Raw genomic sequence first — 57,671 nt, 5'->3', positions numbered from 1 at the left:
TAGTTTAACGGATATATGACCGTAGCCCCGCCCTTGCAAACAAGGGTCGGGGCTACAATCGGGAACTTACTAGGCGCCCACGTGGAAACGAACGAAGTCCGTGACCTTAGCGCCGTGCTCCTTCAGAACGTCGCCAACCTTCTTCGAAGGATCGCGAGCGTAATCCTGATCAACCAGGCAATTTTCCGCGTAGAACGCGTTCAAACGACCCTCAACGATCTTCGGAACAATGTGCTCAGGCTTACCCTCCTGAAGCGTCAACTTCGTAAGGGTTTCCTTCTCCTTCTCCAGAACGTCAGCCGGAACCGTGGTGCGATCCAGGTAAAGCGGAGAGAACGCAGCAATGTGCATCGCAATGTCGCGAGCAACCGCAGCGCCAGCCGCATCCGTTGCTACAAGCACACCAACCTGCGCCGGCAGGTCAGCCGACGAGTGGTGGAGGTACAGCTCAACGTTCTCGCCCTCCATGCGGGCAACCTTGCCGATCTCAATCTTCTCGCCAATAACAGCACCCAGGCCATCAACCAGATCCTTGACCGTGCCATCCTCCGCAGACTGCTCAAGCAGAGCCTCGGTGGAAGTTGCGCCACTCTTCACGGCTGCATCCAGAACCTTCGCAGCAAAGTCAATGAACTTCTCATTCTTCACCACGAAATCAGTCTCAGCATTCGCCTCGACCATAACACCGACCTTGCCGTCCACAACCTCGCCAGCGATAAGGCCAGCAGCGGCCGTCCGATCTTCGCGCTTCGACAGCGACTTCAGACCAGCGAGACGAATGATCTCCATCGCCTTTTCTTTGTCGCCGTTGGCCTCGTCAAGCGCCTTCTTAACATCCATCATGCCCGCGCCGGTCTGCTCGCGCAGAGCCTTAACATCGGCAGCAGTGTAGTTCGCCATGAAAATCTTTCCTCTTCAAGTATTAGTGGAAAGGCTTACTCAGCCTTAGATTACTCAGCCTCCGGCGCCTGCTCTTCAGCAGTCACCTCAGCCTTATCGACCTCTTCAGCCTTCTGCTCGCCTTCGGCGCTCTCAAGAAGCTCGCGCTCCCACTCAGCCATCGGCTCCGCACTGGCATCCTCCACGCCCGACTTCTGGCGACGCTCCGAACGAGCCATAAGGCCCGCCGCACAAGCATCGGCAACCACGCGGGTCAAAAGCGCAACAGCGCGGATAGCGTCATCGTTACCCGGAATGCCGTAATCGACCTCATCCGGATCACAGTTCGTATCAAGCACAGCCACAACCGGGATGTTCAGCTTGCGAGCCTCAGCGATCGCGAGATGTTCCTTGTTGGTATCAACAACCCAAATCGCCGAAGGAAGCTTAGCCATGTCACGAATACCGCCCAGCGAACGCTGGAGCTTGTTCTTCTCACGTTCCATCATGAGAAGTTCCTTCTTGGTGTGACCCGAACCGGCAACATCCGCGAAATCGATCTCCTCAAGCTCCTTCATGCGCTGCAAACGCTTAGAAACCGTGGAGAAGTTCGTGAGCATCCCGCCAAGCCAACGGTGGTTCACGTAAGGCATGCCGACGCGCTCGGCCTGCTCTTCAATAGCTTCCTGAGCCTGCTTCTTCGTGCCAACAAACAAAATGTTGCCACCGTGAGCAACCATTTCTTTCACGAACTCGTAAGCCTTGTCGATATCCTCGACGCTCTTTTGCAGGTCAATGATGTAGATGCCGTTACGCTCAGTTAGGATGAAGCGCTTCATCTTCGGATTCCAGCGACGGGTCTGGTGACCAAAGTGGACACCACTTTCCAGAAGCTGACGCATGGTTACAACAGCCATGTCTCTTCCTCTCGGTGCAAAGCACCAAATCAAGAGCGGCCCAAGCCACTCAAAATTACAGTTACTGCCCTAAGGCCCTAGCGCCCACGAGCCAGCACCCCGAAGGGACCGAAGCTGGCCACGCCGCATACACGGATTTGGACGCGCGATAGTCACCTGCAAGCAGGTGCCGCGTCGATTCTAGCTAAAAGCTGGACATTTGGGAACTTCGAAAGCTCCTTTTGCTCCCACATGTTTCACGGCTCACACAACACGTCGACACGGGCATTTCCACAGGAAGGTCAGAGCCGGCGTATCCACAATCCTCGCGCCTCGTATGCGCCGCCCGCAAATCATGCTCATAACCTAACCCGCATGAACTTAGTACATCGATTCGCGGCACTACTAACCGTCCTTGGGGCAGGCAGTGCGATGCTTGATGCAGGTGGCACGTTTGTTGGTGTGAACAACGCCCTTGAGCAAGCCGGTAACTATCCTTCTCCCCTATTGACGAGCGGCTACGACCCTTTCGCAGTGATCTCTTGGCAAATGCCAGTGGCGCCGCCCGTGGTTATCGGGCGCCTGTTTGATCCGCCGGAAAGCCCCTGGAGATCCGGGCACCGCGGCGTGGACATCTGTCCCGGTGTAGGAGCCACGATTCACGCTCCAGCCGACGGAACAGTGGTGTACGCGGGCAAGTTCTACAACCGCAACGTTGTTTCGATTAGGCACGCAAATGGGGTGCGCTCCACGTTTGAGCCCGTTGCTCCAGCAGTCACGAACAATGCAGTGGTGCGGGCAGGCGACGTGGTTGGCCACCTGGAAGCCGGTCACGACTCAGACTGCTTGCACTGGGGCGCGAAAATTAGCAAACACCAGTATTTAAATCCGCTTGCCCTCATTTTGGGCGAGCCCATACTCAAGCCCCTGGACGGGTGATCACTCGATCGGTTCGTGGCGGGTGACGCCGCAAACTCACGCCCGAGGATGAGCTTGATTCATGATCGCACTCAGACGCCTTGCATCCACATGCGTGTACCTCTGCGTAGTTTGCAACGAAGAGTGCCCCAGCAAATCCTGCACCGCACGCAAATCTGCACCACCTTCCAACATGTGAGTTGCCGCACTGTGGCGCAACCCGTGCGGAGAAATCACCGAAACCCCGGCCCGGGCGCAGGCCGACTCTAGGCGGCCTCGGACAATACGTTGACTAACGCGCCCACCACGAGCGCCTAAAAACAACGCCTGCTCACCGCTATCAGTTACAAGGGCGGGACGGCCGGTCTCAATCCATATGCGTAACGCGTCATGAGCTGGCTTACCGTAAGGCACCACGCGTTCCTTATTGCCCTTGCCTAGAACTCGCAAGGTACGCTCGGCAGCATTCAAGTGAGACAGGTTCAAACCCGTTAGTTCTGCAACGCGGATACCGCACGAATACATGACCTCAACCATCGCCCAGTCGCGAATCGCGCACGGATCGCCGCCCTCTGCTTGCTGGCGCAAGTAGTTGAACAAGGTTCTGGCTTGCTCGACCGTGAGAGTCTTCGGTAGCGTCTCATCCACCCGAGCGGCCCTCAGCTTGAGCGTTGGATCAACCTCTACGACCCCCTCGCGCTTCATCCACCGCCCAAACAGGCGAACACTTGCCACATACCGCGCCACAGACGCCCTCGAACCACCTTCACGAACCTTGGTGGCAACCCACGCGCGAAACGCTCGCGGCGTAAGTTCAACCGGATCAAAAGGTCTCGCGCCCAGGCAGAAACCAAGAGCCGACTCGACATCACTCATATACGCTTGCACGGAATGGGCTGCCATGCCGCGACTGTGCGCCATGTAGCGTTCAAACCCGGCCAGGACATCGAGCGTGGACTCGTGCAACTCCATGTTCCTCCCCACCCCATCGTATTTGTCGCGGGCACGTGCCGGTAGCGCAGTCTGGGCTCGAACTTCTCTGACGTTTCGGTGCTACCTGCTCCGCGCGAAAGCATCACCTTCGCAAATAACCAGCTTCTTTAACAGTAGTGTAGTCATCCCCTGCTCTACCTCATCCACGCCCAAACCCGCCGCTCGAGCAACCCAAGGGACCTTTGCGAAGCCCTTCGCCGGAAGCGCGTCAAAAATGCGTTGCACGTCAGCATCCAGACGCGGCTTCTTATACGTGGGCATATCGAACAAGAAGTCACCAATGCCTGACATCAGCTCTAATATGTCCTCGACTCTCGTCACCAAAGTCACACCATCGCGGATCGCCTCATTACAACCCGCCGACATTTGTGACGACACCGAACCGGGAAAAGCTCCCACCGGTCTGCCCAAATCCCGCGCACGCCGAATAGTTACCAAAGCCCCTGACCTCGCCGACGCTTCCACCACCACGCTCGCCTGCGATAACGCCGCGATCAGCCGATTACGACTCAAAAAACGCCACCGCGCTGGCCGCCAGTCCGGTGGGCATTCAGCCACAATCCCTCCCGAAAGCTCGATCTGCTCAAACAGGTCAATATGAGACGCCGGATACAGGTTAGATACACCCCCGGCCATGACCGCCACCGTCTGCCCCACCTTCAACGCGCCCACATGAGCAGCCGCATCTATACCAAACGCTCCTCCCGACACCACGCACACGCCCTTGCGAGCAAGCTCAAACGCGACATCACGCGCAACCGAATTACCGTGCGAACTCGACGCCCTTGCCCCCACAATCGCCACCCGCGGCACCGCTTTTAGCTCTCCGCGCACCCACAGAGCAGCCGGAGCCTCCAAGCCCAGATCGTTAAGACCCTCGGGCCAAGCAGGATGCTCCGGCCAGAGCACCGTCCCCTCCACCCGAGCCAACGCGTCCAAATCGCGCTGCACATCCAGATCCTCCACCCGAGGGAGCCATCTCTTCAGCGCCTTCACCCACGGCCGTTCATGACCCTCCTCGTCGAATAGAATCTGCGGCGAGAGCTTCTCTACGTCCGGTTGGGTTAGAAGCCACTCGAGCGCCGCCGCGCTACCCATCTGCTCACGCAAAACCCCCGCAGCAACGTCGCCCGGCTCCACGATGGCGCTCCACGCGCACGCAACCTCTTTCGCACTAGTTAAATCAGGAATTCGCATCATCAACTCCGTTCCTAAACTTCAAAGAACTAACGAGCTCTGAAAGCCCCACCCGGCGCGCACCGCGCACATCCGCAATTGTGAGAGCCAAACGCAACACTCGATCCGCCCCGCGCAAACTCAACGTCCCATCCTCGATAGCGCGCTCCACACCCCGATACACCGCTGGTTCGATCCCATACTTCGGATCATGGAGCAAGCGCGACGGGACGTGCGCGTTCATTGTCCAAGGCGTTCCGCGCCACCGCTCGCGCGCCCGCTGCCGCGCTTGCTCTACCAGCCTCCGCGCATCCGCAGACGTATATGCCGGAGGATCCGAAAGCTCCGCCGCAGACGGCGTCATCATCGGAACCTGAATATCCATCCGATCCAACAGCGGGCCCGACAACCGACTCATATAGCGGCGGCGCTGCAACGACGAACACATACACGACTTACGGCGACTAATCGCATGCCCGCACGGACACGGATTAGAAGCCAAAACCAACTGGAATCGAGCGGGATACTCCACGTGATGGCGCGCCCGATGCAAGTTCACAACACCCGATTCCAAGGGCTGACGCATCGCATCCAGCACCTGCGGCGCGAACTCAGCCGCCTCGTCGAGCACCAAGACACCCGCATGCGCGCGCGAAATCGCGCCTGGCCGCGGAATCCCAGTTCCGCCACCGATAATCGCAGCCATCGTCGCACTATGATGGGGAGCTTCGATCGGCGGCGTCCTCATCAACCCGCGAGACGGATCAAACGTGCCGCAAATAGAGTGGATCGCAGTCACCTCAATAGCATCCTCATCATCGAGGGGCGGTAAAATGGTGGGCAAGCGTTTAGCAAGCATCGTTTTTCCCGCGCCCGGCTCCCCAACCAACAGCAGGTGATGGCCACCTGCAGCCGCCAACACCAGCCCCTCCGTCGCGAATGCTTGGCCCCGCACGTCAGCTAAATCGACCTCGTCATGCGCACACGCAACCTCCGGCTGTAAGGGTGGAGCCTCGCGCGAAATAAGAGCCGGCAACCCCTCAGGCAAACGGCCTCCAAAATGAGCAACAAGATCACGCAAATGACTGAAACCAAGAACTTCCACACCGGACAACAAGCGCGCCTCTGCGAGCGAATCCTCCGCCACCACAACCTGCGCCATACCCTGACGACGCGCCCCAACCACCGCAGGTAATACTCCCCGGATCGGACGCAACGAACCATCCAAACCCAGCTCCGCCATAAACACCGCGCCATCAACGGCCTTAGGCGACACCACTCCCCGCGCAGCCAACAGGCCCACCGCGATCGCCAAATCGAACGCCGACCCGGCCTTCGGGATCCCAGCCGGCGACAGATTCACCGTCACGCGATGCTCAAACCAATCAACACCACACGACTGGAGAGCTGCCCGCACCCGATCGCGCGACTCCCGCACCGACGCGTCCGGCATCCCAACCAAGTTGAACGACACCAGACCCGAACCAACGTGCGTTTCAACCGCAATAATGTGCGCTGTAATCCCTGACCACGCCACCGCGTGCGTGCGCACCAAAATCGGCCTCATACAATCCCCTTACGATGCTCGATGTCAGCCATACTTCCCCTCACTTTCACGACCACCGCGTCCATACATACAGAACCGCTCTGCTGATGCTCCGACAACCAAACAGCTGCGCCGCGGCGCAAAAACCGCATCTTCTGTTCCGTGATCGACTCCCACGCGGTTGCCGCGCCCCGAGCCGAACGGGTTTTCACCTCCACAAACACGATCCCCCGCTTTGGATCACGCGCCACAATGTCGAGCTCTACACCCCGCCTCCTATAATTCCTGTCCAGAATCTGCCAGCCCTGTTCGGTGAGGTACTCCGCCACCAAATCCTCACCAACCTGGCCTAACCTATGTGTCCTAGCCATCAAAACCTCCCGCACACCATCGTGCTACCTAGCGCAAATGAGGAGGGCACGAGTCGGACACGGGTGTGGACATAGAAAAGAACCGCACCTCTGGGGAAAACCCGAGCCGCCTTCCACGACTACGAGGCTGAGGCGGGCGAGGCTTGATGCGGTAGTAGGTCAGAAACACGATTGTGAGGGAAAGCGGCGAATTCCGCCTCGCTTTCTGCCACTTCCTGTCGGAATACCGCCATGACGCGGTGTAAATACCACGACCGTGAGGGGAACTACCCAAAACCGTAGGCTAAATCGACAGTTCGGGTCGGAATCGATAACCAGTCCGCAGCAGTTTTCACAACTGTGAGGGGAAATGACCAAAACAGCATCCTAATTCGGCGCTTTGGGTCTGAATCACTGTTTCATCGCCAGACCAGAGCACAAACGTGAAGGAAAGCGACAAAATCAGCTACCCAATTCGACACTTTGGGTCTGAAATGCGGATACGGCGGTGCGGGTCAGAAAGGTGAGTACGGCAGTTTGGGTCGGACACGTGCAGGAGCAGGGCAGGACACCGCGCCCCACTCAGCTGGGCTACACGAAGACATCAAAACGGCGTGCCCGGAAAGGGCAAGCACGCCGTCCGTGCAGATTATGGAAGCTCTAGCTCCGACTTAGCTAGCTCCTCAATATTCACGTCCTTAAACGTCAAAACGCGCACCGACTTCACAAACCGTGACGAACGGTAAATATCCCAAACCCAGGCATCCTCAAGGCGCAACTCGAAAAAAACATCACTGCCAACCGGATGCACCTGCAAATCAACCTGATTGCACAAGTAAAAACGCCGCTCCGACTCCACTACGTACTTGAACAAGCTGATCACGTCGCGATACTCGCGGAACAGATCAAGCTCCAAATTGTTCTCGTAATTCTCAATCTCAGGATTCATCCCCCAAGCCCCTTCCTGTCAGAACTAATCCTGTAAAAGCCGCCACGACTGCCGATGATAAGCGCTCACGCCGATCCTGGCCAGCGCCTCACGATGTGCCACCGACGCATACCCCTTATTTGACGCCCAACCATACCCAGGATCCGGTAAAGACACCATCAGATGGTCACGCACTACCTTTGCCACAATCGAGGCCGCCGCCACCACCGAACACAGCGAGTCAGCCTTCACCAAGGTCTGCACCCTCGGCTGTCCAACAGCAACAAACGCGTCCCGTCCCCTAGAGGCGCCAAACAAATCCTCCTGGGGAGTCAGCCAATCATACGACCCATCCAGCAAGACCACATCCGGCCTCACCCCAGCAGACGTCAACGCCCCCAGAGCGCGAAGCCCTGCCGTGCGCAAAGCCGCCGTCATACCTAGCTCATCAACCTCGGCAGCCGACGCCATCCCCACAGCAGTAGGCCACGCCCACCTTGCAGCCTGCGAAACCAACCTCTCCCGGGCCGCCGGAGACAAAAACTTCGAATCCGCCAGAGCGGCATCCGGCTCCACGCCAGGAGAAACCGCGGCGCCCACCGCCACCGGACCGGCGAGCGCACCGCGACCGACCTCGTCCATGCCAACAACCGTGCCAAACCGAGCGAGGTTCCGTTCAACGCTCGTGGTTGCAACCTTCAACGTCACTCACCGCACGCTCTGAAAAGGTGAATTGTCCGTGGGATCCGACCAATGTGCAAAAGGCCAGCTAACCCAAATAGCCTTTCCCACAACATCATTCACATCAACAAAAGCGAGATCCGGAATAGTCATATGCGCGCGCGAATCTGCAGAGTGATTACGATTGTCGCCCATCACCCAAAGGTGCCCCGTCGGAACGGTCACACTGAATGGCTGCACCGAGTTATCCGACCCCGCCTTCAAATACGGCTCCGAAATAGACTGGCCATTCACCCGCAGGCGACCACCATCATCACAGCACTCAACCGTGTCACCTCCCACGCCGATCACGCGCTTCACCAAATGTTGATCGCCCGAGGCTGGCCGCAAACCCGTATATACCAAAGCCTTATCAATCGCACCGGCCACTCCTCCACGCTCAGCAACGGGCTGGAGCCACCCATTAGCATCTCGAAAAACCACCACGTCGCCGCGCTCGAGCGTGAACGGCCCCGGCGTAAGCCTAGACACGAGGACGTTATCGCCAATCTGCAAAGTGTCTTCCATCGAACTAGAGGGGATCCAAAACGCCTGCACCAAAAATGCCCGCAAAAACGAGGACAATATCAACGCGAAAACTAGGATTAACAAAACTTCGCGAACACGGCCCCACGCAGTAGTTTTTCTGCGCGATTCACCCTGTCTTTTCGAATCCGGGTGCGCATGACGAGGCTGATAGGCAGCCCCTAATTTAGGAGAACGTCGCTCACGTTCAACGACCGCAGCTTCGAAGTCCTGCATAAATCTCCTAATTCTCAGACCACGTCCAATGCTCTAGCTTAAAACTACCCAGCCTGGGGTGCCTACATCAAACGCCCACGCGCACATAGGGCTCATAACAGTCATGCCCCGGCATTTGCCGGGGCATGTGCAAGCACTATATTAGTTAGCGCGCTTCTCGCGAACCTTAGCTGCCTTGCCGTGACGGTCACGCAGGTAGTACAGCTTGGCGCGACGAACGCGACCAACAGTCACAACCTCAATGGACTCAACGGTTGGAGCATGTAGCGGGAACGTACGCTCTACGCCAACACCAAACGAAATCTTGCGAACGGTGAAGGTCTCACGAATGCCCTCACCCTGACGAGCGATTACAATACCCTGGAAAACCTGGATACGAGTACGGTTACCTTCCGTAACCTTCACGTTCACCTTGACGGTGTCCCCGGCCTTGAAATCCGGAATATCGGTGCGTAGCGAAGGCTCGTCAACGAAATCTAGCTTCTGCATGTTAATCTCCCGATCAAAACTGCCGCAGGTCAGACCTGATCATTTAGCGGCCTAGCCGCCGACTACATTTGTGGAATCTGGCCTCGGTGTCCCCCTGCGGCAGGTTTCACCGCCATTTTCCAACCGCCCCATTGTGCCATATAACGAGGATACAGTCGATACTGCATCTGCTCGCATCCGCCGGTAAGTTACCAACCTCACGGCCCGTTGAATCATGCGAGGCGGCGAAGAAGATTGCAGCCGCCCCGCCTCCAAGACCCGGGGACCTAACAGACTTGCCTAGACAGGCCGGGTCATGACCACGTCAACGTTTCGAATATCTCCAACCATAAACACGCGCTTACCTGTGGTCACAAACCCGTGCCTGCGGTAGAAGCTCCGCGCCCGCTTATTCTCTCGAGCTGTGCCGAGCACCAACTGGGTGCCCTTTGCAAACGGCTTCGCATCCTCAATCGCGGCCTCGAAGATCCCCCCTGCAAGCCCCGATCCCCGCCACTTCGACGTCGTATACAACTTCGAAATGTAGGTGGGGGCCGCAGCGACCTCATCGGCTGGAACGTCACTGGGATAATCGCCATCCTCATACATGATGACCAGGGTGTACGCCTCGATCCGCTCGTCAATCACAGCCACCAAAACGCGATGATTCGGCTCTTGTAGCCACGAAGCTACAACCTCGCTCGACAAGTTGTTAGCGATGTGCTCAGCCTGAGCTTCCTCGGTGACATATGCCGGGCACGCGTCCGGGAACGTGACGGCCGCAACGTGGGCGATCTCCGCCACGTCCGCGAATGCGGCGAGGCGGATCGTCACCCGTTGCCAAGCTGAACCGTCACGCGGCGCGATCCACCCGAAACGTGCCAAAACCTCCCGGTCTTCCAGTGAAAGAGTTTGCGGATTTGTTTGGTCGATGAGGTCGGGCCGCACCCGCGCTGTCTTGGCGAGAGACTTCTCCCTCCTCCACGACTCGATTTGCGCGTGGTTGCCGCCCAGCAGCACGCCCGGCACTTCGAGTCCGCGCCACTGCGCTGGTCTCGTATAAGCAGGATATTCAAGAACGTTACCTGCGAACGACTCTTCTTCCAAAGATGCGGGATTACCCATGAACCCATCGAGCAGGCGCGCAACGGCCTCCACAAGCACGATCGCCGCCACCTCGCCACCGTTTAGCACATAATCGCCAATGGAGTACTCAAATACCTCAACGCCTGCCATGTCTGCGTAATAGTCAATAACACGCTGGTCAATGCCCTCATACCGCCCGCAAGCAACCACGATCTGGTCAGCGTTACACAAGCTCTCCACGTCCCGTTGCGAAAGAGGTTTCCCCGAGGGAGTAGGAACCGCCAACACTCGGCGAGTAGCGCGCGAGTTATAATCACTACCCGTCCTGCCAAGCGCGCCGCGTGCCGGCGAGGCGCCAGCTACATCCTGCGCTGGAAGCTGGAGGATATCATCTAGGGCTTTCCCCCAAATATCTGGGCGCATCACCATGCCCGCACCGCCACCATACGGCGAATCATCAACCGTGCGATGGCGATCTTGCGTCCAATCTCGCAAATCATGCGAGGCAATCCGCACTGCACCCGAGTCCTTCGCCTTGCCCATCAGGGACAGATCAAGCGCATCAAAGAACTGCGGAAAAATCGAAACCAAATCAAACCGCACGGAGCTCACCCCTCATCGTCAAAGAGGCCGCCCGGCGGATCAACCACAATCGTGCCCTCATCAAGTAGCACCTCAGGCACAATCTGCCTCACAAATGGCACCAAAACCTCGCGGCCGTCGTAATCCACCACCAGCAGATCCTGCGCGGCGCCCGGAACAAAGCGAGCAACCATACCGCGAGGCTCTCCTGCAATCGTGCGCACCTTCAACCCCATCAACTCATGCGGATACCAGGCGTCATCCTCATCTTGGGACTCATCGACGTTAACCATCAAATGAGCACCGCGAAGCTCCTCCGCGTCCGTCCTGTCATGGATCTCTTCAAACTTGACCAGCATCCGGCCCTTATGAACGCGAATCGACTCCACTGTTAGTACCCCGTGCGAGGCCGCATCAAATTGCGCGCCCTCGAAAAACCGCTCCTGCGGAGAATCCGTCCGCAAATCCAACGCGACCTCGCCCTTAAGAGCGTGCGCCGGCCCCACAACCGCAACCAAAAGCTCCATCAATACCCACCGCCTCAGGTCAAAATATGACTTGGGGCGGTGTGGACAAGCGCCACACCGCCCCAAAATCGAAATAACTAATCCCGATCAGTATCTATGACATCAACCCGAACCGGGCCTTTAGTAGATAGAGCCGACATGACCGCGCGAAGCGCGCGAGCCGTCCGCCCATTCCTACCAATGACGCGACCCAGGTCATCCGGATTAACGCGAACTTCCAAAAGCTGTCCGCGTCGCATAGACCTCGAGCTCACCTCGACATCATCGGGATTATTAACAATCCCACTGACAAGATGTTCCAGGGCATCGGCTAGCATTAGGCTTCCTCTGCCTCAGCAGCGGTCTCGGCTTCTGCCGTGGCCTCTTCCGTAGCGTCTGCAGCTTCTGTTGCAGCAGCCTCGGCTGCGGCTTCTTCCTCAGCCTTCTTAGCAGCAGCGGCCTCAGCCTCTGCCTTCTGCTTAGCCTCGGCAATAGCAGCCTTACGCTTGATAGCTTCCTCTTCCGCAGCCTTAATAGCCTTCGCGGCCGATTCTTCATCCGCAGAAGCATACTTCACGCGCGAAACCGGGTTCTTAACACCCTTGTGTGCAGCGAGGTCGCCGGTCAGACGGAGCAGGTTGCGAACCTGATTGGACGGCTGAGCGCCGACACCGAGCCAGTACTGAGCGCGCTCGCCCTTAATCGAAATGTGCGACGGGTTGCGCGTCGGATCGTAGGTACCGATCTCTTCAATCACGCGACCATCGCGCTTTTTGCGCTGGTCAACGACAACTACACGGTAGAACGGTGCGTGGACCTTGCCCATGCGCTTTAGTCGAATACGAACTGCCACTTTAGCGGTCACTCCTTGATTTATTGGGGTGGACTCAAACCGCTATCGGGGGTTACACAAACAGTGGCAAGAATCCTGGACGCGAAGAACTGCGGGAGAGAGGGATCCGCAGACTTCGAGTACAACGCTCCATTGTGCCAGAAATTGAACTGAAAAGGGAAGCGCGGCGGGCTTTTCACCGCCGCATTTGTCGTGCAATTGGTCACGGTATGCGCGCATACGCTCGTTCACAACGTAGCACCCGCAGAAGTCTTGCCTAAATAGTGAGAGCATGGAAGTAAGCGAAAGGACATCATGAGCACTGAACAGTTCCCTCTGGACAATCCACCAAGGCTAGTTGGCCTCGACCCGAAAACCACGCGAAGCCTGGAGCGAGAAGACCTAACCCACGAACTCGCACTCATGTGCCGGGCCGCTGCAACCGCCGTAGGCCCATACCTGCTGGCCTCACGTATGAAACTCGATGCTGCCACCACCGAAACCAAAGCAGACTTTCACGATCCGGTCACGCCATACGACAAGGCCGCAGAAACCGCTATCAGCGCCCTGCTAGGAAGCTTCATTCCCGGCTCGCTAAAACTAGGTGAAGAGCACGGCGAAGAAATCCTGCCCGGCGGCGCGCCCACCAATTTCCCCGCCGAGATTTCCGTTGTAACGCCCGATTTTCACGTGGATGCCAGATCACTGGCCTCGCGCGTGAAATGGATTATTGATCCAATTGACGGCACCGCGAACTTCGCCGCCGGATTCCCCTATTTTGGCACCTCCATCGCGGCCACACTCGACGGCAAGACCGTAGCTGCCGCGATCACGGTTCCCTATACCAGCGAGGTGTTTTGGGCCAACGAAACCGAAGGTTGGATAGAACGTGGAGAGGACTTCTACGCCCTCAAGTCAGGCAACATTCCAGGTAGCAAGACCATCACGTCCGAGAGTGAAGCACTGCTTTTGACTTACTTCCCTACCGTTGCCGAAGCAAAACAATACCCTGACCTAGCAACGGATGGGCTTAATGAACTGCTATCCACTTTCCGCGCCCTGCGACGCCCCGGAGCGTGCGCACTTGACCTCGCGCAAGTTGCCGCCGGACGGGCAGGAGCCGTCTTCGCTACGCGAATCAAACTTTGGGACATTGCAGCAGGCGTACACCTGGTGCGAGTCAGTGGTGGGCACGTGGATCAGCGTGACCTCGGAAATAACGAAGCATGCACTCAGCCGGCCATTGCCGCTACTTCCGCGGGCTTGAAATCTGAGATGCTTGCGAGCCTATTGGACCGCGTACAAGCCCGGCACTAGCGGCCATAAACTCGCTCTACGCCCCTATACAGCACCTGTTTCGGGCGTTGCAAGACCTCAATGTCTTCCCGTGGGTCAGCATCAAACATTACGAGGTCGGCCTCAGCGCCTTCGTGTAAGCCAGGCACTCCGAGATACGCGCGAGCCTTCCAAGTTGCCAGATCAATAATCTGTGACGGAGTAAGGCCCATAGAGCGCCACATGGCGACCTCTCGCGCCACTTGTCCGTGCTTCTGATATCCACCAGCATCTGTGCCGGGAAGTAGCTGTACCTCGGCGTCCACGAAGCTAGCAAGAGTGGCCTCGTGGCGCGCCCACAAATCCGACATGGTTTGGGCATACACGGGATATTTGCCTTGCCCTGCCTGCGCGAACTGTGGGAACAAAGCCACCTGCATCAGCGTGGGTGTGATCGCGATTCCCATCTGGGCGGCCTCCTGCGCATGCTCCACCCTCATTCCAGTGCCGTGCTCAATACAGTCCACCCTGGCCTCAAGTAGGCCATCTATTGCCTTTTCACTAAACGAATGAACCGTCACCCGCGCCCCGACCTCGTGAGCAGCAATAACGCCTTCTTTCAACGCCTGCGTATCCCACAACGGATCTAAATCGGAGTCCACCCCGTTGGTGCGGTCGATCCAGTCCGCAACAACCTTCACCCAACCCGTGCCTGCCCGCGCCTGCTCCTGCATCACGGCTGGTAATTGCGCATCCGAAGTCTCTATCGCATAGCCGCGGATGTAACGCTTGTGCTTAGCAATATGCCTGCCCGCCCGCAAAATCGTCAGAGTGTCATGCCGTCCACTAATCCACGAGTTATCACCAATCACACCGCAATCTCGTACCAGGAGAACGCCGGCGTCACGGTTGGCATGAGCCTGGGCAAGCATTGATGCGCCTGCCGTCTGCCCCTGCGGGCCTATACCAATGTGACAGTGGACATCCACGAGACCAGGCGTCACCCACACATCATCAAAATCATTCGCTACGCCTGGCCGCTCCGCCCCGTATTGAAGGCGGTAAATCCTGCCATCTCGCACCTCAAAAGTGCCGTAAACCCACTCGTGAGGCGCAGTCAATGAACCCGCCCCGGACGCGGCATGGAGCTTGGCTTCACTAGGCGTAAGGGAAAGCTCCCCGGGCTTCGGGGAGCTTTGCCAAAGTACGTGGCCAGAAAACCTCATTAGCCGCTAAATCCGCCCAGCATGCGCTTAACGTCATCCGGCAGATAATCCATTGTGGGACGAGGCGCCTCTTGCTGCACGCCAAATGCGGAACCCTGACGTTGCTCCTTTGGAAGCATCGCTTTTAGCTCCTGCTGGCGACGCTTCGCGGGATTACCCGACACACCGGACTTCGAGCGCTTCTTAGCCTTCTTCGGCTGACGCGCACCGGCCCGTTTGCCCGCCCCCGGCAGATTCCCCATACCTGGGAAACCACCCATACCGGGCATTGCGCCACCTGAACCCATGCGCTTCATCATCTCGCGCGCGGCCTCAAACCGTTTCACCAACGCATTTACTTCCGCAACCGTCGTACCCGAACCAGCTGCAATGCGGCGTCTGCGAGAACCATCAAGCACCTTGACGTTGTTACGCTCGGCAGGCGTCATTGACCTCACGATAGCTTCGATGCGCGAAACTTCCCGCTCATCAAAGTTTTCCAGTTGCTCGCGCATCTGCCCCGCTCCCGGCATCATGCCAAGGAGCTTCTTCATCGAGCCTAGTTTGCGCACCTGCTGGAGCTGGCTCAAGAAGTCATCAAGCGTCAGCTCACCCGACATCGCCTTCGCAGCAACATCTTCAGCCTCACGCTGATCGATCTTTTTCTCTGCCTGCTCGATAAGGGTGAGAATGTCACCCATATCGAGGATGCGACCGGCCATACGATCAGGGTGGAAACGCTCGAAGTCCTCCAACCCTTCACCGGTGGACGCAAACAGAATCGGCTGACCGGTAACGCCACGCACCGACAGCGCTGCACCGCCACGCGCGTCACCATCAAGTTTGGATAGGACCACGCCCGTAAAGCCAACACCGTCGCGGAACGCAACCGAAGTTTGCACTGCATCCTGACCGACCATGGCATCCAGAACAAACAGGATCTCATGCGGGTTCACAGCGTCACGAATATCGCGCGCCTGCTGCATCATCTCTTCGTCAACACCCAGGCGACCCGCCGTATCAACAATTACAAGGTCGAAGCCATTTTCTATCGCATAGTTGAGCCCCGAACGAGCAACCTGCACCGGATCTCCCACGCCGTTGCCCGGCTCGGGAGCCCACACTTCAACACCGGCACGCTGACCAATAACTTCAAGCTGGGTAACAGCGTTTGGACGTTGCAAGTCCGAAGCCACGAGGAGGACGCGCTTGCCCTCCTCCTTCATCCAGTGGCCGAGCTTGCCGGCTAGCGTGGTTTTACCGGCACCCTGCAAACCAGCGAGCATGAACACGGTGGGACCACGCTGAGCGAAGTGAAGCTCACGTGTTTCACCACCCAACACCTCCACAAGCTGGTCGTGCACGACCCGCACAACCTGCTGGCCCGGATTCAGTCCCTTAGTTACGGTGATGCCACGGGCTTCCTCGCGAACCTTCTTCGTGAAGTCGCGAACAACGGGTAGGGCGACGTCCGCGTCAAGCAAGGCGCGACGGATTTCGGACGCGGTTGCGTCGATATCCGCATCGGTGATCACGCCTTTGCCGCGCAATTTGCGGAAGGAATCTGTTAGACGATCAGAAAGGTTTTGAAACACGTTGTTGATCCTGTTTTCGAAAAGTTACTGCATCCTACCTTAACCGATGAGGAGCTTAGCCAACGATTGCATCCACGAAGTCTCCGGGGCTAAATGGGGCCAGGTCGTCCGCGCCTTCGCCCAAGCCCACAAGCTTGACCGGCACGCCGAGCGCCTTTTGTACCGACACCACAATTCCACCCTTAGCCGACCCATCCAGCTTGGTAAGAACCACGCCGCTCACGTCAACTACCTGCGCGAAAATTTCTGCCTGACGCAAACCGTTTTGCCCGGTTGTAGCGTCTAGAACGAGCAGTGTTTCAGCGATTGGGCCTTGCTTTTCCATAACGCGCTTGACCTTGCCAAGCTCGTCCATCAGCGTGGATTTATTCTGCAAACGCCCCGCAGTATCGACTAGGACAACGTCCACCGCATCCTCACGTCCAGTTTTGATTGCATCGAATGCGACCGAGGAGGGATCTGCGCCTTCAAGTTCAGAGCGAACCGTTTTTACGCCCACGCGCTCGCCCCACGTGGTGAGCTGTTCCGCAGCGGCCGCGCGGAATGTATCGGCTGCGCCGAGGAGCACGCTCTTATCCTCTGCAACAAGCAGACGGGCAAGCTTGCCCACGGTGGTCGTCTTGCCCGTGCCGTTCACACCCACCACGAGCACCACTGCCGGGTGCATGCCGGTCTCGGTCTGCGCGGGCGCTAAATTTAGGGAGCGGTCCATGCTCGGATCCACTGCTGCCAGAAGCTCATCGCGCAAGAGCGAGCGCACGCGCTCCGGATCGGAAGTGTCTTCAACCTTTACCTTTTGCCGCAGGCCCTGCATGATTTGATCCGTGGTGTCCAGCCCAAGATCAGCCATGAGGAGCGTGTCCTCCAGCTCCTCCCAGTCTTCCTCGGACAGATCCTGGCGTGAAAGAATGCCGAGGACGGCCGAACCTATACGGCCCGAACCGGCAAGACGCGAGCGCAGACGGTGCATACGGCTGGGGGCAGACTCAGGCTGGTCGAGTTCTTTCTCGGGGGCAGGTGCTTGCTCCAAAGTGGAAGCTACGGCCTCGGTCTCACTTTCGACGGGTTCGGGTTCACCCGCGGACTGCGGTCCGGCTAGGGCATCGGGTTCAGGTTCGTTTTCCCCTTCGGGCTGCTCCGCTTCAGCCTCTGGTGCCGACTCGATCTGCGGCTTTTGCGGCGCTGGCGGTAGTTCCTTATTTCGCGAACGTGAAACCATTACAGCGCCACCAACAACTAGGAGTCCAACGAGGATCCACACCAAATACATGTTGGATCCGAGAAAATCTAGAAATGCGTCCATACATTAATGATTACGCACCGACGCGCACTTGACCAATAATAAGCGCCACAAAACACCGTGGCAGGCAAACAAAAGTGACCTAGTCGTCAGAGATACCGGGCCGCTGTTCGAGCCGTGGAAGCTCCTCCGCCCGCAAATACGCCGACCCCTCGCGCCCCTCTTTCCTAATCACCGTCTCTAGCGAGGACACGCGCGGCGTAACCGGATCAGGCTTTGAACCTTCCATGTCAGCCTGTTTCCACTCACTCTTCGTTTTCTCGAGGTGAATCTGCCAATCTGAAACCGACCTGCGAGTAACCAGAAGTACCACAAGCACGCCCACCGCAAGCGCAAGAATCACGGTCAGCGTGATGAAAATAAAGAAGGCCGGTTGTAGCACTCTTCTAGCGTGCCAGATCCTTGCCAATACTCAATTCAAAACACGGATTATTACCCAGTTGTGACCAACGCACTACCGCTACGCAAATGCGGTTCGACTACTGGTTAGACTCGGCTTTCGCCTGCTTGGTATCGGCAAGTTTTGATGAAACCACTTGCGTCACACCTGCACGCATCGTCACGCCGTACAGGGCGTCTGCGATTTTCATCGTCCGCTTTTGGTGGGTGATGATAATCAGCTGCGAATCTTGCTGCAGTTCCTTGAAGATCGTGATTAGACGCGACAGGTTCACGTCGTCGAGGGCAGCCTCAACTTCATCAAGAACGTAGAACGGTGAGGGGCGCGCCTTGAAAATAGCGACGAGGAGGGCAAGCGCCGCAAGTGAACGTTCCCCACCGGATAGTAGAGATAGACGCGTGATCTTCTTTCCCGCCGGGCGCGCTTCGATCTCAACTCCGGTCTCGAGCATGTTCTGTGGGTCCGTGAGGACGAGTTTGCCCGATCCTCCCGGGAAAAGGGTTGCGAACACGTGAGTGAATGCTTCTTGTGTATCGAGGAAGGCCTGCGTGAATACCTCTTCAACTCGCTGGTCTACTTCGTCAACGATGCCCAGCAGATCGTTCTTAGACTCTGTGAGATCACGCAGCTGGTCAACGAGGAACTGGTGCCGTTTGGACAGCGCCTCATGCTCTTCAAGAGCAAGCGGGTTGATCTTGCCTAGCCGGTCTAGCTCGCGTTTCGCGCTGCGCAGGCGTTTCTCCTGTTCCGCGCGCACATACGGGTAAGGTTCTTCCGCTACCACGAGGTTGTGAGGGCCAAACTCGTCGATAAGTTGATCGGCCTCAAGCGCAAGCTCGTCTCGCGCCCGCAAAACCGTATGTTCAAAACGGAGGGCAACTTCCTGTAGTGCGATTTCATCGCGGTGCGCGGCGTCTGTGATTTCTAGCAGGCTGGCGCGAATCTCGTCTACTTCGCGGCGGGCGCTTGCCGCAGCCTCGGATGCTTCGGTGCGTTCACTTTCCGCTACGCGAAGCTGCTGGCTGGCCTCTTCTAACGCGGCCTCAGCAACGCGGATAGGCGCCTGGATGCGGGCGCACACCTCGCTCAGGCGCTGATGTTCACGTTTGCGGGCGGCTTCACGTCGTTCATATTCGGCGAGGTCAGAGCGGGCCTTCGCTACTTGCTGCCGGAGGGAACGAGCGCGATCTCGCACGCGACGCGCAGTTTCTTCAAGCGTACGAATGTCGAGGCGGGTCGCGGTTTCTTTAGCGCGCGCTTCACGCGCTACTTCTTCAAGCTGTTCCGCAGTTTCGCGGGCCTGCGCGGGGTCCGCCACCTGCGGGAGAGCCTCCGCACTAGCCTGCTTAGCTTCGGCCTCCGCAAGGCGAAGCCGAGCTCGTTCCACACCTTCCTCAATTTTTTGCAAGGTGACGGTAAGGCGTTCTTGCTCTCCCTGAGCGGCTCGCAACCTGGAACTTGCGCGTGCCCGCACTTCCATGGCTTTTGCTCGCTCCGAGTCTGCCTTGCGCAGTGCCTGCAACTGTTCGTTCGCAACCTTGAGCGAGGCATCGTAACGCTCGCGCGCCTCCTTCAACTTTTGCGACACGGCCTCCAGATGCTCGCTAGCGACGTCGGCGCGCCGGCGCGCATCCTCATAATCTGCATGGCGGGCCAGAACCGATGCGTGATCAGATCCGGAAGTAAGCACCGAAACCGGGGTGAAAACGTTACCCGTTCGAGTGGCAACCTTTGTTACCAGAGGATTTTCAAGGGCACGGATGGCCTCACTCTCATCCTCACAGACGACAGCTCCGGCCAATAGCGCATCAATAAGCCCCTGCACGCGCTCACCCGCAACGACATCAACCGCCCTGGTCCAGCCCTCGATAGTTGCGGGTTCCACGTCCTGTCTCGGCGCACTAACCATGCGGCGGCGTCCACCCGAGTCTACAAACTGCACAGAAAGCCCCAGGTCGGTGATCACCGCCGCATCTGCGAATGGGTCCAGGAGCGCCGTAATCGCATTTTCCCAACCTGCACTGGTGGATATGAAGCTGGCCAGGGATCCGAGGACCTCGGGGTGCTCGGTGTCCAACAGCTCGGCCGTCTCGTCAGCCGGCTGTAGGGACTGCGCCAGCGTGTCCCGCCGCGCCATCCAGGTGGCGCGCTCGGACTGCGCTTCCCGCTCCTGCGATAGCAACCGATCAACCAGGTCACGCGCCTCATCTCGAGCTCGCACCGCACGCTCGTGGGCATTCGCTATGTGATCGTCAGCTTGAACCTCCTGCAAACCCTCCATCTCGGCGCTCGCGAGCTTCGTACGCTCTGCAGCCTCCGCAACCGCATTCTTCATCCGTTCAACTTCGGCAACGCTTGAGGTGAGCGCCTGCTTTGCCGCATTCACATCGCCAATCAGTCGCGCAATATGCTCGCGCCGGTTCGATTGCTCAGCCTCAAGGTGGCGTACTTCCTCAAGCGCTTTGCGCGCTGCGGCTTCAGCCTCTTCTCTGGCTTTGATTACGTCTGCAAGCATCTGCCCAGACGCCTGCACCTGTTCAAGAAGCTCCGCGTCCTCTTCATTCGCCTTGACCGATTTCTCATCAAGATCGACAAGGTCTAGGTTTGGCGCGGGTAACGGCTGTGCCACGCCGCGCGCGCGTTCATTCGAGATCGACGAAAGGGTCATTAGCGAGGCGTGGGTGGTAGAAAGCTCTTGCCATAGGCGCGTGAGTTCCTGAGTGCGCGGAGTGCCGAGGCGCGCAAGCTGCTCCGCCTCGTGCAGGCGTACTTTAGCGGCATCAAGCTGCTCGTTCAGCGCCTTCCTGCGCGCATTAGTTGCTTCTTCACTGGCGCGCCCAGCGTCCAAGCGCTCTTTCAAACTAGCGAGGTCGTCGGCCAATAGGCGTGCCTGTGCGTCGCGCACCTCTGCCTGGATCACACCGGCTCGGCGGGCGGTCTCGGCCTGTTTCGCCAGAGGCCGTAGCTGGCGGTGAATCTCATTAGTGAGGTCCCGCACGCGAGTGAGGTTGGCCTCCATCGACTCTAGTTTGCGTAGCGCCCGCTCTTTGCGCTTGCGGTGTTTGAGCACGCCCGCAGCTTCTTCAATGAATCCGCGCCGTTCCTCGGGGCCCGCTCCCAAAATCGCATCAAGCTGGCCTTGCCCTACGATCACGTGCATCTGCCGGCCCATGCCGGTGTCGGATAGGAGCTCTTGAATGTCTAGCAGGCGCACCGGCGTGCCGTTGATTGAATACTCGGATCCGCCGCCGCGAAACAGAGTTCGCGAAATGGTTACTTCCGAGTAGTCGATCGGGAGGGCGCCATCGGTGTTATCAATAGTTAGAGACACCTGAGCGCGCCCCAACGGGGCGCGCTCAGAAGTTCCAGCGAAGATGACATCCGCCATCTGACCGCCGCGAAGGTTTTTAGCTCCCTGCTCACCCATAACCCAGGCGAGCGCATCTACAACGTTTGACTTACCAGAACCATTAGGCCCGACCACACAGGTGATGCCGGGCTCTAGATTCATCGTCGTTGTTGATGCAAACGACTTGAATCCACGAATGGTAAGGGTTTTTAGATGCACGCCTCAAAGTTTAGGCGAAAAGGTAGCGAAAACGTTATTCTTTCCAAACAAGTTCGGGGAACCATAGTGCGATTTCGCGGTCTGCGGAGGCCGGCGAGTCCGAACCGTGAACAATGTTCTCCACGTTGCCGGTACCCCAATCTCGACCGAGGTCACCGCGGATAGTGCCAGGCGCCGCGAGCGTCGGGTTGGTGTTGCCCATGAGGTTACGCATGCCTTCAATAACGCGGTCACCTTCAACTACCATCGCGACAACGAGGTCGGACTGCATGTACTCGAGCAGGTCTTTAAAGAAGTGCTTTTCCTTGTGCTCGAAGTAGTGGTCTTGCAAGAGCTCTTCGGAAGCGTGCTTGATCTTCAGACCTTTCAGCTGGTATCCCTTGGCTTCAATGCGACGAATCACTTCGCCGGTGAGGCCACGCTTGAAACCATCCGGCTTCACGAGGACAAGGGTGTGCTCTTTGTTCGCATCGAGCTGTTCCGGACTAGGCATTTGCCTTCCTTTCCATTAACTTCCGTGTCAGATTCGATTCTATGACAACTTATTTTGACATAAAGAGAAATCGGGTTATTGTCCCAATTCCTCAGCTTCTTGTCGGTGTTTTATTCCGGCATAGATTTTAGTTTTTGGACGAGGTCGTGGACCGCCTTCTGAGCTTCAGCGCCGCTGGCACGCACGGTTACGGTCTGTCCCTGTTTGACTCCCAGTGCCATGAGCGACATCACTGACTCAGCGTCTGCCTCGTCGATCGTAATCTCCGCATCGTAGTCACTGACAAAGCGCGCTACGAGGGCTGCTGGGCGGGCGTGGAGGCCGTCGGGGTCCGCGATTACAACCTCGGCCTCGCACACATCATCTCCCAAGAGTTCGCGCTCCGGTTCAGTGACACTGCTCCACGTTTTGGCAGCGCTTAGAACAGCGGCAACAACGCCCTCAGCGTCGGCGCCCTGCTGGGCGGCAACCGCACCCGCAACCGCTCCTTCAACGAGGGGGCCGTCCGCAAAGTACGCAGGCGCCTCGTCAAGGAAGTCGAGCACAGACTCAACCGTGAGCGTTGCCGAACCGAGGTCGGTGAGCAAAACTACGGGGCCTTGTGCAACAAGTTCTTGCACTGCCGCGTCCACCTTGTCGAAGGAGGTGCCGATGTTTCCATCCTGGAGGCCACCTGCCGCTCTGATCACGACGTCTGGCGCCATTTGTGCCGCAACTTCGGCAACGCCCTGCGCGAGCTTATCCGAGTGCGAAACGATTACGAGACTGACCCTAGACATCGATCGCCGCCACTGCCTGTTCAAGAATGATAGCGGAAGACACGGCTCCCGGATCGAGATGCCCGATGGAGCGCTCCCCCAGATAGGATGCGCGGCCCTTCGTTGCCTGCAACGGCTTCGTAGCTTCTGCTCCGGCCCGCGCGGCCTGGGCCGCTGCCCGCAAAGCCTGCGCCCCGTCTCCGCCCGAGGTCGCTACCTCACGCGCGACCTTCGCCGCCGGCGCCCAAGCATCAACCATGGTCTTTTCACCCTCTTGGGCCTTGCCTCGCGTCTGGATACCGAGTAGCGCCGCTTCGATTAGGTTGGCAACAGCGTTAGCGTCCAGGTCCTTCTCGCCAGTTGCCGCCTTGGCTGCACGCAGGAATGCGGTTCCATACAGCGGTCCGGCGGCACCTCCAACGGTAGACATCAGCGTTTTTGCAACCAACTTCAACACCGACTGAATGTCTTCGACGTCTGCGGTAGCAAGTGCTTTCTTAACCGCGCTGAAGCCTCGATCCATGTTTTCACCATGGTCACCGTCGCCGATCTGGCGGTCCAGGTCAATCAGCTCCAGGCGTGCCTGCGATATCGCCGCAGCGCTTTTTTGGATCCAGGCCAAAGCCCAGTTCACGTCCAAGCTCACTTGCTTACATCCCCTCTCGGTACCCCGCTGTAAGAGCGGGCGCGTCAAACAGCTCTAGCATTTCATCATTTACGCGCAGAAGGGTAAGCGAAGCGCCAGGCATGTCTAGGCTTGTCACGTAGTCTCCAACCAGCGTGCGTTCAGCAATGATGCCATCAGCTTTAAGAAGCTCATGCACCTTGCGGTTCACAATGTATAGCTCCGAGATTGGCGTTGCACCCATCCCATTTACGAGGACGATTACTCGATCTCCTTGCGCAAACGGCAGGTCCGCACGCACCTTCTCGTACAGCTCTGCGGTGAGCTCGTCTGCGGGCTTCATTTCAGTGCGGCGGTATCCGGGCTCGCCGTGAATACCGATGCCCATCTCCACCTCGGTATCACCCAGGTCGAAAGAAGGCTTGCCCGCGTGTGGAACCGTGCAGGGACCAAGGGCCAGTCCCATGGAGCGCATGTTGTCGTTCACTTCGTTGGCGATCCGAGTCACTTCATCAAGGTTGTCACCGCGTTCAGCTGCCCCGCCGGCGATCTTCTCAACCAGCATAGTGCCCGCCACGCCGCGCCTACCCGCCGTGTACAGCGAATCTTCCACCGCCACATCGTCATTAACAATCACGGTGCGAACTTCAATGTCATCCATTTCGCACAGTTCAGCGGCGGTCTCGAAGTTTAGGACGTCGCCCGTGTAGTTCTTCACGATGTAAAGCACGCCCGCACCGCGATCCACCGCGCGCGTGGCGGCCTCGATCGGGTCCGGAGTTGGCGAGGTGAACACAGCGCCGGACACAGCTGCATCCAACATTCCGTGACCAACAAAGCCGCCGTGGAGCGGTTCGTGTCCCGATCCCCCGCCGGAGATGAGAGCTACTTTTCCTTCTGCTTTCGGCTGTGCGCGCAAAATGTAGTCCGGGTCGAAGTGCACATCAATGAGGTCGGGGTGCGCCAGCTGGAAGCCTTCCAGGGACTCGCGAACCACTTCATGCACGTCGTTTACAAGCTTTTTCATTCTTCCTCCAGGCATATCGCATGGCTTTGCATCCTTACAATTCTTACACACAAAAAGCGACCTGCACCACAGATTTGGAGTGCAGGTCGCTTTTGGTTGGAGTTTAGTGCTTGATCAGTTCTCTGGCGGCTCCCGCGAGCACCACGGAGCCTGTGACAACCACGCCGTTAGATCCTGCCGGATCAGGATTCAGCTCGACGCGTTCAACCGCTCGGTCTACCGCATCAAGCAAAGATGGCTCCACAAACACGCGGTCCTCGCCAAACACGTCCCGTGCAATCTGTGCAATTTCCTCAATATCCATTGCCCGTGGCGTATCCATGGAGGTGATTACAATGTCGCCCACCACGGGCTCAAGTTCAGCCAGGGTGGCCTCGACATTCTTATCTGCCATTGCGGAATAAACCGCCGCGAGATTCGTGTAGTCGAACGACTCTGTGAGCGCCTGCGCCAAGGCACGCGCACCATGCGGGTTGTGTGCCGCATCAACCACGATCGAAGGAGAAGTACGCACAACCTCAAGGCGTCCCGGTGATGTGGCCATCTTGAAGCCCTCTTCAACAATGCTTGCCTCAACTTCACGGCCACCGTTGAACGCTTCGAATGCCGCGAGCGCCAGCACCGCGTTTTCCCCCTGGTGCTTACCAAAAAGCGGGATGAAAATATCGGTGTAGAGGGCGGCTGGCGTCTGGATGGACACCACCTGCCCACCCACGCCGAGCTTCGAAGAAACCAGGTGCAGGTCCGCACCCACAACGCGGAACACAGCCCCGACCTCGTTTGCCCGATCACGCAGAACCTCGAGGGCTTCCGGTTCTTGCTTTGCCGAAATGACGAAAGAGCCGGGTTTGATAATGCCTGCCTTCTCGGTTGCGATTTCGGTAAGCGTGGAGCCGAGCCACTTTTCGTGGTCATGCGCAATCGGCGTGATGACAGCAACGTCCGCGTCGATCACGTTCGTCGCGTCCCACTTGCCGCCCATGCCAACCTCAACCACGGCAGCGTCAACCGGTACATCCGCGAACGCAGCCAACATCATCACGGTCAGCACTTCAAAGAACGACATCGCGGGGCCATCATTGCGTTTCGAGTGTTCATCCACCATTGCGATGTAGGGAGCAACGTCCTCGTACGCCGCCACAAACTGGGCTTGCGAAATTGGCTCGTCATTCACGCTGATGCGCTCCCGCATCGTAGTTAGGTGCGGGCTGGTGAACCGTCCTACTTTACGGCCCGACGCGCGCAGAAGCGCACTGATCATGCGCGCGGTGGATGTCTTTCCGTTTGTGCCCGTCAGATGCACGCTTCGATACAGGTTTTGCGGATCGCCGAGGATGTTCATTGCCAGCTGGACGCGTTCGATGCTCGGCTGCACCTTGTGTTCGGGCATGCGTGACAGAATCTCGCGTTCAATCGCGTGGTAAACCGCCTCGGTCTCATCAGCCGTCGGGTAAACGAGGTTAGCTTCCTCATCGAGGTTGCTATCCTCGCCGTCCTCGTCAATTCCGTCGGCTCCGTCCAGGTCAGGAGCGCCCATGTGCACGACCTCCATGACCTCCTTGAGGGAGGTGGAGACATCGCGGTTCATGACCTCATCTACAACCTGTTCGGGAGTGCGTTCATCGCCCTCCTCGGCATCGGCGAAATTGCGGAAGATGTCAAAATCTTTCACTGCATTTTCACCACATGAATCGAGATATCACTGCCGGCTTCAACCGCGAGGTCTAGCGTCAAAGTCTCAGCCTTCAGCATTTCGGCATGCTTTTCTACCACGCTAACGCGCTCTGCCGGTACGGTCAGAGTCAGCTTAATGCGATCCGCAACATGCAGTCCGGCCGCCTTGCGTTCATCCTGCACCTGACGGATTAGGTCGCGCACAAAGCCCTCTCCCTCAAGCTCATCGTCAATCTGAGTATCCAAAACTACGAAGGATCCCGAAGATAGAACCGTTGCAACCTGGCCTTCTTCTGCCTCAACCTTCGTGTTTACAGACACGGCCTCACCGTCCAGACGAACCGGCTCGCCATCAACCACGACGCCCGGGAATACGACCTCGTCACCATCCACCTGCCACTGTCCCTGCTTTTGCGCAGCAAACAGCTTCGAAGTGTGACGGCGAACCTCACCGGAGAACTCGCGCGGGTTCAACTTGAGTTCCTGGACAACGCGCAAACCGGACTCAGACGGCGTCTTCAAAGTCACGTTCTTAACGTTGATCTCCGACGCGATCAGATCCGCATAGCTCGAAAGCTCAGCGGCACGCTCCGAGATGACGGTCAGATCACGCAACGGCTGACGCACGCGCAGCTTCTCGCCCTTACGCAAGCTGTGTGCCGCAGAGACAACCGAACGAACCTCGTCCATCGTGGCAACCAACTCGTCGTCAGCCCACGCATCGCTTAGCTTCGGGTAATCCTCCAGGTGCACGGATTCACCGCCCGTGAGGCCGCGCCAAATCTCCTCACTAATCAGCGGCAGGAGCGGGGCGATAACGCGCATCATGACCTCAAGCGCGGTGTACATCGTATCGAAAGCAGCCTCGTCCTCTTCCCAAAAACGCTGGCGAGAAGTGCGCACGTACCAGTTGGACAAAAGATCCAAGTATTCGCGCACGTGTGCGGTTGCACCCGGAATGTCATAGGCATTCTGCGCAGCTTCTACTGCGAGCGCGAGGTCGCGCGTACGGGCAAGCAAATAGCGATCCATCACCGGCAGATCAGCTACGACGGCTGCATCCTGCGGGATCGGCTTCGCAATGTAGCCCTCTCCCCCATTGGCCGCGCCAGTGTAGAGCGCGAAGAAGTAATAAGTGTTCCAAAGGGGCAACAGCATCTGGCGAACCGTGTCGCGAATCGACTCTTCGCGAACAATCAAGTTACCACCGCGAACCACGGAAGATGACATGAGAAACCAGCGCATCGCATCCGAGCCGTAAGTGTCAAACACGTGGTTAACGTTCGGGTAGTTGCGTAGCGACTTCGACATTTTGCGCCCGTCATCGCCCAGCACAATGCCATGCGCAACGACGTTTTGGAATGATTGCTTATCAAACAGCGCTGTGGCCATCACGTGCATCGTGTAGAACCAGCCACGCGTTTGCCCAATGTATTCGACGATGAAGTCTCCCGGGTAGTGGTTTTCGAACCATTCCTGGTTTTCAAACGGGTAGTGTACCTGGGCAAACGACATTGAACCGGACTCGAACCAGCAGTCAAAAACGTCGGAAATGCGGCGCATCATGGACTTGCCGGTTGGGTCGTCCGGATTTGGACGCACCAGCTCGTCGATGTAAGGGCGGTGCAGGTTATCGACCTTCACCCCAAAATCGCGTTCGAGTTCGGCGCGCGAACCGTATACATCCACGCGCGGATATTCTGGGTTATCCGACTTCCACACGGGAATCGGCGCGCCCCAAAAACGGTTACGCGAGATCGACCAGTCGCGCGCGCCTTCAAGCCACTTACCAAACTGGCCTTCCTTGACGTGTTCAGGAACCCAGTTGATCTCCTCGTTTCGAGCCAACATGTGGTCGCGAATCTTCGTCACTTCAACAAACCAAGACGATACGGCCTTGTAGATGAGCGGCTGACGGCAACGCCAGCAGTGCGGGTAAGAGTGCTCGTAGGACTGCTGGCGAACCAACACTGCACGTTCACCTTCGGGTCGGCGCGCCATTGGGCCACTACCGTCCTTCAAGTCCTGGATGATTGGTCGGTTCGCATCGAAAATATGCATGCCCACATAGTCTTTTACGGGGGCTACAAACTTAGCTCCGTCGTCAATCGGGACAACCGTCTTGATCCCAACTTCCTTACACACGTTCGCGTCATCTTCACCAAAGCCCGGCGCCAGGTGCACCAGGCCGGTGCCGTCGCTCGTAGTAACAAAGTCAGCGGCAATGATGTGGAACGCCTCGGGGCCCGGAACATCCTCATCGTTGATGAAGTAGTCGAAAATCGGAGCGTACGCGCGGCCCACAAGGTCTGTGCCCTTCAGCTGCGCAACAACCGCTGGTTCTTCGCCCAGCTCACGCTCGTAAGAAGAGACAAGATCCTTCGCTAGGATCACGCTTTCACCGGCAAGGGGCCCCTCTTCAGGCTGCACGGTCACGTAATCGACGTCCGGGCCAACAGCGACTGCCAAGTTCGAAGGGAGCGTCCACGGCGTTGTAGTCCAAATAAGTGCAAGTTCACCGGTCTCTAGACGCAGGCCAACCGTTACGGTGTTGTCTTGACGCATCTGGTAGACGTCATCATCCATCGAAAGCTCATGGTTAGAAAGCGGCGTCTCATCGTTCCAGCAGTACGGCAGGACGCGGTGCCCCTCGTAAGCAAGGCCCTTGTCGTACAGGGTCTTGAATGCCCAAATGACCGACTCCATGAAATCAATGTCAAGAGTCTTGTAATCGTTTTCGAAATCAACCCAGCGCGCCTGGCGGGTTACGTATTCTTCCCACTCGTTCGTATAACGCAAAACGGAAGTGCGGCACGCATCATTGAACTCTTGAACGCCAATGCCGTTCGGGCCCTCGATCTCATCCTTCGTTTCAATACCGAGCACGCGTTGTGCTTCAAGCTCCGCAGGCAGTCCGTGCGTGTCCCAGCCAAAGCGACGTTCTACGCGCTTGCCCTGCATCGTCTGGTACCTGCCCACAATGTCTTTAACGTAACCGGTTAGAAGGTGACCGTAGTGCGGCAAACCGTTAGCGAACGGCGGGCCGTCGTAGAACACGAATTCGTTTGAACCGGCCTCACCTGAAGGACGGATCTCAATGGACTTTTTGAACGTGTCATTTTCTTTCCAGTAAGCCAAAATCTCTTCTTCAAGGCTGGGGAAAGAAGGGGATGCTACGACGTCGCCATCACGGTGGCGGGGGTAGTGGTTGCTCATTTATTCCGTCCTCATTTAATCTTCGAGGACGTCTCCAACCCGGTGGGCTGGTGCGCGGTACCACCTCGCTTGCCAAAAAGTTTTGGCCGCTCGAACTGCTGTCACGGGCTTACCCGTCCGGGTCTACTAGGCTAGGCCGTTCTTCCGGAGGCTCATCGGTGATATCCGGTTACCCGGCCGAATCATCGCCATTCGCCAGAAAGTATAGCCCGCGCCCAGCGTTGATGAGAAAGCGAGCCGGTGTAATTCGCCACACAGCGAAATAAAAAGATCCGACCGCATGGTCGGATCTTTATCCGGGTGGCTGACGGGACTCGAACCCGCGACGTCCTGGACCACAACCAGGTGCTCTACCAGCTGAACTACAGCCACCATCATTGCTTACGCAACGATAGATAACTGTAGCAGTAACGACGCACTAAACAAAACGCGGATGGCGTTGCTTCTAACACACCGCAGGGGGCTAAAGCCCGGCTCTACCAGTGCGCGCGAACCGAAATCGCGTCAGCGAAGTTTCCGAGAGCATCTGGCGAGGAGTCCAGGTAGAGCTGCGCGTCTACCAGCCCAACTTCCATAACCATGAACGAGCCTTCGTCGTCTGGCACTATATCTACTCTGTTGAACAGAAACTGCTCGTCGCGTCCCATACGCTGCTTCACATAAGCGTGGAGGGCAGCGCGAATAGTTTCGCCCCACCGCCACTCTTCCGGTGTGGCTTCACGAGCCTGCACAAGCGTTTCCTGCTTGGACTCCATCGTGATCGAGGCGTCGTGCAACATCGGTTTCTTTTGTACCGCGTGCGAAAGGAGCCCATTGAAGAACACCAGCGTAATCTCACCGTGCTTATCGATCGCTTCCTGATAGCGCTGCAACATCACAGAGCGCCCCTCATCCAACAGACTCATCACGTGACCGACCGCAGCGCGCCGCGAAGCAGGCTCTACCGCGCAATACCGACCGATGTCGCGGGCGCCGGAAGATACCGCAGGTTTGATAACAAAATCTTGGAGGGCGGGGAAACGCGAGTGCACGCGATGCTTCGACAAGTTCTTCTCAACATCAAGCCACGTGGTGGGAATGATTGGTAACCCAAACTGTTCGTTAAGAATCTTCAAGTAGTGCTTATCGGAGTTCCACTCCAAAATATCCGGGTGGTTCAGCAGGCGTGGCACCGCCTTAGTCCATGCCAGGAACTCATCACGCCTTGTCGCGTAGTCGCATACAGAGCGAACGATAACGAGGCCGGCATCTTGCCAATCAACATCGGGGTCATCCCAACGCTTAATCTGGGGATCACACCCTCGTTGCGCCAGTTCATCCGGCAGGCCTTCCTCACCGGGATAAAGATGGGGCAACTCAGAAGAGGTTACTAATGTCACGCGTGGCTTCATAGTTGATACTTTAACCATATTCGATCGATTTGTTTGCACGGATGGGAACGCTATTCGCTATGCGCCTGAGAGATTACGCATAGTGGCCTTGCTCATTTGAAAATGAGAAGAGGCGGCGTCACTAAGCTTCAGCGTAGCCCCAGTGGACGCGCTAATGCTTGTTCAATCAGATGCGACACGAGAGCCGGGTAATCCATCCCGGTGGCCTGCCACATCGCTGGGTACATGGACCACGGGGTGAATCCAGGCAAAGTGTTCACCTCGTTGATCGTGATTCTTCCCGATTCTTCGTTGTAGAAGAAGTCCACTCGGGCAAGTCCTTCACACCCGAGCACCTCGAATGCCCGCACAGCGGTTTCTCGAATCTGCTGTTCCGCAACGGCAGGTAGATCAGCTGGCGTAGAAAGTGTCACATCATCGTGCGCTTGGTATTTCGTCTTGTAGTCGTAGAACCCATCGCGCGAGGCAACCATAATTTCTCCGCACCTGGAGGCACGCGCCCCCTCACTACCAAAATCGAGGACGCCGCACTCGATCTCGCGGCCCGCCGTTGCGGCTTCTACAACCACACGCGGATCAACCCTGCGGGCCTGCTCAATAGCGTCTTCGAGCATGGCAAGATCTTCAACATGGGTGATCCCCAGAGAGGAGCCGGCACGAGCGGGCTTCACATAAAGATCCTGCCCCACGCTAGCCGCCTGCGCGAGCGCTCGAGAACGGTCTCGCTTCCATTCGCGATCGGTGATCAGCGTCCACCGCCCCACCGAAATGCCGTCGCCAAGCAGAAGCGCTTTGGTCAGATGCTTGTCGTTAGACACCGCCGAAGCCGCCACACCGCAGCCGACGTAGCGAACGTTAGACATCTCCATTAGCCCTTGAATGGTGCCGTCTTCACCGTAGGGGCCGTGGAGCAGGGGGAACACTACGTCAACGTCACCGAGGTCTGTAGCCTCGATTCGTTCACCGGTAATAGCTCGCGGCTTCTCCACTACCCGCGGGTTTCCGGTCCACAGTGTCACAGAGGACTCTCCGGCTGCAATCACCACGCCTCGCCCGTCAACCATCTCGTAGAGTTCTGGTTTAGCCGGTACCCGCACCCATTCGCCATCGGGGGTGATACCGATCGCTAAGATCTCGTACCTCGCATGATCGATAGCTGCCATTACGCTGGCTGCAGTTGCACAAGAAATTTGATGTTCACCGCTACGCCCTCCGAAAATCAGGGCCACGCGGGTCTTTCGTGGAGAATCACTCATGGCTTTGACTTTACTGCAAAACACGCAAGTTCAATCAACTAGCAACGGGTAGCAAAAATGTGTCGCGCGATAAACATTCCCAAACCCCGCACAGATTTTCGTTTACCACGCCGGCCTGTCCGCCTACTTGCAAATGAGCTGGCTCTTGAACGGATTAAAATAAGACAAACGTAGCGATTGGAAATAGAGATGAATCACAAAGCACGAGTCAGCGTCGCACTTACCACGACGCTAGCGGTATTGGCGCTTGGCGGATGCGGACAAAGCATCACCGACCCTGATGCTTCTGGGCCGGCAACTACTGAGGTTGAAACTTACGTGCCCACACCATACGTAGACACTCCAGCAGAAACTGAAGCCCCCAACGAGGAGGCACAGTGGATTTCCGGGCCTTCTGAGCAAGCGGAAGGCACTTCTCGCACATCTTTGCTGGCTCACGATTTTCGCGTGGGAGTGCACGAGGATTACTACCGTGTTGTGGTGGAGTTCGTAGGCCAAGGAGACCCTGGCTGGACTGTTGGCTGGACCGACAAGTCCGTTGAGGTTGGGCGCGGCGACGCGCTCCCGATCCCGCAGGGAAACGTGCTTGACGTCATGATTCACGGCGCCACCTGGCCGGCGGTTCCCGGAGCCGCTGAGTACTACTACAATGGCCCGGCCGATAAACGTTTAGACGACAGCGTGCTCGCCTGGTTTGACGGCTCGTTTGAGTCTGACACCCACCTTGCGATCTCGAGCGATAAAGAACGCGAGTATCGGGTGTTCACTCTTGAAAACCCCAAGCGACTCGTAATCGACCTGCGCAAGTAAAGCCAGGTTAGGAAAGCTGGCGTCAGTTCGGTTCTTGCACGGCTATTCGCTGTTCGTATAGCGGGTGCGCCTTTAGCTATCTGTAGCTGGTGGATAGGCTTCGAGTTTTGGATCCCACCGGGTTTCCGGCGCTTTTTCTCCCCGGATTTCTTCAATCATCGAGGTGATCGCAACCTCCATGCGGCGCGTTGCTTCCTTGACTGCCTCGTGATCGTTTTCATCCTGGTTTAGGTCTGAGAGGTCAATGGCGGGGCCCGCCATTACCCACGTGTCACGCCTACGCAAAGGGAACGAGTTCTTCCAGCGCCGCATGATCTCATGGCTTCCCCAGTGCGCTAACGGGATCACGGGAGCTCCGGTCGCAAGGGCGAGCCTAGCGGCGCCCGTCTTGAACTTCATAGGCCAAAGATCCGGATCCGTGGTTAGCGTACCTTCGGGGAAAATAGCTATGGATTCACCCTCAGCAAGGGCAATTTTTGCGTTCCTAAGGGCATCGCCAGCACTCGAGGTTCCCCGCCTTACCGGCACCATTTTTGCGCCGGTCAAAACCCGGCGCAGTCCAGGAACGCGGAACAGGCTGTCCTTAGCGAGCACACGGACGGCGTGTCCAGCATCAACAATGAAGTGAGCTACAACCACGACGTCATATTCGGTCACGTGGTTCATGATGAGGATGAAGGGCTTGTCTTTAGGTAGGTTATTGCGGCCTCGCCAATGGGGCTTGGTTGTTAATTTTGCCAAAGGACGCAAAACTTCAACAGCGACCTTATAGATACCGGTAGCTGGCTTACTCATGCCCTTCTCCTACATTCTTTCTGCGTCGGCACCCAGGCGGCCAAGTTTGCTGAGGAAGTGCTCGTATCCGCGCGCAATCACGTCAATACCGTGCACAATAGACTCCCCTTCCGCCGCCAACGCCGAAATGAGGTAGGAGAACCCGCCGCGCAGATCCGGCACGGTGATTTCCGCGCCGTGCAAGGGTGTGGGTCCGGAGATAACAGCGGAGTGGTAGAAGTTACGCTGCCCAAAGCGACATGGAGTACCGCCCAAGCACTCCCGATAAATCTGAATTTGTGCGCCCATCTGATTGAGTGCCTTTGTGAATCCGAGACGATTCTCGTACACCGTCTCATGGACGATTGAAAGCCCCTTGGCTTGCGTCAAGGCGACAACCAGCGGCTGCTGCCAGTCGGTCATGAATCCGGGGTGCACGTTTGTCTCTAGCACGATCGATTGCAGTTGCCCACCCGGGTGAAAGAAGCGAATGCCCGCATCGTCAATTTCGAATTGGCCGCCGACTTTGCGAAAAACGTTCAAGAACGTGGTCATGTCCGGTTGATGTGCTCCGCGCACGTAAATATCGCCGTGCGTTACCAACGCCGCAGAAGCCCACGAGGCTGCCTCAATACGGTCTGAAATCGCGGTGTGGGTAAACCCGCGCAACTCCGATACGCCCTCGATTCTGATAGTGCGGTCGGTATCAACGGAGAGGCTGGCACCCATCTTTTGGAGCACATTGATAAGGTCCATGATTTCCGGCTCGATGGCGGCGTTCTTCAACACTGTGATGCCGTCAGCCATGACTGCTGTCAGAAGGGTTTGTTCGGTGGCGCCTACCGACGGGAACGGGAGCTTAATTTTGGCGCCGCGCAGTCCGTTTGGCGCGGTGATACGGATACCGTTATCTTCCTTATCGACCTGGGCGCCAAACGCTCTGAGCGCATCCAGGTGCATGTCGATTGGACGGTCACCAATGCGACACCCTCCCAGATCGGGAATGAAGGCTTCCCCAAGACGATGCAAAAGAGGGCCGCAGAAAAGGATCGGGATGCGCGAGGACCCAGCTAACGCCTGAACTTCGGACACATGGGCAACCTCGACATTTGACGGGTCAAGCTCGAGGACACCAGCCCCCTGATCGAAGTTGATATGCACACCGTGCAGACCGAGGAGCTCAGAAACCAAGTCCACGTCCCTGATGAGAGGAACATTGGAAAGCTTCGAGGGGGTTGTTCCAAGTAGGCTTGCCACCATCGCCTTTGGCACGAAGTTCTTCGCACCACGAACGGTGATGTCCCCCGCCAAAGGTTTGCCACCCTGCACACGCAAAACCGAGTCCATGGAAGCCTTTCTGCTTATCTGTCTAGCTCAAAATACTATTATCTCTCGCTCTAATCTATAACGCATGGCCTGTGGAAGCTCCATTACTCACACCGCGCCCCGAACGTGTCGCGAGACAAATATCTGCACGCCTTACCGCCCATATAAATTTAGCCTGCACTTTTACTCAACCGATCATATCCGGGAGTTTGCTATCTCAATGATTGAGATGGCAAGATCGATGTATGGATGAAAAAGCTCCCACCAGTGGCGTAGGCGTTTTAGATAAAGCCTCGCTTGTTTTGTCCGCGTTAGAGGCCGGGCCAGCCACGCTTGCCCAGTTAGTCTCAACCACTAAATTGGCCAGGCCAACCGCGCACCGCCTTGCAGTCGCTCTTGAGTTTCACCGTTTTGTTGCTCGCGACATGCAAGGCCGTTTTGTTTTGGGGCCGCGCCTTTCAGAACTTGCATCCGCTGCCGGCGAGGATCGACTCCTCGCATCAGCCACCCCGGTCCTAATCGCGTTGCGCGATCACACGAAGGAATCGACCCAGCTGTACCGCCGCCAAGGAGACCAGCGCATTTGCGTTGCGGCCGCTGAACGCCAGATCGGCCTGCGTGACTCCATTCCAGTTGGGGCCACTCTTTCAATGAAGGCAGGGTCAGCGGCCCAGGTGCTCCTCGCTTGGGAAGAACCGGACCGCCTTCACCGCGGCCTGTACGGCGCATCGTTTAACGCAACCATGCTTTCCGCCGTTCGCCGCCGTGGTTGGGCACAGTCTGTGTCTGAACGCGAGATTGGCGTGGCGTCGGTGTCTGCCCCCGTTCGCGGTCCGGGAGGCAAGGTACTAGCAGCGATCTCAATCTCGGGCCCGGTGGAGCGCATGGGACGTCAGCCTGGTCGCCAACACGGCCCCTCGGTAGTTGCAGCAGCTAACCGCCTGTCGGATTTCCTGCGTCGCGCTGAAGAGCTTGGCCTGTAGCCCGCGCCTGGCAAATGCGAATTGCCCTAGTTTCTGACCCGTACAGTCCGCGCGTTGGGGGCATTGAAACCCAGGTGCGCAACCTCGGGCAGGCACTTGTTGCCGCCGGACACGCCGTCACGGTGATTACCGCCACACCTTCTTCTGCGGCTCGCGGTGATTCAACGGAACTTGATGGCGCGGTCACGGTACGCCGGCTCACCGCGCGCATTCCGTTAAGCCTTCCAGTGAATCCGTTTGCCGGTGAAGCACTAGAACAGACCTTACCCACGTTTGATGTGGTACACATTCACACCGGACTGATCTCGCCGTTCGCGCGCATGGCGGTGCAGTCCTGCGTCAAAACGGGCACGAAAGCCATTCTGACTTGGCACTCCCACCTCCGCGGTAGCACTTGGTGGTACGGCGCGGTCAATCCCCTGCCGGCTTGGCAACGCGCCGGTATTCGATTGACCGCCGTATCAACGCCGGCTGCACGCGCAGTTGCGGCAGCAGCGCGGAACAGCGTTAACGTAGACGTCCTACCGAACTTGATTTTTGAAGAACCCTGGGAACAGGCGCGGCAAGTAGCTCTAAGACGATTTGAGCAGGAACCGGCTCCCGCTCCCCTTCAGGTAGTAACAGCCACCCGACTGGCCCCAAGAAAGCGCGTACTACAGCTTGCCGAGATCGCGAGGCGGGCGCGCGTCGACGTACACGTTTACGGAGACGGAAGTCTGAGACCGGCGTTGGCTCGCCCCGAACTGTCGGGCGGCTACATGCATTTGCACGGAAAAGTGAAGCCCGCACAATTGGCTGACGCCTATACTCGCGCGGACGTGTTCGTGTCTCCGGTGATTAAAGAAGCCTTCGGTATCGCCGCTCTTGAGGCGCGCGCGTGCGGATTGCCTGTCATCTATCGCCGGGGTTCAGGGATTGAAGAGTTCATCACGCACGGCTACGACGGCCTGGAAGTGGCCAGCGACACGGAAATGGCAGCGGCGTTAGCGATGCTCGCTATGCATCCGCAACGCCTGCACATGCTTGGCAAACACGCCCTCGAGAATCAAATCACACACACTTGGAGCCGTGGGCTACAAACCTACCTCGAGTTGTATGAGACCTGGCGCAACTAATCCTGCCTGCATTGCTGGGCCCCGTCCCAGGCACCCCATTCGAGCAAGAAAAAGCACCTGATTTCTCAGGTGCGGTGGCACCCCCAACCGGATTTGAACCGGTGTCGCCGCCGTGAGAGGGCGGTGTCCTGGGCCGCTAGACGATGGGGGCCTAAGCGCTTTCGCGCCGGTTTGGTTACTAGAACCTGCACCCCCAACCGGATTTGAACCGGTGTCGCCGCCGTGAGAGGGCGGTGTCCTGGGCCGCTAGACGATGGGGGCCTGTGCGATCACTCGCTTTGAAACCTCTAACCTATGGTCAGGTGCTTCGCTGGGGTACCAGGACTCGAACCTAGACTAAATGAACCAGAATCACTCGTGCTGCCAATTACACCATACCCCAAGGTAAGGTAGCTTCTTCGGTCAGTTTCCCGCTCGCGGGAAGCCTTCACGAGGAAGCGCCAACAAGAAACTTTACCCGACGGAGCATGACCTTACAAAATCCGCTCACCGTTATTTACTTCACGTTCGCGGATGTTAGGCAGAAAGCTTAGCCTCCAGTTGACGCAACCTGGCCAAGACCTCGTCCTTACCCATAATTTCCATGGACTCAAACAGTGGCGGAGACACCTGTCGGCCAGAAATAGCGGTGCGAAGAGGTCCGAATGCCAGCCTTGGTTTCACCTGCATCTCGTCAATGAGGCGGGCACGCAACCCCTCTTCCAAGGACTCGACAGTGAACTCGGGCAGACCTTCGATAACCTCGATGCCCGCACGCAAGACCTCGCCGGCGTTGTCCTTGAGTTTGCTGACAGCTTTATCTTCAAACTCGAGCACTTCGGTTTCCACGAAGAATGGGCCAAGCATGCCGCCAATCTCACCCAGCAGGCGAATACGTGTTTGCGTCAGCGGAGCAGCCTCGGTGATGATTTCCTGCTCGCGAGCCGTAAGCGCATCAAACTCTTCAGCTGACACATATCCGTCGCGGTAGAGGAACGGCACGATGCGGCGCTTGAAGTCATCCTCTTCGAGCATGCGAATGTGGTCGGCGTTAATCGCAATGGCCTTCTTCAGGTCAAAACGAGCCGGGTTGGGGTTCACATCGTGAATGTCGAAAGCCTTAACCATTTCTTCAGCCGAGAAGATGTCTTCATCGGGGCTAATAGCCCAGCCAAGTAGGGCTAGGTAGTTCAGCAGGCCCTCTGGGATCATGCCGTTTTCCCGGTGGAGCAACAGGTTTGACTCCGGATCGCGCTTGGACAGTTTCTTGTTGCCCTCCCCCATAACGTAAGGCAGGTGGCCAAACTCCGGCATCTGCTTCGCGATTCCGAGCTCGATGAGAGCACGATACAAAACGATCTGGCGCGGCGTGGAAGACAGCAGGTCTTCGCCGCGCAGCACGTGTGTGATGTCCATGAGCGCATCATCAACGGGGTTCACGAGTGTATAGAGGGGGTGGCCGTTACCGCGAACGATCACATAGTCCGGCACAGAACCGGCCTTGAACGTGATTTCACCGCGAACAAGGTCCGTGAAGGTAATGTCTTCATCCGGCATCCGCAGGCGTAGCACCGGCTTGCGCCCCGCAGCGCGAAATTCTGCCTTCTGCTCTTCGGTTAGATTGCGATCAAAACCATCATAGCCAAGCTTGGGATCACGACCGGCTGCCTTGTGACGCGCTTCGACCTCCTCGGGCGTGGAGAAGGACTCGTATGCGTAACCCGCTTCTAGCAGCTTCGCCGCAACGTCCTTGTAGATGTCCATACGCTGCGACTGTCGGTACGGCTCGTGCGGGCCGCCCTTCAGTACACCTTCGTCCCAATCCAGGCCAAGCCAAGTCAGGGAATCAATGATCTGGTCGAAAGACTCCTCGGAGTCGCGGCGAGCATCGGTATCTTCGATGCGGAACACAAACGTGCCCCCAACGTGTCTGGCCCATGCCCAGTTGAACAGGCAGGTACGAACCATTCCCACATGCGGGGTTCCAGTTGGTGATGGGCAAAAACGAACGCGGACTTTGCCGCCATTTAGAGTATCCATGATGCCTTGATTCTACATCGTTTATGCACCGGCTTTTCAACGCGCTTTCCACAGGTTAAAACTCGCTACCCGCGCCCTTGCGCCACTCCCCTAATACGTGCGCGCACGGCACTCGTTGTCGTTATGGTTGGAGGCGGAAGGGGTTTTGATGACTGATTTTGACGCTTCTGACGAGGACACCGCCCACGCAAGCGGTCTTTTGAAATGGGAGATGCCAGGCGTTTCCGGCCACTGGGTTGCAGAGATGGACTTCGGTACCGCCCCTGCGGTTGAGGAAGCCCTCGTAAGTGCGATCAGAAGGGGGTTTCTTGGGTACATGCCGCAGGGGCTATCTACCTGGGTTAAAGAGGCCACCGCGAGCGTAGTTGGACGCCGCTACGGCCTTGATATCGAGGCTGAAAATGTGCAGTTGGCATCGTCAGTACTGGACGGTTTGAATGCGATTCTTGGTCACATGTTGGAACCGGGTTCACGGGTGATCGTTCCAACCCCCGCCTACATGCCATTTTTGACCCTTCCGGGCAAGTTTGGCCACGAGGTTATTCAGGTTCCTTCCGCGATTGTTGAGGGCGTGTGGCAACTCGATTTTGACCGCATAGAATCTGCGGCTAAAGACGCTGATCTGCTTATTCTTTGCAACCCGTGGAACCCAACCGGCAGGGTTTTAACCGCCGCCGAGCTGACGCGTTTAGGGCAAATCGCAACCAGTAGCAACCTGCTGGTGTTCAACGATGAGGTTCACGCTCCCCTCGTTCCCAACCCGGCTGACCACGTTAGTTTCGCGCGTTTGGATGACGAGGTCGCAGATCACGTGGTAACTGCCGTTGCGGCGTCAAAAGGCTTCAACCTAGCCGGCCTGCACTGCGCTCAGATGATCACGATCGGCGCAATGGCAAAGAAGTTTGAGGACGCCTCCAAGTGGCTGAATCACCCAACACCGCTCGGCGCCCTCGCTACTTCCGTCGCATACGAGGAGGGCGAGAGCTGGCTGGCTGAACTGAACGCGTATCTGCGTCAGAACGTGGCACTCATCGACGGGCTACTTGCAGACTCCCCGCTCAGCTGGTCGGCGCCGCAGGGCACGTACATGGGCCTGATTGACGCATCCGGCCTCGGGGTTGAAAACCCGCATGAATACCTGCTCGAGGAGGCGAAGGTCCGCACGACGCCGGGCGCCGCGCTCGGCAAGGGATTCGAACAGTACGTGAGGTTCGGATTCGCTTCGTCGAAGGGCGTCGTAGAGCGTTCGGTACGTCGGATGCTGGAGGCGAAGCACTAGGCCCTGCTTCGGGCCCGGCGCTCGCCCTCTAGGCAAGGCCGCTGGAGCGGCCGCGGGGCCTGATCGAGAACGCCGCGGAGCTTCAGCGCAGGCGCGCGTTAGTTTTGCGAGTTGCTTGCGCACTCCAGGGGTCTTCTGGCCACGGGTGCTTTGGGTAGCGCCCTCTCATCTCGGCGCGCACCTGCGCGTAAGTTTCGTTAAAGAACGTCTCGAGGTCGGAGGTAATCGCGAGTGGGCGCCCGGCCGGCGAGAGAAGCTCAAACGTGAGCGGCTCCCCAAGCACGCGCGGCACTTCCTTAAAGCCGAATGTTTCCTGTAGCTTGACGCGCACGGTTGGCCCACGCTCCGAATCAAACGTCACGCGAGCGCGATTGCCTGAGGGTAGCTGTATCGACGTGGGGATGAACTGATCGATCTGCGCTACTTTGTCCCACCCGATTATGGTTTTAAGGCCGGTCACGAGGTCGACTTCGCGAAGCGGCGCCCCGGCCAAAAGTTTCGGCCACGCCCCGCCCACGAGCTCGTCGATGTGGCTTGCCAACTGTTCGTTCGAAAGTTCTGGCCAAGACGGGTCACGCCCGGATATGTAACGAGCTCGCCTAATGAGGTCTTCAGCTGCTCTGCCGGGGTTAAACAGTGCGAGCCCGCGATTTCTAACGGCATCAGCGAGCACTTGCCTCGCCTCTTCGATCGGAACTTCTGCAGCGGAATCGCCAACCGGGATCGCGCCGATCTTTTGGAGAGCACGCGCGCGCAGGCGCCCGCCTGCAAGTTCCACCTCGATCGTTTCGCTCAGCATCCCCGCGCCGATTTGGCGCGCCCACTTCGGATTCAAAGCAGCGCCGAGGAGCACTTTAGTTTCGCCCCCGGTATTTAGCACGTCCGCCGCCGCAATCCACTGATCCGAGGCAAGCGGCGAGGACGCCTCAACAGACAGGCCCGTGCCCGCGGCGCTCAAGTAGCGGACGTAGCGGCCCTCTGCGCCCTCGCGGCGCCGCGCGATTCTTCCCGGAAACGCGAGGCCCACAACAACTCCGGGCAGATCTTCTCGCGCAATTGTCGGAAGATCGGCGCGCCCGGCGTAGCTCTCGGAAAACTCCGACGCGATGTGCGCGAGGCGGGCAACGTCCTGCTTTGGAGCTGCTTTCGCGGCCGCCTCGATGTCGGTTGCCCGGGTTTGCGCATACCCGGACATCGCCGCAACGATGCGCGCAACGTCGTTTTCTCGCCCACTCCACGCAGAGGCAAGCAGGAGGGCGTGTGCGGCGCGCGGGTCGAGCGGAACGCTCGCGAGCTGGCGGCCGGCGTCAGTTATCTCGCCCTCCTTCAGCGCGCCAAGACGCCCCAGTGTTTGCTCCGCACGCGCTAGTGCAGGTGCGGGGAATGGTGAGGGCAGGCGCAGCTGCGTCGGGCTGTCCCAGGCGTGCGCCAACAGGGTGGCTTCGGTGAGGTCTGCACTGTCGATCTCCGGGGCTGCAAACTCACTCATGCGCGCGAAATCTGTTTCGCGAAAGCAGCGGTAAACCGTACCCGGCCCGGTTCGGTGAGCGCGTCCAGCGCGCTGCACCGCCGAAGAGCGCGACTCGTGTATGGTCACGAGCTGAGCCGCTTCGCGAGATACGTCAAATCGCGGGGCGCGCGCAAGGCCTGAATCTACAACGCAGTGCACGCCAGGAACGGTGAGTGAGGTTTCTGCAATGTCCGTCGCCACGATCACGCGCTCGCCTCTGGCCGATAAGGCTTGATCCTGCTCGCGCGCGTCCACGCCCGAGTGCAACTGGTACGTGGGAATTCCGCGCTCGCGCACGAGCGCCGCCACCTGCTCGACGTCTCGAATCGAGGGCGCAAACACGAGCGTGGAACCATGCTTCGCAAACGCTTGGGCGGCCGTGTTTGCCATGTGGTTGATGAGTGTCTTGCTGGCTCCGCGCTGGTCAAGGCTTTCTGCGGCGGGAGTCCAGATCACATCAAGCGGGTACTGCTTACCTGAAACTTCGATTGCGTCCGCCTTCGCAGAACTTGCAAGGAGGGCGTGAAAGCGCTTCACGTCGGCGGTTGCAGACATCACGCCGATCAGGAGGTCGCCTCGCATGTCCGCAATATCTAGTGCGAATGCGAGGGCGAGGTCGGAATCGAGATGCCGCTCGTGAACTTCATCCAGTAAAAGTGCGTCCACGCCGGGCAGGTCCGGGTTTGCGATGAGACGTCGCAAGAGGGTGCCCGTAGTGGTGAACTCGATCCGCGTCTTTGCGCTCACGATCCGATCGCCGCGCATCGTCCAGCCAACGCGCTCGCCAGGCCGCTCGCCCAGGATCGAGGCCACGTATTTCGCGGCCGAACGCACCGCCACCCTTCGCGGCTGGGCGATCAGTATGCGACCCGCCGCCCCGTCCTCGTCGAGTAAATGCCGAATGAGTAGCGGAGCGAGCGTCGTCTTTCCAGATCCCGGACTAGCGGAGAGCACAAAGCGGCGCCTGCCTTGAACTGCGGCCCGGATTTGGTCGGTGGCCGCGCGAATGGGCAGGCGCGCGCTGTCGTAGGCTTCGAGGAAGGTCGGCACTATCTGGTTACGAAATTAGCGAGGCTACCGATGCCTTCAATCTCGCACTCAACGCGGTCACCCGCTTCGATCGGGCCGACTCCAGCCGGGGTTCCGGTCATGATGACGTCGCCGGGGAGCAGGGTCATTGCCGACGAAATATATTCGATCAGGTAGGGCACGTCGAACACCATGTCCCGCGTATTGCCCTGCTGCACGGTCTTGCCGTTTACTCGCGTTTCAATCGCAAGGTTGTCGATGTCGAGCTTCGGATCAACCGTGATCCACGGCCCCAGCGGAGCGGACGTGTCGAATCCCTTCGCCCGCGCCCACTGCCCGTCTGCCCGTTGCGCGTCTCGTGCAGACACGTCGTTGGCAGCCGTGTATCCGAACACATAGTCGAGGGCGCGCTCGGCCTTCACATTGCGCGCCATCGTGCGGATGACCACGGCCAGCTCGGCCTCGTAATGCACTTCATTTGACCAGCTGGGCAAAACGATCGGATCATCCGGGCCGATCACCGCAGTGTTCGGCTTGAAGAAGATATTCGGGTGATCCGGCACTTCCCCACCCATCTCCGCGGCGTGATCGCGGTAGTTCTTCGCTACGGCGACGATCTTAGAACGCGGGATCACGGGGCTTAGCAAGCGAACTTCTTCGAGTTTAAAAACCTCTCCGGATGGCTCCACGCCCTGGAAAAGAGGATCGCCTTTAAGCCCTTCGATGCGGTCTGCACCTTCTGCAATAGCACCGTATTTGGGGTTACCGCCCGCACTGAATCGAGCTACGCGCACCGTGTACTCCTAACTGTCAAACTACTGCAAGGCTAGTCCCAAATACCCGAGTCGGCGCGTTTTTGAAGCTCGGGGTACTTGCTGATGTCAAAGCGCAGGCTGTCACCTTCTTTACGCGCCCTCCAGTCTTTAAGCACCACCCGCACAACTTTCATGAGCGCAATGAGTGCGATCAGGTTAATAACGGCGCCGAGGCCGAGGAGGAAGTCTGACAGCGCCCACACAACCGGGAGCTTCACGATCGCGCCGAGCGAGGCGACGATCACGGCAACCACGCGGAACGCGTAGGAGATAAACTTGTTGTGGGTGAGGTGGTCAAGCGCCGACTGGCCGTAAGAGTATGCGCCGTACGCGGTTGTGTAGCCGAAGATGAAGATGATGAGTGACATCGGCAGCGCCATCCAGCTACCCATCTCCGCAGTGACCGCCTGAGCGGTGAGCGATCCGGCTAGTTCTTGGTCCATGCCCGGCTCGTACAGGCCCGAGATGAGGATCAGCAGCGCCGTAACGGTACACACGACGATCGTGTCGATGAACACGCCGAATGCCTGCAAGAAGCCCTGCTGCGCCGGGTGCTCAACCGTTGCAGAACCCGCTGCGTGCGGCGTGGTGCCAAGGCCGGCCTCGTTCGAGAATAGGCCGCGGCGAGCACCATTTACGAGGGCGACGAAGATGCCACCGGCAATGCCTCCGGCCATCGGGCCAAATCCGAATGCTGACTTGAAGATCCAAACTAGTGCGTTCCACGCCTCGCCGGGGTTTAGCACGACGACGATGAAGGCGATGAGAATGTACACGCCTGCCATGATGGGCGCCAAGTACTCAGATGCGCGCGCCACCGACTTGATGCCGCCCAGGATGACCGGGGCGAGGAGGATCAGGATGAAGATCATGGTGGAGACTACGGGCACACCGTGGTTCGCGTTGAACGTCGCGGCAACCGTGTTGATCTGCACCATTGGAACCGCAAGGCCGGAGGCGAAGATGGAAATCACAGCGAAGATGATGCCGGCCGTCTTCCAGCCGAGGCCGCGGCGCATGTAGTACTCCGGGCCGCCGCGGAACACGCCGTCGGGGTGCTTCTCCTTGAATACCTGGGCGAGCACGGACTCTGCGAATGACGTGCCCATTCCAACCAGCGCAACGATCCACATCCAGAAAATCGCACCCGGGCCGCCCATCACGAGGGCGAGAGCAACACCTGCGATGTTGCCGATGCCAACGCGGGTACCGATGCCAACTGCAAACGCTTGGAACGACGTGATGCCCTGAATGGCCGAACGGCGCGAGCCGGAGACGGAGGTAAAGATGTCTTTCGCGTTCTTTATTTGCGGAACGCCCAAATACACCGTGATTGCGATGCCCACTCCGATTAGGAGGAACACCAGCACCCACGAGTAGAGCATGTTCACAGACCACATCAGTGCGTCTTCGAGCACTTTTCCAACCGATGCAGAAACCATCACGAGTCCCCTGTTGTTGACGAGATATTTGGGATATGAACAGATATTACTAAGAAATAGTGAACTTATACAAAGTGTCCACCCTCTTGGATCAAGTAGCGGACGTTTTTGCGATTTTTTGTTGGTTTTCTTACATCTCGACTCACGCTGGAGTAGCAAGTTAAAAAACTTGTCCGCCTCATCTGAGACAATCACACCATGAGCCCAGCACTGAACGAACTTCTCGACGATCTCGAAGACGGTGGAAACCTCGAAAACTCCGATGCGCTTTACGAGGCGTTTACCGGCTGGGCGAAAGCGGGTGGGCGCCCGCTATACCCGCACCAGGAAGAGGCATTCATCGAGCTACTGAGCGGAAACCACGTTATTGCCGCCACGCCCACGGGTTCTGGAAAGTCGATGATCGCGCTTGCCGCACACTTAATCTCGCTGGCTCGCGGCGGGCGTTCCTACTACACGGCTCCCCTAAAGGCACTGGTGTCGGAGAAGTTCTTTGACCTCGTCGCCCTCTTCGGCTCTCAAAATGTTGGGATGATAACGGGCGACGCCTCTGTAAATCCCGACGCGCCCATCATCTGTTGCACGGCGGAAATTCTCGCGAATCAGTCATTGCGCGAGGGCGAGTCGCTCGATGCCGACATGGTGATAATGGACGAGTTCCACTTCTATGGTGACCCGGAGCGAGGTTGGGCTTGGCAGGTTCCCCTACTGGAGCTCACCCGCCCGCAGTTCGTGCTGATGTCCGCAACGCTTGGTGACGTGAGTTTCTTTGTGGAAGATCTAAGAGGGCGCACGGGGCGAGATACAGCTGTTATTGATAACGCGAAACGGCCGGTGCCGCTCGAGATGGCCTACTCAAAACTTCCGCTGGCAGATTCTGTAACGGATTTGATTGAGTCGGGCAAGTATCCGATTTACATCGTGCATTTTGGGCAGAAGGCCGCGGTGCAAACCGCGCACTCCCTGGCGAGTGCAAACATTATCTCGAAACGCCACGCGGAGCGGATTAAGGAGGCCATATCTGGCTTCCGCTTCGGCAAGGGATTTGGGCAGATCCTTCGCGGACTTCTCGTGAAGGGCGTGGGAGTGCACCACGCGGGGATGCTACCTCGCTACCGCCGCCTCGTTGAACGCCTGACGCAGCAGGGCGTCCTCGCCGCGATTTGTGGCACGGATACGCTCGGCGTTGGCATCAACGTGCCGATTACCACGGTGCTGCTTACCTCCCTCGTGAAGTTTGACGGGCGCCGCGAAAGGCATCTGAATGCCCGTGAGTTCCACCAGATTGCGGGGCGCGCCGGGCGCGCCGGATTCGACGAGGTCGGTTGGGTCGTAGTTGAGGCCCCCGAGCACGTGATCGAAAACAGGCTGATGGAGATCCGCGCGGGCGACGATCCGAAAAAGCTGAAGAAGCTCGTTCGAAAGAAGCTTCCAGAGGGACGCATAGGCTGGTCGGAGTCAACGTTTGAAAGGCTCGAGGCCGCGGCGCCTGAGCCGCTCCACTCGCAGTTTGAGATCACGCACTCGATGGTTTTGAACGTGCTTGCAAATCCGATTAAACCAACCGAGCACCTACTGCGCCTTGCAACGGATAATCACGATCCGCACTCGGAATCGAATCCGCACCTGCGCCGGCTCGGCCAGATCTACTCCTCGCTTCGACAGGCGGGGGTTATTGAGAAGCTCTCCTCTGCCGAGGCTCGCAAGCGAAATACCGACCGCCTTCAACTGGTTCGCGACCTCCCGGATGATTTCGCGCTAAACCAACCGCTGTCACCGTTTGCGCTTGCCGCGCTTGAACTACTAGACCCCGAGGCGGAGACTTACGCGCTGGACGTGGTGTCGGTGGTCGAGGCCGTGCTCGAAGACCCGCGCCCGCTACTATTCGCGCAGCAAAACGAAGCAAAGGGCGAGGCCGTAGCCGCTATGAAGGCGGCCGGAATGGAATACGAAGAGCGGATGGAAGCGCTCGAGACGGTGACGTGGCCAAAGCCGCTGGCGGATCTGTTGGAGCCGGCGTTTGAGACGTTCGCGAAATCGAATCCGTGGGTGGGAGGCCTGGAGCTTGCGCCCAAGTCGGTCGTGCGCCTCATGGTTGAAAATGCGATGACGTTCTCCGAGCTCGTCTCCCGCTTCGATGTGGCGCGCTCAGAGGGCGTTATCTTGCGCTACCTGATGGATGCCTATCGCGCTCTTCGCCAGATCGTGCCCGATTCTATGATGACCGATGAGCTGACCGCGATCATTGAATGGCTCGGGGAATTGATCCGCGCGGTGGATTCGTCGCTGCTAGATGAGTGGGAAGCGCTTTCTAATCCGGATGCCGACAGGGCCGCGGAAACCGACCTTGCGCAGGAGGAAGTCGCGGAGCGAGCATTCGGCGCGGCTGCCGACGGTAGCGTGTCGATTACGGCGAATCAGCACTACTTCTACCAGCAGATTAGGAACGCGATCTTTGAACGCGTAGACCGCTTCGCCCTCGACGACTTGGACGGCCTCGTCGCCTTTGGGGACACCGATGGCTCCGAAGTCTGGGAAGCCGCCCGCTGGGAGAATGTGCTCGACCGCTACTACGCCGAATACGACTGGGTTGGGGCCGGGCCGGAAGCGCGATCAAAGGCGCGGTACCAGTTTGTCGCAAACGCGGACGCCGTGGATCTAGCGGCGGCCGGGGTTTCAGACCGCCTGATTGAAGCCAACGCCTCTATCGAGAGGGCAATCCTCGTTACCTACACGTTCGAGGACGAGCAAAGCGACGGCGATTGGCGCCTGATTGCGCTAGTTGACCTGGAGCGCTCTGCCAGCGAAAACCGGCCCGTATTCCACCTGCTCGATGTGGGTCCAAGGTAAATAAAGTATTGCCGCCAGCGGTGGAGCTGGCGGCAAGGTTCGCGCTAGTAGCGAAAAGTGCGGGCGGGCAGTATGGCTAGGCCAGCACGCCCTGCGCACCGTCGGAGGCTACGATCTCTTTTCCAAACGGGAAGCACGTGACCGGAATGAGTTTCAAGTTCGCGGCCGCCATTGGAATGCCGATGATCGTAACCGCGAGCGTCACGGCCGTCGCGATATGACCGATGGCGAGCCACAGGCCGGCGATTATGAACCACACGATGTTCATGAGCGCCGAACCAACGCCAGCGCCTGGCTTTTCAACGACTTTGCGTCCAAATGGCCAGATCACGTAGGCGGCCATCCGAAATGACGCGATACCCGCGGGGATCGTGACGATGGGGATGAACGCCAGCAGACCGAAGAACACGTACATGACGGCGAGTTCTATGCCCGCGAAGAAAAGCCAGATGATGTTCAAGATAGTGCGCACTGTTACTTCCTTGCTCCAAATATTGCAGATCCCATTCGCACCCGCGTGGCTCCCTCCGCGATCGCGAGGGCAAAGTCGGAGGTCATGCCCATCGAAAGTTCACGTGCGTCTTCAAGCCCTGGCAGGGTTAGCGCCTGGTCGCGGATCTCACGCAGGTCGGAGAACGACTTGCGGATTGCTACCTCGTCGGGAGTATGCGCGCCGATGGTCATGAAGCCAATGACGTGCAAGTTGTCAAGCCCTGCTACGCCTTTGGCAACCTCGATGGCTTCGCGCGGGTCGGCACCCGATTTTGAGGCTTCGCCCGATGTGTTCACTTGGATCATGACGTCCAAGCGGCGGTCTTTGACGCGCTTGTTGATCGCTTCGGCGAGTTTTACCGAGTCGATAGTCTCGATCTGATCAACCACGCGTAGCGCTTTGTTGATCTTGTTGGTTTGCAGGGGCCCGATCATCGTGGTGGTCAGGTTCGCAAGGTCGAGGCCGCGCAGGAACGGCGTGGTAACCTCGGCCTCTTGTACCCGGTTTTGGCCCATTAGTACGGGGCGGCCAAGGTCGAGCAGGGCGCGCGCTGCGGCCTCGCATTCCTCGGTCGTGCGCGTCTTGATGGCAAGCTCAAGGTCGACGTCCTCAGGCCGACGCCCTGCGGCTAGAGCGGCGTTTGAGATCTGCTCCAAGACACTTTGAATCTGATTGTAAATATGTGCGGTATTCATTTCTCCACAAGCCTAGACCACCGGCGACCGCGCCAAAAAACAACGGTGCCGGGCAGGTGCACTACGTGCCTACGGCAGGCGCTTCACCCACTCCTCGGTGGCAAACTTCGTGCGGGCGCGTTCCTTAGCCGTCTCGATGTCGGCCTCGGTAATCTCGCCCGGCGTCGCGTTGTACTTATTTTTGAAGTGTTCGAGGAACACGTCGATGATCTCTTCGCGGGGCATGCCCGTTTGAGACTTCATCGGATCCACGCGCTTTACGGCCGAGCGCGTGCCCTTGTCTTTCAGCTTCTCCTTGCCGATTCGCAAAACCTCGAGCATCTTCTGGGCGTCGATGTCGTAGGACATGGTCACGTGATGCACCATGTAACCGTTCGCGAACCGCTTTTGCGCGGCGCCACCGATCTTGCCTTTCTCGGACGAAATATCGTTTAGCGGAATGTAGTAGGCCTTCACGCCAACCTTCTCGAGCGCCTCCATGCACCATTCGTCGAGGAAGGGGTAGGACTCCTCGAAGGAGAGCCCGTCGACGAGGCTCGTCGGGATGACGAGAGAGTACGTGACGCAGTTGCCGGGCTCCATAAACATGGCTCCCCCGCCGGTTACACGCCGAGAAACCACAATCCCGTGCTTCTTGGCGCCCTCCTCATCGATTTCGTTCGAGTAGGACTGGAACGAGCCGATCACTACCTGTGGGCTGTTCCACTCCCAGATGCGCATGAACGGCTTGCGCCTTCCGGCAGCGACGTCCTCAACTAGGGTTTCGTCCATTGCGACGTTCAGCATGGGGTCTATTGACGGGCCGTGAATGACCTCGAAGTCGATGTCGCTCCAGTCGAGTGCACGCCCAAGCGCGCGCCGCACGGCGATTGCCACGCCTCGAGTGGTGAGGCCGAACAGGGTATCAGTGGGCAAAACCGTAGCGTTCAAGATCCGAACGAGTTCATCGGCGCTCGTCTCTGAGGGAAGCCCCTCGAGCGCGTCGCGCATACGGAACAAAGCGTCATCGGGGTCGAGGAAGAAGTCGCCCGATATATTCACATTCGCAAGCTTTTGATCCGAAACGTCGAGGTCAACAACTACTAATTTTCCACCTGGAACTTTGTACTCACCGTGCATGGTTTCATGCTACTTCCCTGGATTAGGCGCAGCGATCGCAAGCGTTCGCTGGTAGACGAAGATCACTTAGAATCCGCCGAAATCGCCGCGACCTGCGCGCCCGGGGCGAAGAGGGTGAAGGCACGAGTGCGCTGCTTGGATGCTGACGCGTTCGCGATACGGTCAAAATATCGCCGCTGATACTCGACTAATAGGATGGGTAAAACACCTCGAGGGGAGCCCAAATGGTATTTCCACTGCGTTCAAGTACATCCACTGCCGGCCGAAACATGGCTGGCGCCCGCGCACTGTGGCGCGCAACCGGCATGGAAGACGCCGACTTCGGCAAGCCGATCGTGGCGATTGCGAACTCGTTCACGCAGTTCGTCCCCGGCCACGTGCACTTGCGCGACGTGGGCAAGATCGTTGCCGAGGCCGTGAGTGCGGCGGGCGGCGTCTCGAAAGAGTTCAACACGATCGCGGTGGATGATGGGATCGCCATGGGGCATGCGGGAATGCTCTATTCCCTACCCTCGCGCGAGGTGATTGCCGACTCCGTTGAGTACATGGTGAACGCGCACCGCGCCGACGCCCTCGTGTGTATTTCAAACTGCGACAAGATCACGCCCGGAATGCTCCTCGCCGCGCTGCGATTGAACATTCCAACCGTCTTTGTTTCAGGCGGACCGATGGAGGCGGGTAAGAACATCGATCCCGATCTGATCGTGGGCGATTCTGCCGATGGGCACGGCAATCTCATTACCGTCATGAACGCAACTGCCGACGAATCCGTAACCGACGAGCAACTCCTCGAAATCGAGCGTCTGGCGTGCCCCACGTGCGGCTCATGCTCGGGAATGTTCACCGCGAACTCCATGAACTGCCTTACCGAAGCGCTAGGCCTGTCACTTCCAGGCAACGGCTCAACGCTCGCGACGCACAAGATGCGAAAGCACCTATTTGAAGAGGCCGGCCGGCTCGTGGTCGACCTCGCAAATCGATATTACGAAAACGAGGACGAGTCGGTACTCCCCCGCAACATCGCAACGCGCGATGCTTTCGAGAATGCGATGAGCCTGGATATGGCTATGGGCGGCTCTTCAAATACCGTGCTTCACCTGCTGGCGGCGGCGCGAGAGGGCGGGGTTGATTTCGACCTCGAGGATATTGGCCACCTTGGAGACACGGTGCCGACGCTGTCTAAAGTTGCGCCAAACCACAACGACTACCACATGGAGGACGTGCACAGGGCCGGCGGCGTGCCGGCACTACTGGGCGAGCTTGACCGCGCCTGCCTGCTGAATCGCTCGGTGCACGCGGTACATTCGCCATCGCTTGAATCGTGGCTTGCCAAGTGGGATATCCGCGGCAAGAGCCCCGCACCGCAGGCGCTAGAACTATTTAGCGCCGCGCCGGGTAACGTGCGCACAACGGAGCCGTTTTCCACCGACAACCGTTGGGCGAGCCTTGACACGGACGCCGCGAATGGGTGCATCCGCGACACCGCGCATTCCTACATGCCAAACGGCGGGCTAACCGTGCTTTATGGAAACCTCGCCGAAGAGGGCGCCATCATCAAGGCTGCTGGTATCGATCCTTCGCTGTTCCATTATGAGGGCGAGGCGATTGTGCTCGAGTCGCAAGAAGACGCGATCGAGAAGATTCTCGACAAGACCGTGCACGAGGGGCACGTGGTAGTCATCCGCTACGAGGGGCCGTCGGGCGGCCCGGGTATGCAAGAGATGCTTTACCCGACCTCATTTATTAAAGGCCGCGGGCTCGGCAAGAAGGTCGCGCTGATTACCGACGGGCGATTCTCCGGTGGCACGTCCGGCATCTCGGTTGGCCATATTTCACCCGAGGCGGCGGCTGGCGGTTTGATAGCCCTCATTGAAGATGGCGACAAGATCGTGATCGATGTAAACAAACGCATGCTTCACCTAGACGTGGACGAGGCCGAGCTCGCGCGGCGCCGCGAAGCTCAGCTAAAGCGGAAGGATCCGTGGACGCCAAAGTCGAGGAATCGCGAAGTCTCGGATGCTCTGAAGCTTTACTCGCTCACGGCAACTTCCGCGTCGGCCGGTGCGGTTCGAGACGTGTCGCTCGTGCAGCGCAAGCTTCACTAGATTCTCGAAGTTCACCAGTTGTTCGACCACTACTCAGGAAATCCTCAGTCATTTCTCCTAGGCTGAAGTGGAAACTTGTTCCCGAATGATTGGAGAAGCAATGGCTGAAGGTATGAAGGACAAGCTTACTGGCGCCGCTAAGGAAGCAGCCGGCAAGGTTTCTGGCGACAAGTCCATGGAGGCCGAAGGCAAGGCTGACCAGGCGTCTGGCAAGATCAAGGATTTTGTTGAGGATGTCAAGGACAAGGCAGACCAGGCCGGCGAAGATCTCAAGGCCGGTGTTGACAAGCTGAAGAACGAACTGAACAAAGACGACAAGTAAGTCGTAACCAACCTGAAGTCCCCACCCTTCGGTGGGGACTTCAGTGTTTTCAACTCCCGCACTCGCCGCGGGCTACCCAAACGGGCGAACAATGGTTTTGCTGGGCATTCGCAATCGCTACTTGACGTCAAAACGCGCGGTTTGAGCGCGCTTGCCCGTTACGCGATAGCGCGTTTTTCTGCGGCCGGCTTCGTAGCGCGCAGCGTGCGCGCGGGCTTAACGATGTACAGGGCTGTACACGCGGCAACGATGCCTCCCGCAACGGCCCACAGGTCCCAAAGAGGAGAAATCGGGCTTACGACTAAGAGAGCGAAGGCAATTACCACGAGGGTTAGCGCGAAGTAGTCCGACCTCCTTCGATAGGCCAATAGGAGCGTCAAGAAGTGGAGCGCGACGGAGCCGACGAGTAGCACGCCGAATGGCCACCACGCATCTGCTACGAATCCGATGATCAGCCCCGCGATGACCGCAACCAATTCCAGCATCGACGTGAGGCCAACCAGGCCAGCCTGCCGCTTAGTGGGCCGCTTCGACGGTGCCAGCGGCGCCCTCGTAATCGCAAGCCCGACGGCGAAAAGGACTACAAAGAGGGCGATCGCGATCAATACGTTTCGAATAGAAGATGCCAGCGCAATCGGCGCTAAGTACATCGCTGTAAAGATCGAGAGGAGGACGATGTTCCCCTTCAAGGTCCGCCTGATTTGAGTGATGCTCGGGGCGCTACCACCCGGATCAGGAGAATGGGTGCGGGAGCCGGCGCGGTTTCGCATTTGGTCCATGATATTTGCCGATGATCTTTCTAAGTCGTTCGGATTGCAATGCGCGCTGTTGTTTCCAGCCAAAGTCCAAGGGAAGCAAGTTTGGAGCGACCATCATGACGGTTTCAAGCCCGAGTGACTGCTCGAACCTCGAGGTCTGCCGGTGCGCCCATACGTCAACGCCCTCGGCGTCTAATAAACCAACCACGTGTTCGAGCAGTTGTGAGGCCGACCTCTTACTCCAGGCTTGCCAGCTCGGATCGATTTTTGCCAGGAAGCTTTGATCAGTGTCGACAAACTCCAGATACGCACTGTGGGAGGGGTACATCGCAAACAGCGGGTGATCTTCGATTCCGGCGCACAGGGTTGGATCCGCGTGGAGCCGCTCAATTTTGTCGCGGTGTTCGCGGGCGGATTTCGCCCGCTCGTTGATATAAGTCCAGACCTCATTGAGCGCGCCGTTTACTGCGCTTTCGAGGTCGGGCTGGCAGGCCGCGCCGAAAGCAAGGATTACTCCGACCTCGTCTTCAACCTGCGCGGTAGCTACGACCACGGGAATGCCGATGATCGAAGGCAGGAGCCCGCACTTCAGTTCTATCCCAAGTAGCGCCGCGCGAGCGCGGAGGGCGTCGAGGCTGCGGATGTTCTCAATGCTTACTGGAGCAGCGTTAATTCCCGCGTACCAGCAGCCAACGAAAGAGTCTCTCTCGATGAGTTCGAGCAGGCCGAACAGTTCGGCCTCAGCGATCGTAGAGCCAGTGGCGCAACCGGATGACGAGCCTAGGGCCCACAGCTGATGCTCGACCTGCTGACCGTAGTAGACGTATTCGCGCGCAAGCCAAGCCTCGCTGCCGTCATGCAGACGCGTGACGCGAACCCACTCGTGCGGCTGGGTGCTGTCATATGGCGCACCGAGCACACCGTAGAAGCCGTCCGGGTACGGTGGGAAATCTTCGGGAGTGAGAACGCGCCCCGAGAGTTCCTCGCCCTTAGCGGTAACCGATCGCGGCTCGCTCTCAAGTGCTCCCACTCTGCGCTCCACGCCCTCCAAGAGCGCCGCTGTCTCGCTGAGCTCGAGGCTGTTTAAGTGTCCAGACCATAACAGGCTACGCACTTCCTTGCCGTTCCAGTTAGGGGTTTTCCCCGTTGCCGGCGAGGACGTCGTCCACCCGACCTCCAGATTCGGCGGACACCCAAGATAGGAGGCAACGCGGTTTGCCACTACTTGCTGCGGCAAGCGCATGTCCGAAAGCGCCGTGGCGCGAAGCCCCGCTTTCGCCGCCCCGGGTGACACGCCGTTCTCCCCAGCTTCGTCCAACAACGTATCGGCGTTGTGCCCAGTTTGATTTGGGAGGTCGGCGCTTTGCGCTGCGCGCCCTTCTTCCCAATCTTTACCCAGCGTGGGGATGCCGCGCCGGATTTGGCCAAGCTCCGCGTGGAACTCCCAAACCGCATACCGATTTTGCTCTTCGCGGCTTAAGTGGTCGCACGCCCTCCGCATACCCTCTCGTATTCCCGGGAAGATCGGAGGGCCCTGGAACACGTGTCTTGCTGAAGACTTCGCGGCAATTTGCAGGATATGCCTAGAGCGCGTGCGCAACCATCGCTGCCGCAACTCCAGGTCGCCCAAGCTACTTCTTGCGTCATCGGAACTCACGAGAAATCCGCCTGGGATCTCAAACAGGCCGCGCGCAGATTCAGCAAACATGTTCGCCCCAGCCTGCTTACTTGAACTTCATGAAGCGCTGCGCGAGCAGGCCGAAGAGGGCGCCTAATGCGAGCAAGTATGCGAGCCCGATTCCGAAGTCTTTCCACGTGCCAACGTTTATTAGCGTCATAGAGATCGCCTCGCGCATGTGGTAGATCGGCGTGTAAGGGGCGATGGTCTGTACCCAGTCGGGCATCATCTCCAGCGGCATCATGGCTCCGCCGATCATTCCAAGCGGGATGATCAGAATCGTTGCGGCCATAGATACGCCCGCCATTGAGGGAACGACGATGCCGAGTAGGACGCCAACGAAGAAGAACAACAGGTATCCAAGAATCGAAGGCACGATAGCGATGATGGCGGTGGCTGCAGGCGAGACACCCAGGATTAGCGCAATGATGAAAAGCAGTACGATCTGCCCCAAAAGTAGCAGGGTACCTGCGGATGCTTGAGCGGCGAGCACTGTATTGGATGACAGTGGGAAGTTTCGCAAAACGTTAAACATCCCGTTTTCGCGCCAGAGGGCAAGGTGCGTTGCACCGGCATATATTCCGACGAAGGCAGCTCCAAATGCCATCATGTTTGCGCTGATGTCACCCGTCGGATCGACGTTTGGGACCGAGTCTTTCAAGGTGAGTGCGAGAACGATCAGGAGCCCGGCTGGAAAGGCGAATGTGAAGAACAGCGTAGACCAATCGCGAACGTCGTACTTCAGCATCGTTCTTGATAGTGACTTGTATGTGCTCATGCCACGTAGTCCTTTCCAGTAATTGCTAGGTAAACATCTTCGAGTCTGCCCTCTGATACGTGGGCTCCACCCGCGTCTATGCCAAGGTGCTCGAGTTCGACAAAGAGCTTGGCCGTGTCATTCGCACGGATCGCAACGCCATCCTTCGTTATTCGAACCCGATTTTCCCCGAATCGGGCAGAAAGCGCATCTGCCTGATGCAGCGAGTGGGGTAATAGGACGGTTGAGCCAAGATGCGCATCGTCGATCAACTTGCGAGGGCTCTCGGTTACGAGAAGCTCGCCAGAATCAATAATTGAAACTACGTCGCAGAGGCGTTCAGCTTCGTCTAGGAAGTGAGTTGTGTAAAGCGTCGTCATTCCACGCAGATCAGCGCTTTGTAGCATGGTCACGAGGTTGCGCCGCGTTTCTGGGTCCAGTCCGGCAGTGGGCTCATCCAAGAACAGCACTTTCGGCTGATGAATAATCGCAGTTGCCACCGCCAGCCTCTGCCGTTCACCGCCGGAGAGGGCTTCGACTTTGGTTTTGGCTGCGTGCTCGAGGCCGAGCTCTTCAATGAGTTTAGAGACGCGCGACCTCGGCGCCCCCTGCAAATCGGCAACGACGGTCAGGTGTTCGAAGAGTGTGGTCTTCGGGAAGAATGAGGAGAGTTGCGGCTGGATGCCGATTTGCGCTAAGAGATCCACGTTTCGCGGATATGGGTTTTGCCCTAGCAGGCGGACAGTGCCATGAGCTGGTGCTCGAAATCCTTGAATGGTCGTAAATAGCGTGGTTTTACCCGCCCCGTTCGGACCAATGACGCCGTGGAAGGAGCCGGGCTCTACCTGCAGATTAACGTCATGAAGGATCGTCTTGCCCTTTATCTTGACGGTCATGTCTTTGATATCCACGATTGGATCTGTCATTCGCGTTTTCCTTCGGTGTGAGGGTGTGGGATGCGCGATGTGCTCGCGCACCCCACACTCTTGGTTGTTACCGACGATGTCGGTTATTTGTCACGTGTCACCTGAGTGAACTATCAGATCACATTTGGTAACACTTCCCTATCTGATAGATTCCAAATACATCAAGCTACCCAGCATTTGATGCAGAAGCGTGCTCTAGCCGTTTCGGCCGTCATCGGCGGGTTACTTTCAGCCAAGTTGCCCGTCCGGTGGCGGTTTTATTTGCTTTTAGAGTTACGCTTTTTGATCTATTTGTAGGGAAATTTCCTTGTTCGACCTAGGCGGTTGCACACGACGACGTCGAGGTGCAGCACGACGTGCAGGTCGAGGAGCAAGAGGACGAGGACGAAGACGAGCAGGTCGAGCCAAAGGCCATATCCGCGTAGTCAACGTAATCCTTGA

49 protein-coding genes and 4 tRNA genes are annotated in these 57,671 nt (G+C 58.1%); 9 read left to right on the top strand and 44 right to left on the bottom strand.

Features of this window, described 5'->3' with window-relative positions:
• Window positions 1-69: 69 nt before the first annotated feature.
• Window positions 70-900 (bottom strand): translation elongation factor Ts, encoded by an 831-nt coding sequence (tsf, locus tag HMPREF9238_RS08245; RefSeq protein WP_016445001.1) that lies wholly within the window; start codon window positions 898-900, stop codon window positions 70-72.
• Between the two features lie 50 nt (window positions 901-950).
• A complete protein-coding gene (rpsB, locus tag HMPREF9238_RS08240) occupies window positions 951-1,796 on the bottom strand; it encodes a 30S ribosomal protein S2 (protein WP_016445000.1) in 846 nt (281 codons plus the stop codon).
• A 354-nt stretch (window positions 1,797-2,150) separates the two neighbouring features.
• Between rpsB and HMPREF9238_RS08235 the strand changes: the two genes are divergently transcribed.
• The gene (locus HMPREF9238_RS08235; protein ID WP_198009513.1) at window positions 2,151-2,714 is read left to right on the top strand and encodes a M23 family metallopeptidase; all 564 of its coding nucleotides are present in this window, start codon (window positions 2,151-2,153) and stop codon (window positions 2,712-2,714) included.
• A 36-nt stretch (window positions 2,715-2,750) separates the two neighbouring features.
• Here the strand turns inward: HMPREF9238_RS08235 and HMPREF9238_RS08230 are convergent, their stop codons facing one another.
• The 12 genes from HMPREF9238_RS08230 to rpsP all read right to left on the bottom strand — a co-directional run bounded on the left by HMPREF9238_RS08230 (window position 2,751) and on the right by rpsP (window position 12,663).
• The gene (locus HMPREF9238_RS08230; protein ID WP_016444998.1) at window positions 2,751-3,665 is read right to left on the bottom strand and encodes a tyrosine recombinase XerC; all 915 of its coding nucleotides are present in this window, start codon (window positions 3,663-3,665) and stop codon (window positions 2,751-2,753) included.
• 81 nt (window positions 3,666-3,746) lie between these two features.
• Complete coding sequence (gene dprA, locus HMPREF9238_RS08225; RefSeq protein ID WP_016444997.1) at window positions 3,747-4,886, bottom strand: DNA-processing protein DprA; 1,140 nt, start codon at window positions 4,884-4,886, stop codon at window positions 3,747-3,749.
• Window positions 4,870-6,429, bottom strand: coding sequence for a YifB family Mg chelatase-like AAA ATPase (locus HMPREF9238_RS08220; RefSeq protein ID WP_016444996.1), 1,560 nt, complete (start codon window positions 6,427-6,429; stop codon window positions 4,870-4,872). The genes dprA and HMPREF9238_RS08220 overlap by 17 nt, the downstream gene beginning before the upstream one ends.
• Entirely contained in the window at window positions 6,426-6,779 is a 354-nt protein-coding gene (locus HMPREF9238_RS08215; protein ID WP_016444995.1) for a YraN family protein, read from the bottom strand. Before HMPREF9238_RS08215 ends, HMPREF9238_RS08220 begins: the two co-directional genes overlap by 4 nt.
• Before the next feature lie 628 nt (window positions 6,780-7,407).
• Window positions 7,408-7,707, bottom strand: coding sequence for a DUF2469 domain-containing protein (locus HMPREF9238_RS08210; protein WP_016444994.1), 300 nt, complete (start codon window positions 7,705-7,707; stop codon window positions 7,408-7,410).
• A gap of 24 nt (window positions 7,708-7,731) precedes the next feature.
• Window positions 7,732-8,388 carry a ribonuclease HII gene (gene rnhB, locus HMPREF9238_RS08205; protein ID WP_156824479.1) on the bottom strand — a complete coding sequence of 219 codons (657 nt, stop codon included), beginning with the start codon at window positions 8,386-8,388 and terminating at the stop codon, window positions 7,732-7,734.
• 6 nt (window positions 8,389-8,394) lie between these two features.
• Window positions 8,395-9,168 (bottom strand): signal peptidase I, encoded by a 774-nt coding sequence (lepB, locus tag HMPREF9238_RS08200; protein ID WP_016444992.1) that lies wholly within the window; start codon window positions 9,166-9,168, stop codon window positions 8,395-8,397.
• Between the two features lie 141 nt (window positions 9,169-9,309).
• Window positions 9,310-9,657 (bottom strand): 50S ribosomal protein L19, encoded by a 348-nt coding sequence (gene rplS / locus HMPREF9238_RS08195; RefSeq protein WP_016444991.1) that lies wholly within the window; start codon window positions 9,655-9,657, stop codon window positions 9,310-9,312.
• Between the two features lie 279 nt (window positions 9,658-9,936).
• On the bottom strand, window positions 9,937-11,325 hold the full coding sequence (gene trmD / locus HMPREF9238_RS08190; protein ID WP_016444990.1) for a tRNA (guanosine(37)-N1)-methyltransferase TrmD: 1,389 nt from the start codon (window positions 11,323-11,325) through the stop codon (window positions 9,937-9,939).
• A 5-nt stretch (window positions 11,326-11,330) separates the two neighbouring features.
• Window positions 11,331-11,831 (bottom strand): ribosome maturation factor RimM, encoded by a 501-nt coding sequence (gene rimM, locus HMPREF9238_RS08185; protein ID WP_016444989.1) that lies wholly within the window; start codon window positions 11,829-11,831, stop codon window positions 11,331-11,333.
• Window positions 11,832-11,908: 77 nt separating this feature from the next.
• Entirely contained in the window at window positions 11,909-12,148 is a 240-nt protein-coding gene (locus tag HMPREF9238_RS08180) for an RNA-binding protein (RefSeq protein WP_016444988.1), read from the bottom strand.
• On the bottom strand, window positions 12,148-12,663 hold the full coding sequence (gene rpsP / locus HMPREF9238_RS08175) for a 30S ribosomal protein S16 (protein ID WP_016444987.1): 516 nt from the start codon (window positions 12,661-12,663) through the stop codon (window positions 12,148-12,150). The genes HMPREF9238_RS08180 and rpsP overlap by 1 nt, the downstream gene beginning before the upstream one ends.
• A 294-nt stretch (window positions 12,664-12,957) precedes the next feature.
• Between rpsP and HMPREF9238_RS08170 the strand changes: the two genes are divergently transcribed.
• Window positions 12,958-13,959: an inositol monophosphatase family protein gene (locus HMPREF9238_RS08170; protein ID WP_016444986.1), complete on the top strand. Its 1,002-nt coding sequence runs from the start codon at window positions 12,958-12,960 to the stop codon at window positions 13,957-13,959.
• Here HMPREF9238_RS08170 and HMPREF9238_RS08165 read toward each other — a convergent pair.
• The 14 genes from HMPREF9238_RS08165 to HMPREF9238_RS08100 all read right to left on the bottom strand — a co-directional run bounded on the left by HMPREF9238_RS08165 (window position 13,956) and on the right by HMPREF9238_RS08100 (window position 32,425).
• Window positions 13,956-15,143: an amidohydrolase family protein gene (locus HMPREF9238_RS08165; RefSeq protein ID WP_016444985.1), complete on the bottom strand. Its 1,188-nt coding sequence runs from the start codon at window positions 15,141-15,143 to the stop codon at window positions 13,956-13,958. The two genes, HMPREF9238_RS08170 and HMPREF9238_RS08165, sit on opposite strands and share 4 nt — an antisense overlap.
• Window positions 15,143-16,717 (bottom strand): signal recognition particle protein, encoded by a 1,575-nt coding sequence (gene ffh, locus HMPREF9238_RS08160; RefSeq protein WP_016444984.1) that lies wholly within the window; start codon window positions 16,715-16,717, stop codon window positions 15,143-15,145. The genes HMPREF9238_RS08165 and ffh overlap by 1 nt, the downstream gene beginning before the upstream one ends.
• A 55-nt stretch (window positions 16,718-16,772) precedes the next feature.
• A complete protein-coding gene (gene ftsY / locus HMPREF9238_RS08155) occupies window positions 16,773-18,020 on the bottom strand; it encodes a signal recognition particle-docking protein FtsY (protein WP_040316896.1) in 1,248 nt (415 codons plus the stop codon).
• A 79-nt stretch (window positions 18,021-18,099) separates the two neighbouring features.
• Window positions 18,100-18,399 (bottom strand): hypothetical protein, encoded by a 300-nt coding sequence (locus HMPREF9238_RS08150; protein ID WP_016444982.1) that lies wholly within the window; start codon window positions 18,397-18,399, stop codon window positions 18,100-18,102.
• A gap of 97 nt (window positions 18,400-18,496) precedes the next feature.
• Window positions 18,497-21,985, bottom strand: a complete 3,489-nt coding sequence (gene smc / locus HMPREF9238_RS08145) for a chromosome segregation protein SMC (RefSeq protein ID WP_040316895.1) — start codon at window positions 21,983-21,985, stop codon at window positions 18,497-18,499.
• A 34-nt stretch (window positions 21,986-22,019) separates the two neighbouring features.
• Window positions 22,020-22,478 (bottom strand): nucleoside-diphosphate kinase, encoded by a 459-nt coding sequence (ndk, locus tag HMPREF9238_RS08140; protein WP_016444980.1) that lies wholly within the window; start codon window positions 22,476-22,478, stop codon window positions 22,020-22,022.
• A 110-nt stretch (window positions 22,479-22,588) separates the two neighbouring features.
• Window positions 22,589-23,257: a dihydroxyacetone kinase phosphoryl donor subunit DhaM gene (dhaM, locus tag HMPREF9238_RS08135; RefSeq protein WP_016444979.1), complete on the bottom strand. Its 669-nt coding sequence runs from the start codon at window positions 23,255-23,257 to the stop codon at window positions 22,589-22,591.
• Window positions 23,250-23,882: a dihydroxyacetone kinase subunit DhaL gene (dhaL, locus tag HMPREF9238_RS08130; RefSeq protein ID WP_016444978.1), complete on the bottom strand. Its 633-nt coding sequence runs from the start codon at window positions 23,880-23,882 to the stop codon at window positions 23,250-23,252. The genes dhaM and dhaL overlap by 8 nt, the downstream gene beginning before the upstream one ends.
• Window positions 23,883-23,886: 4 nt before the next feature.
• Window positions 23,887-24,888: a dihydroxyacetone kinase subunit DhaK gene (dhaK, locus tag HMPREF9238_RS08125; RefSeq protein WP_016444977.1), complete on the bottom strand. Its 1,002-nt coding sequence runs from the start codon at window positions 24,886-24,888 to the stop codon at window positions 23,887-23,889.
• 103 nt (window positions 24,889-24,991) lie between these two features.
• A complete protein-coding gene (locus HMPREF9238_RS08120; RefSeq protein WP_016444976.1) occupies window positions 24,992-26,560 on the bottom strand; it encodes a bifunctional folylpolyglutamate synthase/dihydrofolate synthase in 1,569 nt (522 codons plus the stop codon).
• Window positions 26,557-29,778, bottom strand: coding sequence for an isoleucine--tRNA ligase (gene ileS, locus HMPREF9238_RS08115; RefSeq protein ID WP_016444975.1), 3,222 nt, complete (start codon window positions 29,776-29,778; stop codon window positions 26,557-26,559). The genes HMPREF9238_RS08120 and ileS overlap by 4 nt, the downstream gene beginning before the upstream one ends.
• A 299-nt stretch (window positions 29,779-30,077) precedes the next feature.
• A tRNA-His gene (locus HMPREF9238_RS08110) sits at window positions 30,078-30,150 on the bottom strand.
• Between the two features lie 104 nt (window positions 30,151-30,254).
• A complete protein-coding gene (locus HMPREF9238_RS08105; protein WP_198009511.1) occupies window positions 30,255-31,169 on the bottom strand; it encodes an ATP-grasp domain-containing protein in 915 nt (304 codons plus the stop codon).
• A 128-nt stretch (window positions 31,170-31,297) separates the two neighbouring features.
• Window positions 31,298-32,425: a D-alanine--D-alanine ligase family protein gene (locus tag HMPREF9238_RS08100; protein ID WP_040316894.1), complete on the bottom strand. Its 1,128-nt coding sequence runs from the start codon at window positions 32,423-32,425 to the stop codon at window positions 31,298-31,300.
• Window positions 32,426-32,614: 189 nt separating this feature from the next.
• Between HMPREF9238_RS08100 and HMPREF9238_RS08710 the strand changes: the two genes are divergently transcribed.
• A complete protein-coding gene (locus HMPREF9238_RS08710; RefSeq protein WP_016444972.1) occupies window positions 32,615-33,235 on the top strand; it encodes an AMIN-like domain-containing (lipo)protein in 621 nt (206 codons plus the stop codon).
• A gap of 72 nt (window positions 33,236-33,307) precedes the next feature.
• On the opposite strand, the gene HMPREF9238_RS08090 is transcribed toward HMPREF9238_RS08710, so the two are convergent.
• Both HMPREF9238_RS08090 and murA read right to left on the bottom strand, forming a co-directional pair.
• Complete coding sequence (locus HMPREF9238_RS08090; protein WP_016444971.1) at window positions 33,308-34,030, bottom strand: lysophospholipid acyltransferase family protein; 723 nt, start codon at window positions 34,028-34,030, stop codon at window positions 33,308-33,310.
• Between the two features lie 9 nt (window positions 34,031-34,039).
• On the bottom strand, window positions 34,040-35,356 hold the full coding sequence (gene murA, locus HMPREF9238_RS08085) for a UDP-N-acetylglucosamine 1-carboxyvinyltransferase (RefSeq protein WP_016444970.1): 1,317 nt from the start codon (window positions 35,354-35,356) through the stop codon (window positions 34,040-34,042).
• A gap of 224 nt (window positions 35,357-35,580) precedes the next feature.
• Here murA and HMPREF9238_RS08080 point away from each other — a divergent pair, with 224 nt between their 5' ends.
• Both HMPREF9238_RS08080 and HMPREF9238_RS08075 read left to right on the top strand, forming a co-directional pair.
• Window positions 35,581-36,318 carry an IclR family transcriptional regulator gene (locus tag HMPREF9238_RS08080; RefSeq protein ID WP_016444969.1) on the top strand — a complete coding sequence of 246 codons (738 nt, stop codon included), beginning with the start codon at window positions 35,581-35,583 and terminating at the stop codon, window positions 36,316-36,318.
• A gap of 14 nt (window positions 36,319-36,332) precedes the next feature.
• On the top strand, window positions 36,333-37,433 hold the full coding sequence (locus HMPREF9238_RS08075) for a glycosyltransferase family 4 protein (RefSeq protein ID WP_016444968.1): 1,101 nt from the start codon (window positions 36,333-36,335) through the stop codon (window positions 37,431-37,433).
• Between the two features lie 75 nt (window positions 37,434-37,508).
• Here HMPREF9238_RS08075 and HMPREF9238_RS08070 read toward each other — a convergent pair.
• The 4 genes from HMPREF9238_RS08070 to gltX form a co-directional block, all read right to left on the bottom strand.
• Window positions 37,509-37,584: transfer RNA gene (locus tag HMPREF9238_RS08070), tRNA-Glu, on the bottom strand.
• A gap of 37 nt (window positions 37,585-37,621) precedes the next feature.
• Window positions 37,622-37,694 (bottom strand) — tRNA-Glu (locus HMPREF9238_RS08065).
• Window positions 37,695-37,743: 49 nt separating this feature from the next.
• Window positions 37,744-37,815 (bottom strand) — tRNA-Gln (locus HMPREF9238_RS08060).
• Between the two features lie 134 nt (window positions 37,816-37,949).
• A complete protein-coding gene (gene gltX, locus HMPREF9238_RS08055; RefSeq protein ID WP_040316893.1) occupies window positions 37,950-39,452 on the bottom strand; it encodes a glutamate--tRNA ligase in 1,503 nt (500 codons plus the stop codon).
• Window positions 39,453-39,600: 148 nt separating this feature from the next.
• On the opposite strand from gltX, the gene HMPREF9238_RS08050 reads away from it, so the two are divergent.
• Window positions 39,601-40,731 carry a MalY/PatB family protein gene (locus HMPREF9238_RS08050; RefSeq protein WP_016444966.1) on the top strand — a complete coding sequence of 377 codons (1,131 nt, stop codon included), beginning with the start codon at window positions 39,601-39,603 and terminating at the stop codon, window positions 40,729-40,731.
• 82 nt (window positions 40,732-40,813) lie between these two features.
• Here the strand turns inward: HMPREF9238_RS08050 and hrpB are convergent, their stop codons facing one another.
• From hrpB to HMPREF9238_RS08035, 3 genes are read right to left on the bottom strand one after another with little or no spacing between them, the layout of a single operon-like run.
• Entirely contained in the window at window positions 40,814-43,291 is a 2,478-nt protein-coding gene (gene hrpB / locus HMPREF9238_RS08045; protein ID WP_016444965.1) for an ATP-dependent helicase HrpB, read from the bottom strand.
• The gene (locus tag HMPREF9238_RS08040; protein ID WP_016444964.1) at window positions 43,291-44,064 is read right to left on the bottom strand and encodes a fumarylacetoacetate hydrolase family protein; all 774 of its coding nucleotides are present in this window, start codon (window positions 44,062-44,064) and stop codon (window positions 43,291-43,293) included. Before HMPREF9238_RS08040 ends, hrpB begins: the two co-directional genes overlap by 1 nt.
• Window positions 44,065-44,096: 32 nt before the next feature.
• Window positions 44,097-45,527 carry an alanine/glycine:cation symporter family protein gene (locus HMPREF9238_RS08035; protein WP_016444963.1) on the bottom strand — a complete coding sequence of 477 codons (1,431 nt, stop codon included), beginning with the start codon at window positions 45,525-45,527 and terminating at the stop codon, window positions 44,097-44,099.
• Window positions 45,528-45,725: 198 nt separating this feature from the next.
• Between HMPREF9238_RS08035 and HMPREF9238_RS08030 the strand changes: the two genes are divergently transcribed.
• A complete protein-coding gene (locus tag HMPREF9238_RS08030) occupies window positions 45,726-48,377 on the top strand; it encodes a DEAD/DEAH box helicase (protein ID WP_016444962.1) in 2,652 nt (883 codons plus the stop codon).
• A gap of 76 nt (window positions 48,378-48,453) precedes the next feature.
• On the opposite strand, the gene HMPREF9238_RS08025 is transcribed toward HMPREF9238_RS08030, so the two are convergent.
• The 3 genes from HMPREF9238_RS08025 to lplAB all read right to left on the bottom strand — a co-directional run bounded on the left by HMPREF9238_RS08025 (window position 48,454) and on the right by lplAB (window position 50,684).
• Entirely contained in the window at window positions 48,454-48,849 is a 396-nt protein-coding gene (locus tag HMPREF9238_RS08025) for a YccF domain-containing protein (RefSeq protein ID WP_016444961.1), read from the bottom strand.
• A gap of 2 nt (window positions 48,850-48,851) precedes the next feature.
• Window positions 48,852-49,565, bottom strand: a complete 714-nt coding sequence (locus tag HMPREF9238_RS08020) for a YggS family pyridoxal phosphate-dependent enzyme (RefSeq protein ID WP_016444960.1) — start codon at window positions 49,563-49,565, stop codon at window positions 48,852-48,854.
• A gap of 69 nt (window positions 49,566-49,634) precedes the next feature.
• Window positions 49,635-50,684: a lipoate-protein ligase LplAB gene (lplAB, locus tag HMPREF9238_RS08015; protein ID WP_016444959.1), complete on the bottom strand. Its 1,050-nt coding sequence runs from the start codon at window positions 50,682-50,684 to the stop codon at window positions 49,635-49,637.
• Window positions 50,685-50,908: 224 nt separating this feature from the next.
• Here lplAB and ilvD point away from each other — a divergent pair, with 224 nt between their 5' ends.
• A complete protein-coding gene (gene ilvD / locus HMPREF9238_RS08010; RefSeq protein WP_016444958.1) occupies window positions 50,909-52,789 on the top strand; it encodes a dihydroxy-acid dehydratase in 1,881 nt (626 codons plus the stop codon).
• 100 nt (window positions 52,790-52,889) lie between these two features.
• Window positions 52,890-53,111 (top strand): CsbD family protein, encoded by a 222-nt coding sequence (locus HMPREF9238_RS08005; protein ID WP_016444957.1) that lies wholly within the window; start codon window positions 52,890-52,892, stop codon window positions 53,109-53,111.
• A gap of 158 nt (window positions 53,112-53,269) precedes the next feature.
• On the opposite strand, the gene HMPREF9238_RS08000 is transcribed toward HMPREF9238_RS08005, so the two are convergent.
• Genes HMPREF9238_RS08000 through HMPREF9238_RS07985 form a run of 4 tightly spaced genes read right to left on the bottom strand, consistent with a single transcriptional unit; the run spans window position 53,270 to window position 57,230 of the window.
• Window positions 53,270-53,881, bottom strand: coding sequence for a hypothetical protein (locus HMPREF9238_RS08000; RefSeq protein ID WP_156824476.1), 612 nt, complete (start codon window positions 53,879-53,881; stop codon window positions 53,270-53,272).
• Window positions 53,844-55,577: a YcaO-like family protein gene (locus HMPREF9238_RS07995; protein ID WP_016444955.1), complete on the bottom strand. Its 1,734-nt coding sequence runs from the start codon at window positions 55,575-55,577 to the stop codon at window positions 53,844-53,846. Before HMPREF9238_RS07995 ends, HMPREF9238_RS08000 begins: the two co-directional genes overlap by 38 nt.
• Before the next feature lie 16 nt (window positions 55,578-55,593).
• On the bottom strand, window positions 55,594-56,325 hold the full coding sequence (locus tag HMPREF9238_RS07990) for an ABC transporter permease (protein ID WP_016444954.1): 732 nt from the start codon (window positions 56,323-56,325) through the stop codon (window positions 55,594-55,596).
• Complete coding sequence (locus tag HMPREF9238_RS07985) at window positions 56,322-57,230, bottom strand: ABC transporter ATP-binding protein (RefSeq protein WP_016444953.1); 909 nt, start codon at window positions 57,228-57,230, stop codon at window positions 56,322-56,324. The genes HMPREF9238_RS07990 and HMPREF9238_RS07985 overlap by 4 nt, the downstream gene beginning before the upstream one ends.
• Window positions 57,231-57,671 lie beyond the last annotated feature (441 nt).

Source organism: Gleimia europaea ACS-120-V-Col10b, assembly GCF_000411155.1.
GTDB classification, from domain to species: Bacteria; Actinomycetota; Actinomycetes; order Actinomycetales; family Actinomycetaceae; genus Gleimia; species Gleimia europaea_B.
The sequence above is the reverse complement of the archived record's forward strand: the minus strand, read 5'-3'. Positions and strand labels throughout refer to the sequence as shown.

Excerpts from the sequence above, each read along its gene's own strand:
- tsf (WP_016445001.1), bottom strand. The coding sequence starts at position 900 with ATGGCGAACTACACTGCTGCCGATGTTAAGGCTCTGCGCGAGCAGACC.
- rpsB (WP_016445000.1), bottom strand. The coding sequence starts at position 1,796 with ATGGCTGTTGTAACCATGCGTCAGCTTCTGGAAAGTGGTGTCCACTTT.
- HMPREF9238_RS08235 (WP_198009513.1), top strand. The coding sequence starts at position 2,151 with ATGAACTTAGTACATCGATTCGCGGCACTACTAACCGTCCTTGGGGCA.
- HMPREF9238_RS08230 (WP_016444998.1), bottom strand. The coding sequence starts at position 3,665 with ATGGAGTTGCACGAGTCCACGCTCGATGTCCTGGCCGGGTTTGAACGC.
- dprA (WP_016444997.1), bottom strand. The coding sequence starts at position 4,886 with ATGATGCGAATTCCTGATTTAACTAGTGCGAAAGAGGTTGCGTGCGCG.
- HMPREF9238_RS08220 (WP_016444996.1), bottom strand. The coding sequence starts at position 6,429 with ATGAGGCCGATTTTGGTGCGCACGCACGCGGTGGCGTGGTCAGGGATT.
- HMPREF9238_RS08215 (WP_016444995.1), bottom strand. The coding sequence starts at position 6,779 with ATGGCTAGGACACATAGGTTAGGCCAGGTTGGTGAGGATTTGGTGGCG.
- HMPREF9238_RS08210 (WP_016444994.1), bottom strand. The coding sequence starts at position 7,707 with ATGAATCCTGAGATTGAGAATTACGAGAACAATTTGGAGCTTGATCTG.
- lepB (WP_016444992.1), bottom strand. The coding sequence starts at position 9,168 with ATGCAGGACTTCGAAGCTGCGGTCGTTGAACGTGAGCGACGTTCTCCT.
- rplS (WP_016444991.1), bottom strand. The coding sequence starts at position 9,657 with ATGCAGAAGCTAGATTTCGTTGACGAGCCTTCGCTACGCACCGATATT.
- rimM (WP_016444989.1), bottom strand. The coding sequence starts at position 11,831 with ATGGAGCTTTTGGTTGCGGTTGTGGGGCCGGCGCACGCTCTTAAGGGC.
- HMPREF9238_RS08180 (WP_016444988.1), bottom strand. The coding sequence starts at position 12,148 with ATGCTAGCCGATGCCCTGGAACATCTTGTCAGTGGGATTGTTAATAAT.
- HMPREF9238_RS08170 (WP_016444986.1), top strand. The coding sequence starts at position 12,958 with ATGAGCACTGAACAGTTCCCTCTGGACAATCCACCAAGGCTAGTTGGC.
- HMPREF9238_RS08165 (WP_016444985.1), bottom strand. The coding sequence starts at position 15,143 with ATGAGGTTTTCTGGCCACGTACTTTGGCAAAGCTCCCCGAAGCCCGGG.
- ftsY (WP_040316896.1), bottom strand. The coding sequence starts at position 18,020 with ATGGACGCATTTCTAGATTTTCTCGGATCCAACATGTATTTGGTGTGG.
- ndk (WP_016444980.1), bottom strand. The coding sequence starts at position 22,478 with ATGCCTAGTCCGGAACAGCTCGATGCGAACAAAGAGCACACCCTTGTC.
- dhaM (WP_016444979.1), bottom strand. The coding sequence starts at position 23,257 with ATGTCTAGGGTCAGTCTCGTAATCGTTTCGCACTCGGATAAGCTCGCG.
- dhaK (WP_016444977.1), bottom strand. The coding sequence starts at position 24,888 with ATGAAAAAGCTTGTAAACGACGTGCATGAAGTGGTTCGCGAGTCCCTG.
- ileS (WP_016444975.1), bottom strand. The coding sequence starts at position 29,778 with ATGAGCAACCACTACCCCCGCCACCGTGATGGCGACGTCGTAGCATCC.
- HMPREF9238_RS08105 (WP_198009511.1), bottom strand. The coding sequence starts at position 31,169 with ATGAAGCCACGCGTGACATTAGTAACCTCTTCTGAGTTGCCCCATCTT.
- HMPREF9238_RS08100 (WP_040316894.1), bottom strand. The coding sequence starts at position 32,425 with ATGAGTGATTCTCCACGAAAGACCCGCGTGGCCCTGATTTTCGGAGGG.
- HMPREF9238_RS08710 (WP_016444972.1), top strand. The coding sequence starts at position 32,615 with ATGAATCACAAAGCACGAGTCAGCGTCGCACTTACCACGACGCTAGCG.
- HMPREF9238_RS08090 (WP_016444971.1), bottom strand. The coding sequence starts at position 34,030 with ATGAGTAAGCCAGCTACCGGTATCTATAAGGTCGCTGTTGAAGTTTTG.
- murA (WP_016444970.1), bottom strand. The coding sequence starts at position 35,356 with ATGGACTCGGTTTTGCGTGTGCAGGGTGGCAAACCTTTGGCGGGGGAC.
- HMPREF9238_RS08080 (WP_016444969.1), top strand. The coding sequence starts at position 35,581 with ATGGATGAAAAAGCTCCCACCAGTGGCGTAGGCGTTTTAGATAAAGCC.
- HMPREF9238_RS08075 (WP_016444968.1), top strand. The coding sequence starts at position 36,333 with ATGCGAATTGCCCTAGTTTCTGACCCGTACAGTCCGCGCGTTGGGGGC.
- gltX (WP_040316893.1), bottom strand. The coding sequence starts at position 39,452 with ATGGATACTCTAAATGGCGGCAAAGTCCGCGTTCGTTTTTGCCCATCA.
- HMPREF9238_RS08050 (WP_016444966.1), top strand. The coding sequence starts at position 39,601 with ATGACTGATTTTGACGCTTCTGACGAGGACACCGCCCACGCAAGCGGT.
- HMPREF9238_RS08035 (WP_016444963.1), bottom strand. The coding sequence starts at position 45,527 with ATGGTTTCTGCATCGGTTGGAAAAGTGCTCGAAGACGCACTGATGTGG.
- HMPREF9238_RS08030 (WP_016444962.1), top strand. The coding sequence starts at position 45,726 with ATGAGCCCAGCACTGAACGAACTTCTCGACGATCTCGAAGACGGTGGA.
- HMPREF9238_RS08020 (WP_016444960.1), bottom strand. The coding sequence starts at position 49,565 with ATGAATACCGCACATATTTACAATCAGATTCAAAGTGTCTTGGAGCAG.
- lplAB (WP_016444959.1), bottom strand. The coding sequence starts at position 50,684 with ATGCACGGTGAGTACAAAGTTCCAGGTGGAAAATTAGTAGTTGTTGAC.
- ilvD (WP_016444958.1), top strand. The coding sequence starts at position 50,909 with ATGGTATTTCCACTGCGTTCAAGTACATCCACTGCCGGCCGAAACATG.
- HMPREF9238_RS08005 (WP_016444957.1), top strand. The coding sequence starts at position 52,890 with ATGGCTGAAGGTATGAAGGACAAGCTTACTGGCGCCGCTAAGGAAGCA.
- HMPREF9238_RS08000 (WP_156824476.1), bottom strand. The coding sequence starts at position 53,881 with ATGCGAAACCGCGCCGGCTCCCGCACCCATTCTCCTGATCCGGGTGGT.
- HMPREF9238_RS07995 (WP_016444955.1), bottom strand. The coding sequence starts at position 55,577 with ATGTTTGCTGAATCTGCGCGCGGCCTGTTTGAGATCCCAGGCGGATTT.
- HMPREF9238_RS07990 (WP_016444954.1), bottom strand. The coding sequence starts at position 56,325 with ATGAGCACATACAAGTCACTATCAAGAACGATGCTGAAGTACGACGTT.
- HMPREF9238_RS07985 (WP_016444953.1), bottom strand. The coding sequence starts at position 57,230 with ATGACAGATCCAATCGTGGATATCAAAGACATGACCGTCAAGATAAAG.